This window comes from Breznakiella homolactica (genome assembly GCF_016616095.2).
In the GTDB taxonomy this organism is placed as follows: domain Bacteria; phylum Spirochaetota; class Spirochaetia; order Treponematales; family Breznakiellaceae; genus Breznakiella; species Breznakiella homolactica.
In genome coordinates, this window is the sequence record NZ_CP067089.2 from 1438560 (window position 1) to 1495848 (window position 57289).

Here is a 57289-nt window from a genome sequence, read left to right on the forward strand (position 1 = left end):
GCCGCGGCAGGGCGCTGGTAAAAACCGGCGGCGGACTTAAGGCAAAATTCATCAGAAACTGCCGGGTAGCCTGCCGCAGCACCATTACCATTGAATCGGAAATCGTCAATTCCAGTGTTTTTACCATGCAGAACCTCAATCTGGGCGATAAAGGCAGGATCCTGAGCGGCGAGATATACGCGGTTCACGGTATAAAAGCCGCCATGATCGGCAAACAATCCGGAAAAACCACGAAAATCCACTGCGGGATCGATTTTACCGCCCAGCAGGAGAAGGATAAACTCAATCTCCGGCTCCGAATTCTGACGGCAAAACTCCAGAAACTCCGGGAATTAATGGAAAAAAACAGCGGCGACCCCGCGAAGGTCGCGAAAATGGAAGAGCTCGCCGAACGCCTCCAGGATGAAATCGGCAAGCTCTCAACCCGTATCGGGGATCTTCTCCTGCGGCTCAATGCCGATGAAAACGCCGCGGTGGAAGTAAGCGGTGAGATAGCCCGGGGAACACTGATAGAAATCTGCGGAATAGCCTATTACGTGGACCAGAGTCTAAAACGGGTCCGATTCAGGCTTGATAAAGCCCAGGGAAAACTCGTTTACGAACCGCTGAAATAGTACCAGGACAGTCGCAGTATACAGAATCATACCGATACTGATGGAATTTGACTGCGGGGCAGTACCATCCCCAGGATGCGGCCCCACCCGCTGCCGGAAGCGTTCTGCCATACCCAGTACCCCTCACCGGTAGGACAACCGCATTATTTAGAGAACAACCATCACAGAAGCATGGCGGAACCGGAAACGCGGGGTGTCAGATGAAAAGAAACACCACACAGTGGTATTTCTTTTCATCTGACAGGACCCCACGAAACGTATCTCCCTGCTTCCGTACTGGGTAATACATATTGCGGCTGTCCCTAAAATAATGCAGCCGAATCTAGGATAATAATAGTATATTTGGTATAATCGGTTGTGTTAGGATTGCTTTGTCGGCATCTTCAACAAAAACTTCAACGATTCACATGCCATGGAATGTGCATGCAACCCGCCTGTAACGGCGGCAATGGCTTCCGGGTTTTGGTGATGGAGGTTACCAGTGTACAGTGTAGGAATAGCGTATTTGCTCTGGCTTGTTTCGGGCTGCGGGGCTCTGGGTTTCCACCGGTTTTATCTGGGGAAGATACCCACGGGGCTCCTGTGGATGTTCACCGGCGGCATGTTCATGGCAGGCTCAATTTATGACTTTTTCACCCTCCCCGGCCAGGTCCGGGAGGCGAATATCAGGGATGCCCTGTATAAGTCCCAGATCGGTTCGAATTCCCAGCACCGGGGTCAGTCCTGGCGCTACGTCAACGACGGCGGAACCCGGATCGTCAAGGAACACGAAAGTGTGGAACGGACGATCCTCAGGATAGCCAAACGGAACAAGGGAATTATTACCCCCAGCGAAATCGCCCTGGAAGCGGATATTTCAATTGATGAGGCAAAACGGGACCTCGAAGCCCTGGTCAACAAGGGCATTGCCGAAATCCGGGTCCGCCAGTCCGGGACCATTGTGTATACCCTCCCGGAATTCATGGATACCGATTCCCCTCTGGAGGATTTCTAGGTCCGCGCAGAACACCCGGTCAGCCCCGCTTAAGCACTACTTCAGTCCGGCCGAAGCCGCCCAGTTCCGGCCGGGAAAAATAGTAGTCCGCTACCATGGGCTGGCGCCTGAGGAAATCATGAACCCCCTTCTGCAGAATGCCGTCTCCTTTCCCGTGGACCACTGAAAATTCGTAGAGGCCGGAAAGGGCCGCCGCGTCTATCTGCCGCTGCAGCGCCCGGAGGGCCTCTTCCAGGCGCATACCCCGGAGGCTTATTTCGAACTGGGCCTGGGCGGTGTCCGCGAGATCCAGGGAAGCGACGGAAACTTTTTTTTCTTCCTCCCGGGGCTGCACCGGAATGAGGTCCCCTTCGGGAAACCCCATTTTCAGGGACCCGATCTCCACGATCCAGGTTCCCTTTTTATCCTGCCGGAGAACGGTCCCGCGGCGTTTGAATTCACCGGCAAGGACTTCCATCCCAGGGGCAATTGCCGGAATCTGATTCTGCCCGCCGTCACCGGGGGTCTCCAGTTCCTTCCGGTCCTTCCGGAGCTGTTCCTGCTGAGCTTCCAGTTCCGCGGCCTGGGCGGCGGCGGACTCTTCCAGTCCGGCGAGAAATTCCTTAACCTTGAGGGTCTTTTCCCGGGTAAGCTCCCCTTCCTTTATTTCCCGTACAAGGTTTTCGAGGGTTTTCCGGCTTTCCGAAAGAAAACGGTTTACCGTACCCATGCTGTTGTTTTTGAGATCCAGTTCTTTCTGCCTGAGCCGCAGTTCCTTGAGGTCCGCCTGCCTGCGTTCCTCCCGGAGCCGTTTCTCCTCGGCTTTGCCCGCTTCCAGGACATCATCCAGTTCCCGGTGTTTGTATTTAAGCCCGCTTATAAGGGCGGAAATATCGGACCGTTCCTCGTCAAGGTAACTCCGGGCCTTGGCGGTGATGTCCGGCCGCAGGCCGTTCCGGGCGGCAATGTCCAGGGCCCGGCTTTCACCGGGAATCCCCATGGCGATCCGGTAGGTCGGGGAAAGGGTTTTTCCGTCAAATTCCACCGAAGCGTTTTCAACACCCTCCCGGGTATACCCGTAATTTTTGAGAATCCCGTGATGGGTGGTGGTAAGAATCCTGACCTGTTTTTCGATAAGGTAATCCAGGATAGCCATGGCAATGGCGCTCCCCTCCTCAGGATCGGTTCCCGACCCCAGTTCATCCAGGAGCACCAGAGAATCCGCGGTAGCCTGATCCGTTATGGAGGCGATATTCGTCATGTGGGCGGAAAAGGTTGAAAGGGACTGGCTGATGGACTGCTCATCCCCGATATCCGCGTATACGCCGTCGAAAACCGGCAGCTTGGTTCCTTCCTCAGCGGGCAGAGCCAGGCCGAACTGGTTCATCAGGGCAAAAAGCCCCACGGTTTTCAGCGTGACGGTTTTGCCCCCCGTGTTGGGTCCGGTGATGATCACCGTCCTGACGCCTCCGGGCATGGACAGGTCAATGGGCACCGCCTTGATTCCCAGCAGGGGATGGCGGGCCTGTTTGAGCACCAAGGGGCTGTCCATACGGCCGTCTCCGGCGGCGAATACCCCGCGGGTTTCGTGGCTGTACCGGGCCCGGGCTCTGAGGGTTTCCAGGTTAAGAAGTTTTTCATGAAGCACCGCCAGGGAATCCCGTTCCCGGGCGATCACGGCGGTCATTTCCCGGAGGACCTTGAGAATTTCCGCGTCGAGCCTGCGCTGTTCAATAAGGATTTCATTGTTTTTTTCGACCACATCCTCGGGTTCAATAAAAAGGGTCTGGCCGGATGACGAAACTTCGTGGACGATGCCTTTGATGCGCCCTCTGAAATTGGCTTTTACCGCCAGGACCATCCGTCCGTCCCGCTGGGAAGGCAGCCCGGACTGGAGCATGCGGCGGTACTCTTCCCTGCCGGTGTACCGGGAACCGAGGGCGTCGAGGTCGCGGTTGAGATTATGGATGCGCTTCCGGATTTCCCGGAACTCCGGAAGATCCCGGAGGTCGCCGTCCCTGGTAAGGACCCGGAACACTTCCCGGGAAACCGGGCGGCAGTCGGGCAGTTCTGCGGCAAGTTCCGCAAGGACCGGAGACAGTTCGGGCCTGGAAAGCGGAGCGGTTCTTCCACCGCTTTCCCCTTCGCCGCCGGAATCGGTTTTCTTTCCCGTAAGCCACAGCCTGACTTCCTCCGCCCGGTCAACGAAAAGGCCCAGGGCGTAGGCTTCGTCCAGTTCCAGGACGGCTCCGTCGACGGCCAGTTTCGGCAGCAGAAAGCCGATGCTGGGGATACTCGTCCGGGGTTCCCCGGTAACGGAACCAATCAGCGCGGTCAGTTCCGAAACCACCGCCTTGAGGGAAGCGACCCCATCGGGATCCGTCCGGGGAACATCCCCGGTAATAAGGCCCGAAGCCTCCTCGCTCAGGGCCCGCTCGGCAACCCTGGCCCGGATAATTTCGAATTCCAGGAGGGCGAAAGTTTTATCGTTCATGGGTTTTTACCGTACTCCGAAGCCGACTCTTTGAGGAAAAGTTCCTCCCGGATCCGGAGGAAACTTTCGTACCGGTCTTCATGGATAACCCCCGCGGCAACGGCTTCCATAATCTTGCACCCCGGTTCCGTGACATGGGTGCACGAAAGACCGTAACTGCATCTCCCCGCCAGGGGCGCGAATTCACGCATATAAAAAACGAGATCCCCCGGGCCGATCCCGTCCGGAACCAGACGCCGGACACCGGGGGTATCGGTGATACGCGCGGGTCCCGCGGGAGTTTCGATTTCGACGAGCCGGGCCATGGTGGTGGTATGACTCCCGCGGTCGTATTTTTCAGTCAACGCGCCGGTCTTGAGCCCCATTCCGGGAGCCAGGGCGTTGATGATACTCGATTTGCCGACCCCGGACTGGCCCACGAGCACGGAAAAACGGTTCGCCGCCAGGTCCCGGAATTCATCGAGCCCTTCCCCGGTATGGGCCGAAACCCTGAGTACCCGGTATCCTATCCTGATAAAATCCTCCAGGCGCTCTTCCACATCGGGATCATTATCGGATAGGTCGTACTTGTTGCACACCACCACTGGAGGAATATTGGCAATATCACCCTGGAGCAGCGCCCGGTCGAGAAAACGCGGACGGAACGGCGGCGAAGCCGGGGTGGTGACACAGAAAACAACGTCCACGTTGGCCGCCAGAAGCTGGGAGGACTGTCCTTTCTGGTTGAACCGGGTAAAGGCATTCCGCCGTTCCAGGAGACTCAGAATGAGTCCGGTCCCGGGGTGTTCCGGATCGGGCTCAAACTCCACCCGGTCGCCCGGGGCCAGGGGATTGTAATATCCCTCAACACCCTTCAGGACCTTTCCCTTTATACGGCATTCGGTTTCCCCTCCGCCGTCGTCCCGGAGGGTGAATATATTCCGGGAGCCCCGGATGACCAGGCCTGTCATTGAACGGGTTTCTCCGGGTAGCACGCTTCCATGCCGCAGAGTTCCAGACCGAAGGAAGATGCCCAGCCGGACCAGGCCGGTTCCAGCGGCTGCGGTCCGGTGACGAGAAGAATATTCCGCGGGACATGATCCTGCGGCGCGGCGCGGTTACTCTCCGCCAGGAGCGTTTCAGCCCGGCGGGATACACCTTCCACGGAATCGTATACCGTCATGCCCGGTTCCGCCGACGCCCTGAATTCATCCGCTAAAAAGAGAAAATGGGTGCAGCCCAGCACAATGCCGTCAACTTCGGCCCGGGCGAATTCTTCGATATAAGGACGGACTGCCTGTTTCCGCTGTTCCGGATCAGCGCCGGCATAGGAGTGCTCCACAAATTCCACCAGATCCGGAGCGGCAATCCCGGTTACGCGGCAGCCGGGGCCGTATTGCCGGGCGAGTTCCGCGATATAGGGATCCTCAATGGTTCTGTTCGTACCCAGCACCCCGACGGACCGGGTCCGGCTCTGGAGAACCGCCGGTTTAACCGCGGGCACGGTCCCCACAAAGGGAATGTCCGGAAAACGCTTCCGCAGGGGTTCCAGGGCGGATACGGCGGCGGTGTTGCAGGCAAGCACTATGAGTTTTGGGGCAAAACAATCCACCAGACGGCCCGTCAGTTCCGTCAGGAGTTCAATAAGAACGTTCCGATCCTTGGGACCATAGGGAAAATTTGCCCGGTCCGCGGTGTATACCAGGGACTCAGCGGGGTTTCTGGAACGGAAATGGCGGCAGTACGGAAGCCCGCCGATGCCGGAATCAATAAACAGTATAGGATCGGTATTCATCATTTAAAAAGATCTTCAAAGGCCGTCTTTGCCGAAGACGCGGCATCCCGGGCGGCCTTTTCCCCGGTACCGGCGGACCGCAGCGCGGGACTGAGGGAAAACCAGTCGCAGAAATTCGCCCGATCTTTGTCCTGGGGTATTTCACCATGGGATTCGGAACAGCCGCCGCCGGAAATATAAAACCGGCAGTTCCGGCAGCACCGCAGATCCTTTCCGCAGTCCGCACACCGTAAGGAGCGTCCTATTGGTTCGGGATCTGTAACGGGAGAGCCGCAGTACCAGCACATACCTGTATCATAACCCAGCCCCCGGACTCCTGGCAAGGGATAGGGAAGTACAGGGGCTTTCAGGCTGGAAGCACCCGGTGGATACCGGTGCCGCGGGGCCTGCCACGGGAAAGCGGGACAGGCTCCTCGTCGGCCTGCGGCCTCGAAAGTCGCTCTGTCCCGCTTTCCCGTGACACCCGGCGTTACCATTACGCCCGGGGGCTTCCGGCATAACCGGCTCTGTGCTTCCTGTTTTGGGGGCTCGGTATTGGAGGACGGGTCTGCTTAGGGCAAAGCGCCTGAACCGGGGTATGGTTCACCGTTATCCAGCCCCGGTAATGGCAGCCGCCTCAGCAAACGGCCACCTCACCACCCAGAAACATCCTCCATCACCGGGTAATCCCGCCAAAGCAGGGTGCCGGCATTATGGCCGGTAAGGCGACCGCACCGAAGAACCAGAAGCGGGGGTGGCGGAAAACCGAAGGTTTGGAACCAGGGGGAGCAGCCCTCTTGAAAGGGCAGCATAGAGCCGGTTGAGCCGGAAAGCACCCGCCGTAATGGGTAGCGCCGGGTGTCGGAGTACCTGTATACACGGGTGCTTTCCGGCTTGTCAGACTCTGTGCTCCCCCTCATACCCTGTGCCCCCTTGCGCAAGCGAATCCGGAGACATATTATTAGGGTATGTTTACCAATGTGCCCTGTGCCGCGGGATGCGGAAGGCCGGCGATATCCGGTTCCAATACCTGCGCGGTCCATACCGCGAACCGGGAAGCTGAAGCCGAAAGGATCATCACCGAGATTCAGCAGTTTGGTACGATCAAGGATCTCAGTGCTCCGGGGCTTTTTTTTGAGGGAGTTGATTTCTCAAACCGCCGTTTTTTTGGATGCAATTTTAACAATGCCAATTTTTCCCGGTGCCTTTTTACCCGTTCGTTTATGAGGATGTGTTTTTTTGATTTTTCATCGTTCCTGGAATGTGATTTCTCCTCCTGTGACCTGCAGTTTGTCTCCTTTGGGGGAACAAAAATCCAGGACTGCACCTTTGAAGGTTCGGAGCTGGTACACCTCAATTACTGCGGCGCAACCATTGAACACGCAACGTTCAATAATTCAAATCTGTATAACAGCCGGTTTATTGACGCGAATATAACCCATTCCGATTTTATAGACTGCAATGTAAAAAAGACCTTTTTTATTAAAGCCCGGCAGGAAGGGGTTTCCTTTAAATCCTCAAACACCGCCGAAGCGGTGTTTGAGCTGGAGGAATAGATGAAGCTGTTTTTTCATTACTGTCTGGCGGGATTCAGCAACTGCTACCTTCTGGGAACGGATTTTTCCGGGGATGGAACCGGCAGCGGTGATCTCCGGGAAGCTCTGATTGTTGATCCCGGATGCATGGATGATCAGATAGTGAGTTTTATAGAAGACAATGACTACGCCCTGAGGGGGGTTCTGATAACCCATGACCATCTTAACCACGTCCACGGGCTGCGGACTTTAAAGAAGATATACAATGCCGATATTTACGCGGTTAACCATATAATTTCCGAATACCGGACCGTCCGGGTAAAGGACGGTGGAAAACTGACCATAGGGCCTTTCAAAGTTGAGGTGATTACGGTCCCCGGCCATTCCTCGGATTCCGCGGTTTTCAAAATCAGCCACATGCTGTTTACCGGAGACGCCCTGAGCGCCGGCCTGGTGGGGACCACCGCCAGTTCCTACGGAGCGTCCGTACAGATGACCGCCCTGCGGAGCAAAATCCTTTCGCTTCCCGGTGATTTTACGGTTCTGCCCGGCCACGGTCCGCCCACAACCCTGGAAACGGAACGCCGCTACAATGTGGGCATCAATGCGTACGAACAGAGTAAAAGCAAAAAATCCCAGATTGTCTACAGCGACATCTGGTAAACCCGCCAGACCCTTCCCGCGGTCAGGCCGTACCGGCTCCGGACGAAACCCGAAAACGCTTCCGCTTCCCGGGTAAACAGGTCACCCAGCAGGGGCCAGGTTCCGCTTTCCTCATCCTTTTCGGGAAGCGCCCCGGAACGCCGGGGATCGTTTTCGAGCCTGGAGGCAATGGTTTTTCCGAAGTACTGGCCCGCCCGGGAAACGGGCTGCTGGAGGCAGTACGCCATGAGTTCATTCATCATAAGATAGGTATCCGCCGTATCGTACCGGTTGTAGTCGAAATACGCTGAAATAAACCGCCGGGCCGCGGGATCGAGCCGTTCCCACCGGTCCAGGGAAAAATCCCGGAAATCTTCCTTAATGAAAAAGATGCCGTGAAAGGATTCGTGGACCATAAAAAGGGACCTCAGGTAGCCCTCGGACTGCCGCGAGATTGATACCACCGCCCCGGTTCCCGGGGTGATGCCGTTGTCCCGTCCTTTTAAAAGTATCCCCCGCTCCAGGAGAATCTGCTCCAGTTCCCGTTCCTCCCGGTTAAGGGGAAAGCCGGTTCTCCGGGCTTCCTCAAAGAACCGGGCCAGGTCTTCTGCCCGGTAATCGTGGGCGTTCCAGCCATGGAGGTGCGCGATTTCGCTGTCGGGGGCGAGCCTGCCCCGGAAGCCCGCCTTTTCAACGAAAAACGCCAGGCGTTTAAAAAGCAGGTCCTGGACAGCGTAGTCGGCGGTATCGAATATGATGACCTCCGGAAACCGGTCCCACTGGAACAGCTCATACCGCGGGTCCCGCCAGGCGGACTCCGGATAATACAGGATTATTCCGGGATCGGCGATGACCGGCTCCCCGGGGAACACCCTTTGCCCGCCGGGCCGCACTTCCAGGGAATCGATCCCCCCTGCCCCGGAATACTTCACCGGGAAAGGATTTTCCGGCAGGGCTCCCGGCGGTATGGTCAGGAATTCGGCGGCGCCGCCGATGATGGGCGAATAATCGTACCGGCCCGTACCGGCGGTGAGCGCGGCCCTGGCGCTGATTCCCGACAGGGAAATTTCCACGGGAATTCCGGTGCGGTAATCCGCCGGAGGATTAACCGTAACGGCGGTTTCGGTCCCCGCTGTTTCGGCGGAAACAAACGGGGTCGCGTGGAGGTTGTCCCCGTCCCGGAAAAAGCCGAACCACCGGTCCTGCAGTTCCAGGGATTTCAGCTCAAAGATAAGTTCCGGCTTTTCTTCGGCTCCGGATTCCCCGGTGCCATCCTTTTTCTCAAGGCCGAGGGTAATGCCGGCCAAATCCCGGACCGTTAGGGGTACCGCGTACCGCATCAGGCGGAATGTGCCATCCATACCGAGAAAGGCACCGGAAAGCGGAAGCGCCCAGGCGGTATCCCCGTCTATCCGGAGTACAACGAAATAATCCGATTCCCACCGGGAGACGGCGGCGCCATCGGCAGCCGGGGTTCCGTCGGGTACGGTCAGTGAATATACAATTTCCAGGGACTGGTCCTCCGGGACCGCCGCAGCCGGTTCCAGGGTATAGGTCAGAACAGCGGGTTCGGAAAACCGGATGACTCCTTCCAGGGCATCCTTTGAATGGGCGTAGAGTACACTTCCGCTGCCGGCCAGAGGGATCGCCGCGGCTTTTTTATAGGAACACGAAAAGAAAGATAAAAAAACCAGCGCTGCGATAAAACACATCCGCAGCGGAAACGACTGTCCTCCGGGAAAAACTTCGGAGGGGAGACCTTTTTTTTTCATTGCGACTCCAGGATTTTTAAAGGCCCACGATACTCCGGGCAATAAGCTGGGCAAGGTTGTATTTCCGCTCTATAGTCATCTCGGCGTCATTCCTGAGAAAACTTTCCAGCCGGGCGGCGAAGGCTTCCGGCAGCACGGGAAGATCCAGTACCTGTTTATAGTATGCGCGGTGGGACGGTTCAAAACAACGGTTTATGCAGAAAAGCGTAAGGCACGCGTTTTTTATGAATCCCGATGATGAAATCAGGTAATGGAAGTCATCCTCCTGGATGAACGCCGCCCCCAGATCGCTCAGGAAGTGTTCCATTCTGGACTGACTCGCGCCCCGCATCTGCTGCCAGAATTCCGGACTCAGTTTTGCCAGGCGCTCCCGGATTCCGGCCATCCAATTGTTCCTGCAGAAAAGGACTTCCCCTTTGGCAAGGCGGTAATACCCGTAGGTTCCCGAGTCTTTTATAAACCAGATACGGCCAAGATCCGTATCGGCGATGGATACAAATTCATTTATTGTCTGGGTTGATTTATATTCCAGACGGACCGGTACATCACCTATAAGGAAACGGTCTTTGCTGCCAAAATGGGATGTTTCAAAAGCAAGAATATCAGTCCCGAACTGGCTGTACCGCTCTTCGGAACCGGGAATCGTATCGGTATAATACACATCCATAATGAGCGCAAAATACGGATCCAGCGTATCCGGCAGAGCTGCTTCGTTGAGGGCGACACATTCTACCCCGGGCCACCCCGAAAAAATCTCCGAAAAACGGTCTACAAGCAGCTTAGTCTTATATTTCATCATGCTTCCTTTGTATACTAGTAAGGGTGTATAGTTACGGTCCGGAGAAAGTATAGCATGAAAGGCATTTCTTGAAAACATGAATAAACAGGGCACCCGGATTATAACAGCCGGCAAAGAAACATGAATGAGTCTTGCGCATCACCGGTCAGATTGATTGTTCTCATCCCCCACCGGGATACCCGGATTCTGCTCCGCGGATACAAGGAAGGTTTTTTCCGGCGGGGATTCCACGGGGTTTACTCATTTCCCCTGGTATCGCCCCTGGCGGCAGTGCGGGAGCCACTGCCCTTCAGTGTTCTGAAAGAGACGGCGCAGGCCCTCCGTGTCCGGATCAATGGCGGAGATCCCCAGGGGAAAATACACAGCGGTCCCTGGGCATCCCTGGATATTCCCGGCCTCCCGGTTCTGTCCGGTCCGTCACTGGACCTGCCCCTCCGGGAATTCAGCTGTCCTGAGATGGTTTCCCCATGTTCGCCCTCTATCCTGGGATTTTTATTTTACCGGGAAAAACCCGGAACCTACCCCGGTATACCGGATTTTTCATTCCGGGCAGCCGCCCTGGCCAATATGGCAGTCATACCCCTGGGTTCCGGTTCCGGAGACTTTTCCTTTGCCTGGGAAATCGGCAGGCTCCAGTGGCTCCCCCCGGGAGGCCGGCGGTGACCGGATGTTTGAGGGAATCAGGGGAGTCGGTGTTCCTCGATATTAAGGTTGTTCCGGGTTCTTCGAAATCCTGCGTAGCGGGAATCCAGGAAAACCGCCTCAGGATAAAAATAGCTGCCGCCCCTGAGGACGGAAAAGCCAATGGTGAACTCCGGAATTTCCTGGCGAAAATGCTGGGAATCCCGAAAAAGGATATAACCATCCGGTCCGGGGAAAAATCCCGGCTGAAGACCCTGGAACTGCCCGGAGAACACGGAGAAAAGCTGCGGACCTTTCTCGCCGGCCTCTCCGGGACAACCGCGGTATAAAAACCTGGTGCCCCTATCAAAGGCGGAACACGCGTTGCCCGCGAAGATCGGCATCGAACCGGCTAAACCGGAAAGTGTCTATACCTAACGGTAGGTATCATAAAAAATGCATTCCTATTGGGAATGGCGGCTAACGAGGGAAAACAGATGCAGCCGCTCCCAGGAACCAGAAGCGGGGGTGGCGTAAGACTTGCTTCCCCTGGCGGCACGCCTTGATGGCGCGGCAAGGCTGGAGCCAGGGGGAGCAGCCCTCCCGCGCAGGGCAGTACAGAGCCGGTTGAGCCGGAAATGACCCGGCGTTACCGTTACGGCCGGGTCATTTCCGGCTTGTCAGACCAAGCGCTCCCCCTCATCCATACTTCTGTACTGAGAGTTGCTTATACGACAGGCATCCTGCCTTTATCCCCGGCGATTCCGGTGGTATAATTCATTGAAGAGGTAGGGATGAATGGCGACTATTAAGGATATAGCCCAGCTCGCGGGGGTTTCCCAGGGTACGGTATCCCACGTACTCAACGGCAAGGGAAACGTCAGCAGCGAAAAAATCAAACTTGTACAGGACGCGGCGGCGAAACTCGGATACATCATCAACGAACGGGCGAAAATTCTGCGCCAGGGAAAGGGCAGGATCCTGGCGGTGGTGCTTCCGAATATCCGGTTCAGGCAGTACGAGGATTTTCTTATTTCGTTTAAAGCCTTCGCGGAAAATCAGGGCTACACTGTGACTCCCTATATTTCCAACGACGATCCCGATACGGAGCGTTCTATTTTTAACCAGATCCGTTCCAGTATGGCCGCCGGGGCGGCGGTCTTTTCGTGCCTTCACCTGACTGCCGGGGATATCCGGGAACTGGGATTTTCCGAATGGGAACTGCTCTTCGCCGAACGGGACCAGCCTTTTCCCTGCAACTATATCGGCTTTGATTTTAAAGCCGCGGGCAAAGCCCTGGCCGCGGCGGCGGTTGAAAAAAAGCTGACTTCCCTGGCGCTGCTTACCGGCAGCCTGGAGTTTTCTAATGAAAAAGATTTCTTCGACGCCTTTACGGCGGAGTTAAAAAGAAACAGTTCCTGCACCCTGCACCATATTGAAACGAATCTCTTCCGCCGGTACCAGAGCGCTATGCAGCTGATGGATATAAAAAAAATCCAGGAGATTTTTTCCACCAACCATGGATTTGCCCGGACCGTCCGGGATGTGTACCAGACCTTTTTCCCCGCGATGCAGACCACCATTACCACGGTTCTGCCGCTGTTTACCATGCCGGAAAATATCTACCATAAATATGAGCTTAATTACCGGCTCATGGGCAAAACCGCGGCCCAGCATCTTATTGAGAATACGGAAGGGAAAACCACCCGCCGGCGGACCGTTCTGGAAAATACCGGTTTCAGGCAATGGTACAAGGGCCCGTCTTTTTCCCGGACCGCCGCGGAAAAGCTCCACATCCTTACTTTGGAAAGTCCCACCGCGGATGCCATGAAAACCCTTTCCCGGCTTTTTACGCAGGCGACGGGTATCGCGGTTCATATTTCAATTTTTTCCTACGATGAACTCCACGAGGTAATCAGCTCCATGGGAAAATCCAGTATTTACGATGTGATCCGTCTGGACAGCACCATGCTTCCCTGGTTTGCCCCGCGGATTCTCCGGCCTCTCAGGGATATTGAACCGGACCTGGACATGGATGAGGGAAAATATATCGAAGGCCTGAGCCGGCAGTATTTTTTTGTGGAAGATATCCTGTATACGCTCCCGGTCACGCCCAGCACCCAGATGCTCTTTTATCGCAGGGACCTCTTCGAAAGCACGGTACTCAAACGGCTGTACCAGGAAAAATACAAAACGCCCCTGGTTCCGCCGCGGAATTTTGCGGAATACAACCGGATAGCCCGGTTCTTTACGGCAGGGGAAAATCCCCAATCCCCGGTGGAGTTCGGCAGCACCCTGACCCTGGGAAGCACCGGGGTGGCGGCCACGGAATTCCTGACCCGGTATTTCAGCTATACCGACGCCTTGTTCGACGACACCGGCGCTCCCCTGGTGACGGGCAGCGCCGGCATCCGGGCGATGAAGGATCTGCTCGAAATTCAGGCATACGCCCGGATCCCCTGCTCTTCCTGGTGGACCGACGCGGCCCGGGAATTCTCCGACGGCGGTGTGGCCATGACCATTCTGTACAGCAACTTCGCCTCGGGTATTTTCGGGCGGTCATCCCGGGTGATCAACAAAGTGGGATACGCGGTGGTTCCCGGGGGCAACCCCGTGCTCGGCGGCGGCGCTCTGGGGGTTTCAAAATTCAGCAAATACCCAAAGGAAGCCCTGGCGTACATAACTTGGATCTGCGATGAACCCATGTCCTCCGCCAGGACGCTCCTGGGCAGTGTGCCCCCCTGCCGGGAATCCTTCGACAACTACGAAATAATCGACGCCTATCCATGGCTGGAGCTTTCCAAGGAATGCTTTTCCCTGTCGAATTACCGGCGGACACCGTCACGCAACAACGCGCCCTTTGACGACCGCCGCTTCCTCAGCATCCTGGGACGGGAAATAAAAAACGCCCTGGCCGGGGTGATCACCGCCGAAGAGGCCATGCAGAATGTGGCGGATGAATACAAATCCGTGGCCCGGAGCCTGCTCCACGGCTGACCGCAAAAACGGGACGCGGAATTGAAACGGCCAAAGGTTCTGCTCCGCCCGGCTAAAGGCAGTTTCCGCCGGCGCCGGGCCGGTACAGTTCCGCCAGGCCGAAGCCTTTTTCCCGGAGCAGATCCCGGTAGTCCGAATCCAGATGCATACAGAAAATCCGGTTCCGGGTTTTTTCCGGGAAGATGCTTTCAAGATAGTCCAGACTCCCATGGGTCGGATGGTCCCCGTTCTTCAGGGCCGTATCCTGGTAAATCCGGGAAATTGAACCTTCCAGAAATTGTGAGACCACCGTGTCGGGTACGAATCTGGCGTCCCCGGAATAGTAGATCCGTTCTTCCGGGCTGCTGATGATATATCCGAAACAGACCATATTATCCACGTGCTCCACCGTCACCGACTCGAAGGAAACAGCCTCCCCGCCGCCTGACAGCTGGGGAACGTGGCGGTAGCAGAACCGTTCAATGCCCATAAGATCCAGAAGCTGCACCGCTGTTTCCAGAGGATGGAGAACCCGAATGTTTTTTCCCAGAACGTAATAGCTGTATGAGATAAGCGAAGCGAGGCTGCCCACATGGTCACAGTGCAGATGGGTCAAAGCCACGGTGACCTGGGAAGCCCCTACAAAGTCGGGACTGTCCCAGAGCCGCCCGAAGGCGGTCTCCCCGCAGTCGAGGATGTAAAAATGATCCTTCCGGGTAAAAACCGCATTGGTATTTCCCATCGCCGGATTAAAAGCCGAACCAAGCCCAAGAAATTGTATATCCATCGCAGTATCCTTCAATGCCTTACTTGATGCCTGAGCTCACAAAGCTGTTGATAAATTTCTTCTGGAATATAAAAAAGAGTATCACCAGGGGGGCGCAGATAATGAATGTGGCGGCGCACACATTGGCCCACTGCATGACCGCTTCCTTGGACTTGGCGAACAGGGCAAGCCCCACCGTCAGGGTCCTGTTCTCCGGTGAATTCGTGACGATCAGAGGCCAGAGGAAGTTGTTCCAGTGGTAGCTGACGGATACCAGGCCGAAGGAAATGTACGCGGTCTTGGCGCTGGGAACGTAGACATTGGTAATCACCTGGAAGGTATTGCAGCCGTCGATAACCGCCGCTTCCGCCAGGGCCCGGGGAATGGTCTTGAAATTCTGCCGGAGCAGGAATATGCCCATGGCGCTTCCGAAGAACGGCAGCATGATGCCGAGCTTCGTATCCGTCAGTCCCAGATCGCTGAGGGTCATGTAATTCGGGCTTATGAGAACATCATTGGGAATGATGATCTGGGCGAAGATTATAAGGAACACCAGTTTTTCACCCTTGAATTTGAGCACCGCCAGGGCATAGGCGGCCATGGTGACGGTTACAAACTGGACACCGTAGGTACAGACCACAATGGTTATGGTGTTGAGGTAATACTGGGCAAAGGGTACGGCGTTCCAGACGTACTTGATATTGTCCAGCGTCGGTTTGGCCTTGGGAAAAATAGACATGATAAATGAAGCTTCGGTAAAAGCGGTTCCCACCATCCACACCAGCGGAATAAGCCAGATAAGGGCGAGGATAATTCCCGCTGTAAGGACCGGAATTTGGTTTTTGCGCATTTGAATTTTCCCCTAGTTGTAATGGATCCTGCTGTCGGTCTTGAGAAACTGCAGCATGGAAACGAAAAGCATGATCACCAGCATAATCACCGTCAGCGCCGACGCTTTGGCCTGGTCAAAGAAAATAAAACCCTGCTGGTAAATGTAGTACAGCAGCAAGGTACTGGCGTTGTTCGGCGCGCCCTCGGTCATGATTACGATATGGTCCACCAGTTTTATGCTGTTGGTTATGGCAATGGTTGAAACAAACAGCAGGGTCGGCCCCAGGAGCGGCAGGGTTATCTTGCGGAAAACCGTCCACGGCCGGGCGCCGTCAATGGTGGCGGCTTCGTACATTTCAACATTGATATTCTGGAGTCCCGACAGGAAAAAAATCATGAGGTATCCCGCTTCCTTCCATACATACATTACGGACATAGAGGGGAGCACCGTATTCCGGTTGGAGAGTACATCCAGGGGTTTTAGGCCGATTTTTACCAGAAACTGGTCCAGCATTCCGGTATTGGCCATATAGATGAACAGCCAGATGCTGGCGATGGCGATCATGGGCATAACCACGGGATAAAAGAAAGCCGTCCGCAGGAATCCGACGCCTTTGATTTTCCTGTTTACCAGCATGGCCAGGCCGAGGCCGATTACCATACTGGGAATAACCGTCAGCACCGAAAAATACAGGGTGTTCCCCATTATTTTCCAGAACAGCGGAGATTTTGCGAAGTCGATGTAATTTTTAAACCCGATGAATTCCGGCTCCCGCATTCCCAGGGCGTATTCGGTAAGCCCCAGGTAAAAGCTCCTGAAAATCGGAAATATTGTAAATAAAAGCAGAAACACAAGAGCCGGTGCCAGCAGCGCCCAGGCAAGGACATTGGATTTCAGTCCCGGACTGAGGGGCGACCGGAGGGCTTTTCGCGCCATGACAATTCTCCTAAATTCAAACCGCGGGGCTTTCCGGCCCCGCGGCGGTGTGATTACTGGTATCTCCGGAGTGCTTCATCCGCCTGGGTCTGGGCGGTTCTGAGCGCCTGGGCGGCGGTGGCTTCGCCGGTAACCGCGGACTGGATGTTGTCGTTGAGAATGCGCCACATCCTGGCCGCGTCGTAGGTGGTCAGTTCCGGTTTGGCCAGGGGGATCTGGTCAAAGGCCACTTTGGCCTGGGGAACACTGGCGTAGTAGTCCTTCATGATCTGGGTATTCATGGCGGATTTGCGGGTGGCCACGTAGCCGGTATCCACGTTCCACTGGGCGGTCCGTTCCGGGGTGGTGGCGAACTTGATGAATTCCCAGGCGGCCTTCTGGCGTTCCGGGGAGATACCCGCGGAAATGTAGAAGTTGCCGCCGCCGGTGGGAGCGGCCTGGCGCTTGTTCCCCGGGAGGAAGCACACACCGAATTCAAAATCCGCGTTGTTGTTGATATTGGTAAGATTCCCCGTGGTGTGGTAGATCATGGCAACCTGGCCCGCCAAAAACTGGCCGGGGAGATCGGTCCACTGGACAATACCCTTCTGCATAACATTGTACCGGTTCTGCAGATCCAGCCAGAACTGGAGGGCTTCCACGTTTTCCGGCGTATCGAAGTACACTTTCTTGCCGTCTTCGCTCATGAGGTTGCGGCCGTCCGCGGAATTCTGCAGGGCGAACCCGGTGAAACCCCACTGTGCGGATCCGGAATTGAGGGCAAGCCCTACGCCGTAGCGCTGCACATTCCCGGAGGCGTCCCGCTTGGTCAGTTTCTGGGAATATTCAACGAGCTGCGCCCAGGTTACCGGGGGCTTTTCCGGATCGAGGCCGGCTTCCCGGAAGGCGTCCTTGTTGTAGAACATAACCATGGTGCTCCGCTGGAAGGGGATGCTGTAAATTTTTCCGTCCACCCAGGAATCTTCCATGAAGCCTTCAAGGAAATCATTGATATACGCCTGACCCGCAGCGCCGTCAGCGGCGATAAGATCATCCAGGGGAATGGCCGCGCCCGAGGCGGCCATGGAGAAGCGCTGGGTCGCCAGATTGATAAAGAAATCCGGCGGGTTTTTGCCCTGGATTGCGGTCTGGATTTTTACCACCGTATCGTCGTAGTTGCCGGTATACACGGGCTTGATCACGATATTGGGATTTTCCTTGGTAAAATCATCGCATATCTGGTCGATAAGTTTGGTCAAAGGTCCCCCGACCTGCACGGGGTAAAAAAATGTCAGTTCCATCTTACCGGATGATGAACTGTCACCGGAACCGCCGGCGCTCAGGAATGAAATCGCCGCCAGGCACAGTACCAGTGCTATGGCTAAGATTTTCCGTTTCATGCAGCCTCCTCATTGAACATTCATACAAGATTGTGCCATTGTAAGCCTGAATATTGAAACGTGTCAATTATTTTTTTGAAAGATTGCTTCCCCGTAAAAAAACAGCGCCGCCGGAGTTTTATAAACCTCAGCGGTAATTCAGATAATATTCTTTTTCAGATCTTCATAGATACCGAAATTCTCGCGGTCGAAACATACGAAAATAACGCGTCTGATTCCCGGAACTTCCGGCAGGGTTTTTACCACCGCGTCAAAGGCAATTTCCGCGGCTGCCTGTCTGGGATAACGGTAAACCCCGGTGCTGATATTGGGGAAGGCGATACTTTCGAGTCCCTCACTTTGAGCCAGGAGCAGACTTTTCCGGTAGCAGGAAGCCAGCAGTCCCGGTTCACCCCGGCTCCCGCCGTTCCAGACCGGACCTACGGTATGGATAACCCTTCTGCAGGAAAGATTATACGCCCCGGTAATAACCGCTTCTCCCGCCGGGCAGCCGCCCTGACGGGCCGCGATCTCCCGGCATTCAGCGAGAAGCCCCGGCCCAGCGGCCCGGTGAATCGCTCCGTCAACGCCGCCGCCCCCGAGGAGGCTTGAGTTGGCGGCGTTCACAATGGCATCCGCCGCCAGCGCCGTAATATCCCCGAGGATAACTTCGATAGTTTGTTCTGCCATGGTATCTCCTTGAAAAACCAGAAGTGGGGGTGACGTAAGACTTGCCGCAGAGGCGGCAAGTCTTTTAGGAGTTTTGCTCCGCAAAACTCCACACGTAATGCGGCAAGGCTGAAGTCAGGGGGAGCCGCCCTCTTCTCAGGGCAGCACAGCGCCGGTTAAGCCGGAAAGCACCCGGCATAATGGGTAGCGCCGGGTCTCTCGTATAAAACGACTTTCGAGGCCGCAGGCCGACGAGGAGCCAACACCATTTTCCTCCGACGGGCCCCGCAGTACCTGTAAACACAGGTGCTTTCCGGATTGTCAGACTCTGTGCTCCCCCTCTATCTTACTGGAAAAATAGTCCTGTTATCAGTATACTGCCCTATCAGGTACAGACAAGTTTTTTCGGAGGACATACATGGCGGCATTAATTGAAATGAAGGAACCCCTGGTTGAGATTGACGGCGACGAGATGACCCGGGTGCTCTGGGCTCTGGTAAAGGAAAAACTTATCCTTCCCTTCGTGGATCTGAAAACAGAATACTACGACCTGGGGATCATGAACCGGGACGCCACCGGCGACGCGGTTACCGCGGAGTCGGCGGAGGCCATCCTCCGGTACGGTGTGGGGGTAAAATGCGCCACCATCACCAGCAACGCCGCCCGGAAAGAAGAATACGGCCTCAAAGCCCTCCACCCGAGTCCCAACGCAACCATCCGGGCAATACTGGACGGAACGGTATTCCGCAAGCCCATCGCGGTATCGTCAATAAAACCCAGTGTTTCAAGCTGGAAGAAACCCATCACCATCGGCCGCCACGCCTACGGGGATGTCTATAAAAACGCGGAAATGGCCGTGCCCGGACCGGGGACGGTGGAGCTGGTGTACACCGGCCGGGATGGGACGGAATCCCGTGTAACCGTGGCGGAGATGCCCGGGCCGGGGGTCGTCCAGGGCATGCACAACCTGGATGAGTCCATCCGGAGTTTCGCCCGGGCGTGTTTTCTCTATGCCATCGATGAAAAGCTCCCGGTCTGGTTCGCCACCAAGGATACCATTTCAAAGACCTACGACGGCCGCTTTAAGGAAATTTTCAGCCGGGTGTACGAAGAGGAATTCAAGGAAAAATGCCGGGAAGCGGGAATTTCGTATTTTTATACCCTCATTGACGACGCGGTCGCCCGGGTGGTTAAGAGCGACGGCGGCTTCCTCTGGGCGTGCAAGAACTACGACGGCGATGTGATGAGCGATATGGTCGCCAGCGCCGCGGGAAGCCTGGCCATGATGACCAGCGTCCTGGTATCTCCCTCGGGGGCAACGGAATACGAAGCCGCCCACGGGACGGTTCAGCAGCACTACTACCGATGGCAGAAGGGAGAACGGACCAGCACCAATCCGGTGGCCCTGATTTTCGCGTGGACCGGTGCCCTGGCGAAACGGGGAGAGATTGACAATACCCCGGATCTCGCGGATTTTGCGCGGCGCCTGGAAAAAGCGACCTTAAGGACCATTGAAGAAGGGGACATGACCGGTGACCTGCTCCGCCTGGCGGATCCCGCCCCGGCAAAAGCCCTCGATTCATGGGAGTTTATTGACGCCATTGCCGGAAGGCTGTAGCGGTCAGGATCCGGCCGTCCGGATAAGCCCGGGAACCGTCAGTCCGGACAGGAAAGATCCGCGCCCTTCCAGCGGGCCTTTACCCCGAAGACGCCGAGAATGGTAAGGAAGGTAAAGTACATGGGCGTAAAAATAAGCTGGAAAATATAGGCAAGTCCCGCCCTGGGAAGGGAGACCCGGAAAAGGGCAAGAACGGCTATGGTGTTCATGGTCATGGAAATATAGACCCCCGCGGGAAGCAGCCAAACCCAGGGAACAAACAGCGCCGGAACGATACAGAGAATACCCAATGATATGGCCGCCATGAGGTACCCGAAGTTGAGCCGGGTTGAAAAATCGGGACTGAAAAGGCCTCCGTTGTTCCAGCGCAGGGTTTGGCTGACAAAATTCCTCCAGGTCCGTTCTCCCTGGGTCATGACATGGACATCGGAGCCGCAGGCGGCCCTCACTTTGTACCGGGACCGGGCCCGGATCTGCGCGATGAGGGACGCGTCTTCCGTGGGGGACGGCGGTACCGCGTCGTATCCGCCCACGGCTTCCAGGGCTTCGCGCCTGAGGATGAGATTGTTCCCGAATCCGCCCCCGGCAGCGCCGAGGCCGGTGGATGCCGCCAGATACATATACCGTACCGCGTGATCGAAACACTGGTACAATTGGAAAAACCCGCGGCCCTGAGCCTTTTTAAAAACCGGCCCGATGGTGATGCCTGTCCCGTGATTCCGCATCCGGGCGGCCATGGCCGATACCCAGCCGGGAGGCACCGTACAATCCGCGTCGGTAAAGAGAAAAAGCTCTCCGTCCGCCGCTTCGATTCCCCGGGCAAGGGCATACTGTTTGCGGTTTATCCCCGGGTTTTCTTCAAGCCGGATCAGGGTCACCGGAATTGCGGGGACTTTTTTTTCAAAATCCCGGAGAAGATCCCCTCCCCCGTCCGATGAACGGTCGTCAATAAATATGAATTCCAGTTCCGGGTATTCCTGGGCCGCCAGGCTTTCCAGAAGGGGCCGCATCCGTTCTTTTTCATTGCGGAAGGGGATAACCACCGAGACCCTGGGAAACCGCGGTTCACCCGGCTGGGATTTTGATAGGGCATTCCTGTCCCGGCGCCATTCAAGGATGAGACCGATCATAAGCCCCGCGTGGACGGTCACAAAAAAAGCAGCTAATAACAGGCAGACAATAAACAGAGCCAAACGATCCTCCGGAAAGTGCTGGCAGAAGGAACCGGCGTACACCGGCGCACAGGGACAGCATAGATCTTAATATAAATATGACCTAAGTGCTACAGAGCGGGATTACATTTTTGCCCGGGAATACTGCACCCACTCTGCGGTTTTTTTATATGGCGGCCCCCGGGACTGTAAATTGCCGCTCTTGATTCATTCACCGCATTCTGGTATAGTTCCTGAGTACCGGGGAATTAGCTCAGTTGGCTAGAGCGGTTGGTTCGCAATCAACAGGCCAGGGGTTCGAATCCCCTATTCTCCATAAAAACGGCCGGATAACTCTGATACAATCAGATTCCGGCCGTTTTTGTTAATCCCGCTTAACCGGTATCCCGCGCCGGAACCACTGTAAATGACTGGTAACACATTGTTATATTGCTGTATTGAAAAGGAATGGGCTTCCAGCCTAGTATAAAGAAGCAGGCTGCAAATGCCTGTAACAAGAGAGGAGGAATTTTTTATGAGAAAAGCGATTGCTTTTGTATTGCTTGGTATGGTCTGCTGCGGCAGCGTCATCTTCGCCGATGATGCCAAGACCATGCCTGCCCGGGTGGGACGGTTCTACGTGGCGCCGACCTTTGCGTTTGCCAACGGCGAATACAACGATGACTGGGAATACGAAAAATACGATGATGGTGACGGTGCGCTGAAGGTATTCAACCTCGGATTTGCGGTTGAGTACGGAGTTCTCGACTGGATCACGGCGGCGGTGCAGTGGGTTCCGGGATGGACCATCTGGTCCGAAGTGGACACTACCATCGGAGCTTCCGATGACGTGGATGCCAACGGCCTGTACGACCTCTTTGTGGGCGCCAAAATCCAGATTGTGGGGGAGAAGGCGCCGGTTAAATCCACCATGTTCCGCGCGGCTATTGCTCCGGGGGTAAAGATCCCCCTCCCGGGCAATGATTTCGAGGATGAATTCAAAAGCGCAATTACCAATGACTCCCTGACCGGAGCCAACGCGGACAAGCATGCCTTCGGGGTCGGAAGCCGGGCGTACTTCGACGTACTTATCAATAAAATGTTCTACATCAACCTCTACGGTGAGTTTCTTTATTTCCCTATCAAAAAATCATTTAAAGACCACAGCATTGTATATCAGGGACTGGTGGCTCAGAATCCGGCGTTAAAGCCCCTGCTGGATGATGTGGATGTCAGCTACGGCTGGGATCTGACCCTTGAACTGGAACCCAACTTTGAAACAACCCTTACCGACGGGCTCACCTTCAGCGCTGGGCTGCCCATAACCTTCGTGATGACCCCGGGTCTGTCATTCGACCATAAACTTCCCGCCGCGGTAGCGTCCTATCTCGGCAGCGAGGATCCTACGTACCTCCTGAAGCTTTCCCCCAACGTGTCCTTCTTCCTGACCAACACGCTGCTTCCGCTGGAATTCAAAATGACCTACGCCATTCCTTTGATCGGCCAGAACTCCAGGGCGCTCCACTCCCTGACGCTGCAGGCGCGGATCTACTTCAGGATCTGAGTTTTATAACCAGTTAACAAAAAAACAAAACCCCGGACTTGCACCGGGGTTTTGTTTTTGGCAAGGCGGCTTACCAGCAGCGCCGGAAATCCTATCCGCCGAGATAGGCGCTCTTAACCTTCGGATTGCTCAGAAGCTCGGAAGCCTTTCCTTCCAGGACAATCTGTCCGACCTCAATCACGAAAGCCCGGTCAGCCACACCCAGCGCCGCTTTGGCATTCTGTTCAACCAGGATAATGGTCTGGCCGTCCCGGGAAATTTTCTGGATGACCTTAAAAACTTCCTCGGTGAATTTCGGGGACAGTCCCATGGAAGGTTCATCCAGGAGGAGCATTCTGGGGCGGGCCATCATCGCCCGGGCGATGGCGAGCATCTGCTGCTCACCGCCGGACAGGGAACCGCCGAACTGGGTGATACGCTCCTTGAGCCGGGGAAACAGGGACAGAGCGTATTCGTAATCTTTTTCAATCTCGGCTTTGTCGTTCCTGAGGAACGCCCCCATCATGATATTTTCCTTTACCGAAAGCTGCGGGAAAATCCCCCGGCCTTCCGGAACATGGATCATGCCGCGGCCCACCAGTTTAAAGGGAGCCACACCGTTTACCGGCATATTCTGGTATTCCACGGTTCCGTTTTTCGGGACCAGGAGACCGCTGATGGTTTTGAGCAGGGTTGTCTTGCCCGCGCCGTTGGCGCCGATAAGGGCCAGGAATTCACCCTCGGCCACGGAAAAACTGATATCCTTGAGGATATGCGCCGCGCCGTAATAGGTATCCACATTGGTGAGCTTCAGGAGCGTCCCCGCGCTGCCGGGAACCGTCCGTTCGCCCGCGCCGGAAGCCCCCAGGTCCGCGGAACCGCCGAGGTAAGCCGCGATAACGGTTTCGTCCGACTGAACCGCTTCGGGCAGGCCCTCGGCGATTTTTCTGCCGCAGTCCAGGACGGTTATCTCGTCCGCAAGATCCGAGACCATTTTCATATCGTGGTCGATGAGGATTACGGTTATGCCCCGGTCACGGATTTTCCGGATCAGATTCGCCAGTTCCTGTTTTTCCGTGGGATTCATACCCGCCGCGGGTTCATCCAGCAGCAGCAGAATAGGATCCGTCGCGAGGGCCCGGGTAATTTCAACGAGGCGCTGCTGGCCGTAGGAAAGCTCGCTGGCCTGGAGGTCATTGTACTGGTGAATGCCCACAAATTCCAGCTCCTCTTCGGCCTTTTTCCGGAACCGGTCCTCATCCTTTTTTATACCCGGCAGCCCCAGAAGCACACCGGTGAGTTTCGATTTTTCCCGGCATTGGGCAGCGACCACCACATTGTCGAGAACCGTCATTCCTTTAAACAGTTCAATATGCTGGAAGGTCCGGGCAATGCCCTTCCGGGCGAGCCGGTGGGTGGGCAGCCTGTCCAGAGTTTCCCCGCCGAGCCGCATGGACCCGCTGGTGGCCGGGATATAGCCGGTAAGCACGTTGAACATGGTGGTTTTTCCGGATCCGTTGGGACCGATGAGGCCGCGGATTTCACCGGCGCGCACCGTCAGATCCACTCCGTCCAGGGCGACCACCCCGCCGAATTTTTTTACGATTCCCTTCGCCTCAAGCAGCACAGTATTGTCAGCCATTCTTTTTTCTCCTCAAGCCGAAGGTTCTGGCAAAGAAATTACCCGCGTCCATACCGAGTCCGATGATTCCCTTTTTGAGGAAAATGGTTGCCATAACGATCAGCAGGGAATACACCACCATCTGGAACTGGCCCAGGGGCCGGAGTATTTCCGGAAGCACCGCCACGGCAACGCCGCCGAGCAGAGATCCGTGGATGGAACCGACGCCGCCCACAACGATCATGGTCAGCACGAGAACGCTGAGACTCATGTTGTAAATGTCGGGACTCACGGTGGTCATATAATGGGCGTAGAGGGAACCGCCGGCGCCGCCGAAGGCAGCGGAAAGCACAAAGGCCAGGATCTTGTAGTACGCCAGGTTGATGCCCAGACTCTGGGCGGAGGTATCACTTTCCCGCACAGCCTTGAGACTCCGGCCCACCCGGGATTTCTCGATCCGTTCTCCCAGAATTGTAGCCACAATCACCAGGGCGTACACCAGGATGAGCCACCCTTGCAGGCTGTAGATTTCCTTCCCGAAGAAACTCGGCGCGGCAATTCCCACAATTCCCATGGGCCCCTTGGTGAGGCTGATCCACTGGGTCAGGATGGTCTGGATTATGCCGGCGAAACTGGTGGTGACCAAAACGAGGTAGACCCCGCCCCGCACCTTGAGCGCGGGATATCCGATGATGAGTCCCGCCACCGCGGACAGCACAATCGCCGCGGGAAAGGCGAGCCAGAAACTGACACCCAGGCGGGAGGACAGAATCGCCGAGGTATATGAACCAATGGCGTAAAAACCGGCCATACCAAGGTTTATCTGGCCGCAGAGGCCGGTGACAATATTGAGCCCAATGGCGAGAAAACTGTAAATCCCGCCGATGATGATTATATGCGAAACATAGGGGTCCCCCACGAGAAACAGCAGGGCAAGACCTATGACAACAATCGCGACCAAGGTAAGGGTTTTATTTTTTCTGACCAGCAGCAGCGGATTCTTCATGCCTTCCTCCCGGGACCGGCGTCAAACAGTCCCCCTGGTTTAAATATCATGATGAGAATGAGGATGATAAAGGAAGTGGCATCCTTGAACTGGGACGAAAGCAGGCCGCCGGCGAGGTTTTCAACAATACCCAGAAGCAGGCCCCCCACAACGGCTCCGGGAATGTTGCCGAATCCGCCGAGAACCGCCGCGGTAAAGGCTTTTGAGTTAATGATAGCCCCCATCTGGGGGGTCACGAAAAATTTCGGCGCCAGAAGGATTCCCGCGAGGCCGGCCAGTCCGCTGGCGATGATAATGGTGAGAGCGTCGGTTTTAATGTGGCTGATCCCCATCAGTCCCGCCACAGCGCGGTTCTGGGAGGAAGCCCGCATGGCGGTTCCGGTTTTCGTTTTCGTGAGGAAAAGCCAGAGGAGCCCCGCGGCGATCAGGCTGATGCACAGGACAAAAACATCCTGGGGCACGATATACACACCGAAAATCTGCACCGGCGTCATGGGAAATATGGCGGGATAGGGCCGGCCGGTGGATCCCCAGATAAGGATCGCGATATTCTGAAGCAGCATCTGAACGCCGACACAGCCGCCGATAACATAGAGAAAGCCGATTTTCGTGGTGGGCCGCATCACCAGGATATAAATCAGAAAGCCGAAAAATGCCGATACGGCGGTCCCGATCAGCGCGGCGGGGATAAAGGGGAGCTGGGCTCCCCATTCTCCGGTAACGAACATAAGGGATACCGAAGCCGCTATCATGAAGATTTCACCCTGGGCAAAGTTAACCACCCGGACACCGCTCCAGATCATGGAATGAGCCAGAGCCACGAGGCCGTATACACTTCCGATGGCCAACCCGCCCACTATCAGCTGTACAAAGACAGACAACGAATTCATGGTATCCCCCTGCTCTTATTTCATTGAAGGATCAAAGAATGCAGTGGCGCCGTTCTTTATGGTCCCGAACTGCATGGAGTGCAGGCCTTCGCCGTTTGCGTCAAAATCAAAGGTTCCTTCCACGCCCTTGAAGGTCAGCTCCCGGAGCGCCTTCTGGATGGCGGCGTGATCGGTGCTGCCGGCTTTTTCGATAGCCGCGGCTGCAAGATAGATTGAATCGTATCCGGTGGCGGCGAAATCATCGGGGGTTTTGCCGTAGTTTTTTTCGAAGGAAGTTACAAAGTCTGAAACCTGGGGATCGGGATTGGCGGAAATAAAGCCCGCGGCAAAAATCAGATTTTCCGCTGCGCCGCCGGCCGCGCCCACCGTGGTGGTGGATTCGATTCCCGCGCCGCCGGCGAACCGGGCTTCAATACCCATCTGCCGGGCCTGTTTCATGGCGAGCCCCATATCAACCATGGGACCGATAAGTACCAGAACATCGGGATTGGCGTTCCTGATTTTCAGGAGCTGGGAACTGAAATCCTTGTCCCCGGGGGTAAAGGTTTCATTGGCCACGATGATATTGGTTCTGCCGGCCAATGCTTTTTCGATAGACGCGGCGCCGCCGATGCCGTAGTCCGCCGAATCATGGAGGATCGCCAGCCGCTTAAAGCCCACATCATCAATGAGGTAGGAACCCAGGGAACCGAATTTAACTTCATCGTTGGCCCTGGTCCGGAAAATCCACTGGTTGCCCTGTTCGCAGATGCCCACATTGGTACCGTGGGGAAGCATGGGAACCTGGGCTTTCTCGATAACCGGCAGCATGGCGAAACAGGGGGAACTCTGGGAATCCCCGATTACCACCGCCACGTTGTCCCGGTGGAGCAGCTTGTTCAGGGCGGCCACAGCCTGCGCCGGGATACCCTGGGAATCTTCAAGGATCAGTTCAATCTGCCGGCCAAGGACACCGCCTTTGGCGTTGATTTCGGCAACTGCCAGTTTGGCGCCGTTGCCCTGCATTTCGCCCAATCCGGCGTTGTCCCCGGTCCTGGCCGAAACGGCCCCGATTTTTATGGCGCCCCCTTCGGAGCTTCCCCCGGCGAACACGGGAGTACCGGCGGTAAGGATCAGCAGCGCGGCCAGCGCCGTATACAGGATTTTCTTTGAGAATGACATGTGTCGTACCTCCTAACAGTATTAGAGAGATTGTACGGACCATTTTTTTATTTTGTCAAGAAAAATTTTGAAATACGGTTTTATTTTTGTTCTTTTTGGTAGCCCAGGGCCAGGGAAAGCTCCTCGGCGGAGGAAATCACCAGGTCCTTGAGCGCCGCCATGCGGCTGTCCACCAGCCGGACCGTCGGACCGGAAACACTTATGGAAGCAATTACTTTCCCGTAATAATCCCGGACCGGCGCGGCGATGCACCGGACGCCGTATTCGTGTTCTTCGTTGTCGTAGGAACACCCGTCCTTGCGGATATTCTGGAGCTCCGCGGCAAGCTGCAGCCGGCTGGTTATGGTTTTTTCGGTGAATTTATGAAACGTACACGTCCCCAGGTAGCGCTCCAGAGCCTCGGAATCGAGCCACGCCAGGAGCACCTTGCCGACTCCGGTGCAGTATTCCGGCGCCGTACTGCCCACCCTGGACTGCATACTGACCCGTAAATTGTGGCTGGATTCGATTTTAGACAGGTATGTGAGGCGGTTATCCTCGAGAATAGCCAGGTGGACCGTTTCTTCCGAAAGCATGGCCAGGCGTTTCAGTATGGGCTGGGAAAATCGGATCATGTCGATCCTGCCGTAGGTGCACATTCCCAGCTGAAACAGCCTGAGGGTCAGGGAATACTGGTCGTTGTCCGCGTCCCTGCGGACGTATCCCTTTTCAATCAGGGTACACATGAACCGGTATACCGTACTTTTGTGGCTTCCCACAAACGCGGCAAGATCGGTGAGGGACATTTCTCCGTTGTCCGCCAGGGCTTCCAGGATTCCCAGTGTTTTTGCTACTGCCTGAACTTCCCCGGGCTCTTTATTTTCTGTCATTGTACTCCCTCACGGTTTGATTTTTTCTAAAATACCATGATTTCTCATTATTTTCAATAATTTCTTTAAACAAAGCAAATATGGCATTTTTTTAAAACTCTGTTTCATTTTCATTTGACAATATCAAATATGTGTGATTCCATAGTAATACGAGATAAATAAACGGAGGATTGCGGAATATGAAAAAAATCATCGGAAAACGCCCGGAACTGGATCAGGGTATACTGGATAAATTCGCGGGCCTTACCAATGTCATGAGTGTTTCCTGCGTGGTGGGAGACAGCATGGAGCGGGACGGCATCATGCACAGCTGCATGAAAATGCGGAGCGTAAATAAATCTTTCATAGGGCCGGCCTTTACGGTCAAACTCTCTTCCGGCTTCCTGGCGGACTGCCTGGAAATTTTTGAGCATGTAAAACCCGGGGATGTGGTGGTCATCGATGCCTTCGGTGATACGGAAACATCCATCTGGGGCGGACTCATGTCGGGACTCGCCAAGGCCGCCGGCGTTAAGGGTGTGGTTATTTACGGTTCCGCCCGGGATACCGACGAATCCCGGCTCCTGGACTTCCCCATCGTGTCCAAGTCCGTTTCTCCCCGGGAAGCCCACAGCGCCATTACCAAAATATTCGAACCCATTGAACTGATGACACCGGTGTCCTGCGCCGGGGTAATCGTAAATCCCGGGGATATCGTGGTGGCCGATGAAATCGGCGTCAGCGTCGTTCCCTACGGCCAGGCCGAAGCGGTGTACGAAAAAGCCGCGAAGCAGGCTGCCCAGGAAGAGGCTACCCGGAAGGAAATCCTCAAGGGCGCCACCGTGGCGGAGCTTCTCGCGAAATTCGGGAGGATATAGCCATGGCCGGACCGGATACTGAAAAGGTATTTCCCCGGAAAATCAGAGATGCCATTGAGGCCGCCGGGATCGTGGCGGTCCTCGTGATTGACGACGCGTCCCAGGCGGTTTCCGCGGCGAAAGCCCTGATTGACGGCGGAGTTACCGCCATGGAACTGGCCCTGCGTACCCCCGCTTCTCTGGAGGCGCTGAAATCCATTACCTGGGAAGTGCCTGGTATGCTGGCCGGTGTGGGTACCGTCATTGAGGAAGGCCAGGTCAGGGAAGCAAAGGACAGCGGCGCGGCATTCATCGTAACCCCCGGAACAAACCGCCGTATCATCGAAAAGGCGGTTTCCGAAGGGATGCCCATAGCGCCGGGCATCGCGGTTCCCTCGGATATAGAAACCGCCCTGGAATGCGGATGCCGGACCATGAAATTGTTTCCCGCGGAAAACCTCGGAGGCATACCCTATCTCCAGGCCATCAACGCGCCCTACGCCCACCTCGGCGTCAGGTATATTCCCCTGGGAGGCGTCAGCGAAAAAAACCTCGCCGCCTACGCGGAAAACCCGCTGATACTGGGTATCGGCGGCTCATGGATCGCACCGCGTACATTAATACAGGAAAAGAACTGGAGCCGTATCACGGCAAACGCAAAAGAAGCGATCCGAATATGCAGGGAGGCGCGAACGTAATGGGAAAACTCGTAACCTTCGGAGAAGTCATGGCCCGTATGGAGCCGCAATTCCCCTACCGTTTTGCCCAGGCGGTGCCGGGTACCCTGAACTGTACCTTCGCGGGGGCGGAGGCGAATGTTGCCGCGTCCTACGCCCTCCTCGGGGGAGACGCGTCCTACGCGACGGCCCTTCCCTCGGGTCCGCTGCCGGACGCCTTTATCACCCAGATGCGGGGACTTACGGTAGACATATCCCGGATTCACATAACCCCCAAGGGCCGCATGGGTATTTTCTTTCTCGAAACCGGAAGCTGCCAGCGGCCAAGCAAAGTCTGGTACGACCGGGACTATTCCTCTATTGCGGTAACGGCCCCGGAGGAATACGACTGGGAGACAATCCTCAAAGACGCCGAACGGCTCCATATTTCAGGGATCACCCCGGCCATTTCGGAAATGGCTGCCCAAAGTTCCCTGGCAATTGTGAAAGCCGCGGCGGCCAAGGGCATTAAGGTATCGGTGGATCTCAACTTCCGGAAAAAACTCTGGAAATGGCGGCCCGGAAAATCAGCCAACGAGCTCGCCCGGGAGGTTGTGGGAGAAATGCTGGGATACACCGATCTGGTCATCGGCAATGAGGAAGACGCCCATGATGTACTGGGCATACAGGCCGGTGAATCCGATGTCAATGCAGGAAAGCTCGACATCGGCCGGTATCCCGATGTGGCCGGCCAGATCGCCGCCCGATACCCCTCGGTGACCAAAGTGGCCTTTACCCTGCGGGAAAGTATTTCCGCAAACCACAACAACTGGGGAGCCATGCTTTGGGTAAAAGACAGCGGCAAAGCCCACTTTGCCCCGCTTAAGGACGGACAGTACGAACCCTACCGGATTACCGACATAACCGACCGTGTGGGAGGGGGCGACTCCTTTGCCGCGTCCCTGCTCTTTGCCCTGCAGGACCCGGAATTCTCCGGAAACACCCAGGACTGCCTCGCCTTTGCGGTGGCGGCTTCCTGCCTCTGCCATACCATCAAGGGCGACTTCAACTATGTAAACCGGGAGGAAGTCGTCTCCCTTATGAAGGGAGATTCCACCGGAAGGGTTAAACGGTAAAAGTGTCCGGCCGCGCCGGAACCGGCGGTCTGATACCGCTCAAACAAATAAGGACAACAGAATGAGTACAGTCGATCATCTAATCGGAAAAAAGGTTAACCCCGACGCCCTGGAAGCGTGGTGCAAAAAAGCCATGGTTAAAAGCGGCCTCACGGAATCCGATGCCGCCATGGCGGCGGATGTATTTACCGCCGCCGACACCAGGGGCATTTTCAGCCACGGAACCCGGCAGATCCGGGGACTGATGCGCAACGTCAGGGACGGCCGCATCGACCCGAAGGCAGCCCCGTCGGTGGCGGTGGATATTGTGTCCGCCGCGGTCATTGACGGCCACGACGCGTTCCCCACGACCAATGCCATCGAAGCCATGAAACTTGCCATCGAAAAGGCGAAAAAAACGGGAATCGCCTATGTGGGGGTAAAAAACTCCAGCCACATCGGAGCCCTGAGCTACTATCCCCTTATGGCGGCGAAGGAAGGGCTCATCGGCATTGCCATGACCAATACCGACCCCTGGATGACCGTCCCCGGCGGAAAAGGGCCGATCATGGGGACGAATCCCATTGCCTACGCCATCCCCAACGGAACGGAGGAACCCATATTCCTGGACATTGCCACCAGTTCCGTGGCGGTTACCAAGATCCTATCCATGAAGGCCGTGGGGAAAAAACTCCCCGATAAATGGCTGGTGGACGAAAACGGCATTCCCACGGACGATCCCGTGAATTACCCGGAAAAAGGCGCCCTCCTCCCCATGGCCATGCACAAGGGATACGGCCTGGCCCTGCTGGTGGAAACCCTCTCCGCGGTGATGACCGGATCGGCCTTCCTGAGCGGCATCAACTGCTGGCTCAACGACATTCCCGAAAAAGCCAACGAAGGCCACGCGTTTATCGCCCTCAACATCGACGCCCTGATGCCGGAAAGCGAATTCACCAAAAGGCTCAAGGAAATGACCGATGAAATCCAGAATTCACCCAAAGCCGACAACGCGGATAAAATCATGCTCCCCGGGGATATCGAGCATGAGAAACGAAGAAAAGCCTTCGCCCAGGGACTGGAACTGCCGGATTTCGTTTTGGTGAATCTCTACGGCCTTGCGGAGGACATCTCCGATACCGAAGCCTTCAACAGCCTTTTTTCATAGGAGCCGCGTATGATTATCCGAGAAGTTTTAATGGAAATAGATACCGCCAAGGAACGGGAATTCGTTGCGTTCTGGCACAGTGAATACCGGAAAGCCATGGCCGGCCAGAAGGGATTCGTCGGCGCCGAGCTGCTGAAGCAGCAGGAAAAATCAAACAGCTACCAGATGCTGCTTAGATTCCGGTCCTCCGAGGATGCCGCCCAGTGGCGTGAATCGGATGACCATACCCGGCTCGGGCCGCTGCTCAAGGAATACGCGGCGGTTATGGAGCTGCGGGTATTCGATCTTGCCGAATGGTAAGAACCATTTCTTTATAAAATCAGGAGCCGGTGACCGGCTCCTTTTTTTGTATTTTCCCTTCCGCTGAAAGACATCTTAGTATACGATATAGGTAACAACACAAGGAGTGAATCCAATGAAAATAGCCATACTTGGAGCGGGAAACATCGCGCGGAAAATGGCCCTCACCGCCGCGAAAATGGACACCGTCGAAGCCTGCGCCGTGGGCGCCCGGGATGCCGGAAGAGCTAAAACTTTTGCCGAGGAATTCGGTATCAAAAAATCCTACGGCTCCTATGAGGAACTGGTCAGTGACAGTGAAGTAGATCTCGTATACGTGGCGACACCTCAATCCCATCATTACAACCATATGAAACTGTGTCTGGAACACGGGAAGCCCGTGCTCTGCGAAAAAGCCTTTACCGCCAATGCCCGGCAGGCCCGGGATATCCTCGATCTGGGAAAACAGAAAAAGCTCCTCGTGGCGGAGGCCATCTGGACCCGGTATATGCCTATGCGGAAAACCCTGGACGAAACCATAGCCAGCGGCATCATCGGAAAGGTAAACGCCCTCACGGCCAACCTGGGATATCCGGTTTTCCGGAAGGAACGTCTCAGGGAGCCCAGCCTCGCGGGAGGCGCCCTCCTCGATATCGGAGTATATCCCGTTAATTTCGCCCTCATGGCCTTCGGCGGTGAAATACAGAAAATCGATTCCAGCGTGGTAATGACCCCCGAAGGGGTCGACGCCATGGAAAACATAAGCCTGATGTACCGTGACGGACGGATGGCATCACTGCACAGCACCATGGTATCCGTAAGCGACCGCCGGGGGCTTATCTTCGGGGAAAAGGGTTATATTGAAGTTACCAACATCAACAACCCCGCGCGGATCGCGGTGTATCTCTACGACGGCACGGACTATACCCTGGCGGAAAGCCACGATATGCCGCCCCAGATAACCGGTTTTGAATATCAGGTAGAATCCTGCCGGAAAGCCCTTGAATCGGGCTGGCTGGAGTGCCCCGAAATGCCCCATTCGGAAATCATTACGGTCATGGAACTCTTTGACGGACTGCGGAAAAGCTGGGGCATGAAATACCCCATGGATTAACCCGCTTATAGTTTCGAATTCGGCATCCGGGCAGCCATGATCCGGCTGAATACATTCCGGACATGCTGCCGGGCTTCCTGTTCGGCCCGCTGGGAATCCTTAGCAATGATTGCTTCAAGAACTGCCAGGCGCTCGGGCACCGAAGCGTCGGGAAACAGGGGAATGGTACGGGTAATGAGTCCCATGGAATCGATTCTGACTGAAATAGATGCCGACAGTTTTTCCAGCATGGAATTGCCGCAGAGAGTCCTGAGTTTTGAAACGTAGCGGCTGCCGAATTTATGAAGTTTTTCCGCCCGCTCGGCATCGTCGGAAATATCCTTAATCTGGAGCAGTTCCTCCCGGAGGTCCTCGAAAGGAGCTGTATCAATATGGGGTTTGCAGAGGATGTTTGCAATCATACCCTCCACAGCTTCCCGCGTTTCGTAAATATTGCAGAGTTCCCCAAAATCCACGGTGGCCACAAATGTTCCAAGGTGCGGTTTGATGGTCACCACCTGCTCATCTTCAAGACGGTGGAGGGCTTCACGGATCGGGGTCCTGCTCATGTTCAGCACCACTGAAAGTTCATTCTCCGGAAGGGCTTCTCCGGGAAGGTATTTTCGGTTTTTGATAAGCTGCTTTATTTTCTCATAGGCCTGTTCACTCAGTTTCTGCTCTTTCATATATTTCCATAATGAACCATAACGGTAAAATTCACAAGGGTATTGAGGACAAATAATATACAAATTGTACACAACTCGTACCGCCTTTATAAAAACAATAAAAAATTTGACAAAGCAAAAAAACAGATGTAAGATCACTTGTATACAATCTGTATAATACAAGAGCACAATCAAGGATTGCATCGGAGATGAACCAATGAAAATTACCGGCTTAGAAATACACGCTTACTCTGCCCCGCACACCACGCCGATTGCCAATGGCAAATATACGTATGCATCCACTGACATTGTTATTGCCTCGGTTCTGACCGACGAAGGGATTACCGGATACGGCTGGGCCCACGGAGGCAATCTGGTTATCGATACCCTGGAAAGTCTGCAGGAACGGATTCTTGGAGAAGACCCTTTCAATGTGGAACGGATCTGGGAAAAAATGTATCTTCCAAAAGTATACGGAAGGAAAGGATTTGCCACCCGGGCGATCAGTGCCGTGGATATTGCTCTCTGGGACATAATAGGAAAAACCGCAGGCCGGTCCGTACACCAGATGCTGGGGGGATACCGGGATTCGGTGCCCGCCTATATTGCCGGGGGCTACTACGAAGCGGATAAATCCTTTGCAGGGCTCCAGCAGGAAATGAAGGATAACCTAGCCAAGGGAGCCCGGGCAATAAAAATGAAAATCGGCGGAGCGTCCGCGGCAACGGACCTTGAACGAATTGATGCAGTCCGGGATGTGATCGGGCCGGATATTGAGCTCCTGGTGGACGCCAACAATACCTATGACAGGATAACCGCACTCAGGATGGGCAGAGAGCTGGACCGCCGGAATATTTACTGGTTTGAAGAACCGCTGTCTCCGGACGACCTGGAGGGCTGTGCGGAGCTGTGCCGAAAGATCGATACACCCATTGCGGTAGGGGAAAATGAATATACTCGGTGGGGATTCAAGCAGCTCATAGATGCCGGGGCAGCCCAGATAATAAATGCCGATGCCCAGGTGCTCGGGGGTATTACTGAATGGAAAAAGGTTGCTGATTTAGCCATGGCGGCACACATCCTTGTGGCGCCCCACGGTGACCAGGAAATCCATGCCCATCTTGTGGGGGCAATCCCCAATGGCCTCATCGTTGAATACTACGATAACAATACCAATGCATTAAAAGAAGCTATGTTTCCCAAGGCTATGCATCTTAACGGTGAAGGAGCAATCGTCCTTCCCAGTGAACCGGGATTGGGAGCGGATCCCAACTTTGAAGCCCTGGAACGCTTTAAAACATATCCGCACAGCTGAAACGGGTCATGCCCATATCAGATACCAGAGTTATTCGATAACGTTACGTATCAAGTAACTCCCGCTGAAAAAGCATGTTTTATGGACCTTAGGCCATAAAACTGTAAGATTTGTTGGATAACCAACCTGGACCGGTACGCCGGCCAGTTATCAAACAAGTCTAATATACCATCATTTGGAGGAGTAGCTATGAAAAAGTCCGTATTATTGAGCCTTATTATGGCAGTGGGACTTATCGTACCGATGGTTTTTGCCGGAGGCACCAGTGATGCTTCAAAGGCGTCATCACAGCCGAAAAGCGGAACCCTAAAAATCTGGTCCATGCTGACCCAGACCGAACGGGCAGCGGAATTCGAAAATCTTGCCCTTATGTACGAAGCGGCCAATCCCGGTGTCAAAGTTGAGATTACTGTCATGCCCTGGACAGGCGCTATGGATAAAGTGGTCTCCTCCATCATGGCCGGCAATCCCCCGGACATTACGGTGTGCGGAAACGGCTGGCCCCAAACACTGGCGGGCACCGGCGGAATTATGGAACTGAGCAAGCTCATTGATGCCATAGGAGGTAAACAGTCATTCCTCGGCACATCCCTGAATCTTGGAACCTATGAAGACGGCTATTATGCTATTCCTCTTTATGTTACGCCCTATGTGACCTACTACCGCGAAAGCTGGCTCAAGGAAGCGGGAATAACAAAACTCCCCGCCACCTGGGAAGAATACTATGATATGTGCAAAGCTGTTACAAACCCCGCCAAAAACCGATACGGATTCGGTATTCCACTGGGAGATCTCCATGGGTGGAAAACTATCTGGACACTGCTGCAGTCAAACGGTGTGGACCTGATTAATGTGGATGCCAAGGGCAACTGGTATGTAGATGTCAATGCCGCTGACAGGGCTGCCATTATTGAGGTGTACAATTACCTGTTCCGGCTTATCAGGGACTGTTCCCCTGCGGGGACCGTCAGTTATACCCAGACAAACGTCCGGGAACTGGTTGCCCAGGGAACCATCATGAGCCGCATTGATACACCGGAAATATATTACAATGTCAGGGCCATGGATCCGGAACATCTTGATGATGTATCATTCTTCTCTTTCCCCGGCCGCAAGACCGTTGGTTCCGGCCTTGGCTGGGTAGGTCTCAATGTGCTTACCAAGGGTAATACCGATCTGGCCTCGGATTTTATACGGTTCATCTTCGAAGGAAACCGGATGGTTGATTTCTATACCAGCTATCCCTATGCCATGTTCCCCGCAAAATCCGATATGTTCGAAAACCGGGACTACCAGGCAAAACTCCCGGATGAAATCAAAATCCTTGTCCCCGATATGGCTCTGGAAATTCTTGACCATGCCACGGGACTGCTCCAGGCAAATGGTCCCTTCCCCGGCGCCGGAGAAGCGGAATCCCGGAGTGTCCTGGGGAACCCCCTTTCGAATATGCTGATCCGCGGCATCAGTGCCGAACAGGCGGCGGACCAGCTTATTGCAGAACTGAAAAGCCTGATCGAATAACAGAGAACAGCAGCCCGGACTTCTTTGAACATGCAGGTCCGGGTTCCGCCTGTTTTAGAGCACAGAAAAATCAGGACCGTAGTACCCGAATACTCTGGTATCGGACAAAAGGCAGACCGACATGAAGAAAGCGAAACAATCGGAACAGCATATCATGAACCGGAAGATGAGCAGACAGGGTTTCCTGCTGTATCTTCCTGCGATTATTATCATCCTGGGTATTGTGGTATATCCCATGATATACGCACTGCAGATGAGTTTCACTAATTACCGGCCTACCCTGCCGAAGGTGAATCTGGTAGGATTTACCAATTACAAAACAATCCTATCGGATTTGAAATTCTGGCAGTCCATTATGCGGTCCCTGATTTTCACCTTCGGTTCACTAATCCCCCAAATCGTACTGGGTCTTATGATGGCATCCCTGCTTAACCACCCCATGCTGAAATTGAAAGTACTCTTCCGGGGCCTTGCCATTACCCCCTGGCTGATTCCCACGGTGGCGGTGGCCATGATCTTCCGCTGGATGTTTCATGATCTCTACGGAATCGTAAATCACATCATGGTTAGAAGTGGCTTGCTTTTATCAACCAAGGCATGGATCGCCCAGGAAGGACCGGCCATGTTTCTGCTGATTCTGGCCAATGTGTGGCGGGGAACACCCCTTATGATTACCATGTTTCTTGCGGGCCTTCAGGGGATCCCCGGCGAGTTATACGAAGCAGCGGAAGTGGACGGCGCCAATGCCTGGACCCGGTTCCGGCATGTTACCCTGCCCCTGCTCGTCCCGGTTATCATGGTATCGGGAATTCTGCGGTTCATCTGGACCTTCAACTTTTACGATCTCCCCTGGGTCATGACAGGCGGCGGTCCCGCCGAAGCTACCCAGACTGCGCCGATCTACGCGTACCGCCGGGCCTTCAGCGGCTACCGGATGGGAGAAGGTTCGGCCATCACCATCATTCTGTTTTTTATTCTGGTTCTCTTTGCGTTTCTGTACTTCAGAGTCCGGAAATACCAGGACAGGCTGTACAAATAAGGAAGCAATGATATGACTAAATCACAGCGGTATACTATAAAAAGCATCGGTGTTCATACACTGGCAATTCTCGCCCTGATTCCGGTACTGTTTCCCATTTACTGGCTCATTGTCTCGGCGCTCCAGGATCCCCAGTCGATTATCAGCATCCCGCCCCGGCTTTTTCCAAAGGGATTTTCCCTGTACTTTGTCCGGAAGGTCTTCGGGGAATTCGGGATCGGGCGCTTTCTTTTCAACAGCGTATTCCTGTCGGTAACATCAACCTTCCTGACGCTGGTGGTGGCATGCCTGGCGGCGTTCAGCTATATTGCCTACAAGTTCAGATTCCGGGAAACCTTTTCCAAGCTGGTACTCTTTGTGTATATGTTTCCCCAGATCCTCATCATCATCCCTATATATCTCCTCATGACCCGGATGCATCTTATCAATACCTTTACCGGGCTCATGCTCTGCTATATCGCCTTTGAACTTCCCATCTGTATTTGGACCATGCAGTCCTACTTCGAAACCATTCCCCGGGACTTGGTGGATGCCGCGGAGATTGACGGCCTTTCCCGCATACGGACCCTCTGGCACGTATTCCTTCCGGTGGCGCTGCCAGGGCTGGCGGCTTCGGGAATCATGACGTTCATCGGAATCTGGAACAACTTCCTCCTGGCAAATACTCTTTTAATTGATGAAACGAAAAAGACCCTCCCGGTGGTTATTGCGGACTTTGCATCCCGGGACAACATGATGCAGGGTGATGTTCTGGCGGCGTCCCTGGTGGTGTGTATCCCTTCATTCTTCTTTGCACTTTTTGCCCAGAAGTATTTGGTCGGGGGCCTCACCAGCGGGGCGGTTAAGGCTTAAGAGAAAAGGTTACTGGCTATGAAAATTACGGATATAAAAACCCGCTTCATCGATATCTATATGTTTGTGGAAGTCCATACCGATGAGGGAATAATCGGACTTGGGGAAGCCGGTTCCTGGGCTTTCCTTGAAGCCGCCGCCGCTGCGGTGGAAACCTTCAAACGGTATCTTATTGGACAGGACCCGCTGCTCCGGGAACACCATTGGCAGTATCTCTACCGCTGTTACCATTTCCGCGGGGCCGCGATTATGGCGGCCCTGTCGGCCATCGATATTGCCCTATGGGATATTGCAGGAAAATATTACGGCGTTCCCTGTTACCAGCTCATGGGCGGGAAATGCCGCGACAAGGCCAGGGTGTATTACCATGTGTACGGCGGCAGCAGGCAGGAATTAATTGACGGATGCATCCGGGCAAAAGAAGCGGGCTTTACCGCGGTGGGCCATCTGACACCTTTTGCGGATGAGCCCCGGGACAAAAGCTGGTTCAAGACCTTTGCTTCCCGGATCGATGACGGCATTGAAAGCGTCCGGCAATACCGGGAAGCGGTGGGAAATGATGTGGATTTGTGCATCGAAATTCACCGCCAGCTTACAGTGCCGGAAGCGGTTGCCCTGGGGCGGGGTATCGAAGCATACCGTCCGTATTTTTTTGAAGACCCGGTAAAACCCGATAACTTTGACGAGATGGCGGAAGTGGCCGCCAGCATTCCCATAGCCATTGCGACAGGAGAGCGGATTCACACGCTCCAGGAATTCGTGATGCTCCTTTCCCGGCATGCCTGCCGGTTTATCCGGCCCGATGTCTGTATGTGCGGCGGCCTGACCCACGCAAAAAAAATCGCCGCCCTGGCGGAAGCTTTCGGAGTGCAGGTTATTCCCCATAATCCATTGAGCCCCGTAAGCACCGCCGCGTGTATACAGCTGGCCGCGGCGATTCCCAATTTCGCTATCCAGGAATATCCCATTGGCGAGGACCGGCCGCCCAAGAGCGGCATTGTGAAAAGCGCCCTTACGCTTGAAGACGGTTTCCTGGTTATTCCCGATACTCCGGGTATCGGGGTGGAACTGCAGCCGGATGCGGAAAAGGAATTTCCTTATATACCCCGGGAATACAAAACGCGGCTCCAGTCGGACGGTTCGGTATTCGACCAATAATAGATATTGGAGTTGTTCGGAAACTTCAGTTTCAGAACAACTTCCGCTGAAAAACAGCAAAATACACAGTATTTTGCAGAATGTGTTCGATAACCAACCGGGTTATCGGACACATCTATTGCTTTTACAAAAAGGAAACAGCAGCCATGAAACAGCTCCCATCATCCTATGCGGAACTTACGGAAATGATCCATGCCCAGGACGGCACACGGTATCCCGCCAAAACCCTGGTAACCATGGAACTGCAGCCCGGATACGAACGGGCAAAAACAAAGATGATTTTTCCCATGCTGGCTATCAACGAAGCCCATCTTATCATGCTCATGGAACAGAATATTGTAAGCAGAGAAACCGGTGCGCTGATAATGAAAGAATTGGAATCCATCAATTATGCCGGATACACGGACCATACCTACACCGGACAGTTCGAGGATCTTTTTTTTGAAATAGAACATGAACTCATAGAACGGACCGGCGGCCTGGGAGGAAACCTCCACCTGGCCCGGAGCCGAAATGATATGTGTCTTTGCCTGGCCCATATAGTAATCCGGGAAGAACTGCTTGATCTTATACGCATTGCCTTGGAAGTCCAGAACACCCTGCGGCTCTTTGCCGAAGAACACCGGGACACCCTCTATGTGGTGCATACTCATACCCAGCATGCCCAGCCCAGTGTTCTTGGCCATTACTTCCTGGGCGCGGCGGATCTTCTTGACCGGGATATCAGCCGTATGCAGCGGGCTTATGAACAGGTAAACCGCAGTCCCATGGGAGCCGCGGCTATTACTACCAGTGGTTTTCCTATTGACCGCCAGCGGGTAAGCGACCTGCTGGGATTTGCCGGCTTTATTGAAAATTCCTATGATGCCATCGGCAATGCAGACTTCTTTACCGAGACAGCCTCGGCGGTTTCCCTGGCGGCCCTGAACCTTGGCCGGGTGGTTACGGATCTGATCCTCTGGGCAACCGAGGAACTGCATGTGATCCGGGTGGCGGACGGTTATATTTCGACCAGTTCCATTATGCCCCAGAAACGGAATCCCATTGCCCTGGAGCATCTGCGGGCATCGCTTTCGGCGGTAAAGGGTCTTGCGGATTCGGTTAATCTGGTGTTCTTCAAATCACCCTATGGGGATATTTCCGATTATGAGGATGCGGAAGACCATATATCCCGGACCCTGGAACTGCTCAAGACCAATTACCGGCTTTTCAATGCGGTAATGGGAACCCTGGAGGTTGACCGGGAACTGCTCCGCCGGCGGGCCCATGAGAGTTTTTCCGTGGTCACCGAAATGGCCGATGAAATGTACCGGTCCTATGGAATCCCCTTTCGGCAGGCACACCATGTGGTGGCCTCCCTGGTCAAGGAAGCGGGCGCCCGGGGATACAACCTAAAATCCATAAGCCGGGATTTCTTTGCGGAGGTCTACGAAAACATTACCGGCCAGGCCTTTGCCGGAGATTTTTCCGCCATCCAAAAAAGCATGGACCCGGACCATTTTGTCAGATCCCGGGATGTTGCCGGGGGAACCTCCCCGCAGGCCATACAGTATATGATTGCATCGGCGGAGAAAAAAATTGCCCGCCGCCGCGACTGGATTGCTGCCGAGGAAAACCGTATTGACCAGGCGGACAAAAAAAGGGAAACTTTGGTGTCTTCAATTATCAAATAATTAAGAGCACAGCGGAAAAGGGAGAACCACCCATGAATATAGGAATTCTTGGAGCAGGCCATATTGCGAAGAAGATGGCAATCACGGCCAATAAAATGGACGGCGCTGCGGCCTGCGCCGTCGCATCCAGGGACGCGTCCAAGGCTGCTTCCTTTGCCAAGGAATACTGTATCGAAAAAGCCTACGGTTCATACGATGATATGGTCCGGGATTCCAATATAGATCTGGTCTATGTGGCAACACCCCATTCCCATCATTATGAACATATGAAGCTGTGCCTGAATAACGGGAAACACGTCCTCTGTGAAAAGGCCTTTACCCTGAACGCGGCCCAGGCGGAGGAAATCTGCGCCCTGGCCCGGCAGAAGGGGCTGCTTGCGGCTGAGGCCATCTGGACCCGGTACCTCCCCATACGGACCATCCTCAATGAGGTCCTGGCAAGCGGAATTATCGGGACACCTTCATCACTTACGGCAAATCTCTGTCATGTGGTGAACACCAAGGAACGGCTTGTAAACCCGGCCCTGGGCGGAGGGGCGCTGCTCGACCTGGGGGTGTATACTATCAATTTCGCCCTCATGGTTTTCGGAAATGATATAAAAAACATTACGTCCTCCGCGGTCCTGTTTGATACCGGTGTGGATGCCCAGGAATCCATGTGTTTTATCTACAATGACGGAAAAATGGCAGTGCTCCATAACAGCGCCCTGGCCAAGGGAGACCGGCGGGGTATGATCTACGGCGACAGGGGATTTATTGAAGCGGTAAATATTAACAATTGTGAAAAACTTCTGGTGTACGATCTGGAACACAACATTGTAAAAACCTATGATGCACCGGCCCAGATTACCGGGTTTGAATATGAAATTCTGGCGTGTCAGAGAGCGATTGCGGCCGGAGCAGTTGAGTGTCCGGAAATGCCCCATGCCGAGATAATACGGGTTATGGGGATTATGGACAGCCTCCGCAAGCAATGGGGTGTGGTCTATCCCGGAGAGTAATTTGGACCGCCATACAAGTGCCGGAGGAGAAACAGGCCATGACTATTGATGACTGCATTACCGTCCTGGAAACCCAGGAATCCATGCTTCAGTTTGAATCTTTTAACCGTACCCGCGCATGGGAACTCGGAACGGTATTCGCTCTGGCGGCGGCAGAAAAAAAACTCAGTGTCACCATCTGCATCCGGCTTTTCAGCGGGCTCACCCTGTTCCAGTACGCCTGTGAAGGCACAAACCTGAACAATGAATCCTGGATAAACCGCAAATACAACACCGTCCGGGACCTGGAAACCAGCACCCTGCTCCACGCGCTGCTGCTGAAGAAAAAAGGAAAAACCCTGGAAGACAAGGGCCTCGACCCGGCGCAGTACGTTGCCTGCGGCGGCGGATTCCCCATCCGCCTTAAGGACAGCGGAACCATTGGCGCGGTCCTCGTGTCCGGACTTCCCCACGCTGAGGATCACGGACTGCTGGTTGAATGCATCGCCGCATATCTAAAAACGGACAATGTTCCCGCGCTGCCTCCGGGAGAGTGTCCGCTGTAAGGATCCATAAAAAAACCGCCCTTTCGGGCGGTTTTTTTGTCAGCGGGTTCCGCTTCTGGCTTCACCCTTTATTGAAGGGATCTTAAGCACCATATCCGGAAGGATCAGATCAGGATCCGCAGGATCCGGGAAGGCGTCTTTATTCGCTTCATACAGACGGGGCCATTCATAGGGGTTGCCGTATACGAAATCGTATTCAGCGATTCTCCAAAGGCAATCCCGCCGGTCCGGTATAAGTTTAACCTTATAATAAGCCGCAAGTCCGGTCTGGGAGGACGGGGTCTGGCTTCCGCCGGTATACTGGAGTCCGACGTCCTTCAGCAGCTGTATAACCATCTGTGAGTCGGGAATACTGTTTTCGTAATCCTTGGCGTTGTATTTTGAAGTGGCCGACGCAAAATACCCGGCGGCTTCGTCGTACAGCTCCTTGTCGCGGCTTTCAAGCCGGATGCTGTTGGCGTAATCCATCCGCGCTTTGGCCGCGACATAGGAAGACCGGGCGCGGTAGGCCAGGAGCTGTTCCTGGATATACTGCCTGGAGAGGGCGGCGTATTCCTGGGATTTAACCGCGTGCTCCCGGGCAAGCTCATACTGGCCGTCATCGATGGCCTTCTGGGAAAGTGCGGCGTATTCAAGGGACTGCTTGTAATATTCGTTGTTTTCCAGGGACTGAGCCGGCAGATTAGCCGCTAAAAGGATACATGCGATAAAAAGTAATGCACTTTTCTTAATCATTACTGCCCTCCTTCTGCGGATTCGGCCTGGGCCTGTTCCAGGGCGGCGGCATCATCCTCAGCGCCCTTGATTTCGAGTTTCGCCCGGTTCAGCTGATCCATGGCAGCGTCCCTCTGGGTCTTTGCTTTGTTATAGGAACTTATGAACAGCCGTTCCGCTTCGCGGTATTTTTCCGCGGCGGCGTCTCCGGTCGCAATGGCTTCGCCCTGGTTAAAAGCATCCATGGCAGCGTCAAATTCATCCTTTACCGCAACATTTGCCTTAATAGAACGGGCGTCTTCCATTGCCTTGACGGCCCTGTCCTTTGAGGCGGCCGCGTCAGCGGCACCGCTTTCGGGAGAAGGAGAAGAAGCGCAGGAAAAAAACAACAGTAAAACCGGTACAATACATAACAGTTTCTTCATGATCCCACCTTATAATAATTTTGCATATAAAACACACAATAAACCGCAAAGGGATTATGTGTCAGTTACACAGCATCACTCTAAATAATACAACAGCTGGGGGCAACGTCAACCGGTCACTGTTTTCCATTCGGCACAGTCATTCTTAATTATACCAAATTTCATAAAAAAAGCCAAAACAAATTTAACAATCCGGAAAAAAAATACGATACCGGAAGCATGGGTTTAATCCAGTTCACGGTGGAGAACAGCAACGGGGATATTCCGGGAACGCAGATTTGCCGCGAGGGCCTCGGTGATGGCCACGGAACGGTGCTGCCCCCCGGTACAGCCGATACGGACGGCAATGGAGGACCGGCCCTGGTCGGAAAAAGCCTTTGCCATAATGGTACAAAGCTCCGTCAGAGCCCGGAGGGTTTCCCGGGAGCTCTCAAAGCCGAAGACGTAATCGGCGCAGGCTTTGTCTTTTCCCGTAAGCGGGCGGAGGGAGCTGATATAATAGGGATTGGGAATAAAACGGACATCCATAATGAGATCCCCCGACGCCGGGCCGTATCGGAACCCGAAGGACATGATTTCAACGGTGGTGCTTTCCCCCGGGGAACGGCCTTCGGCTAAGTTTATTACTCGATTGCGTTCTTCCTCCGGGGTAACGTAGTTGCTGTTGATGATAAGGTCCGCTTCTCCCCGGACCGGTTCGAGGTCCCGCCTGAGCCGGTCAAGAAGGGCCGTCATGTCCGTTTCACCGATTCTCCCGTCCTTGGCGTTCCGGTCCAGCAGGAGCGTATCCCCGGCTTCAACAAAAACAAGCTTAAACGGGATTTGGCTGCCCCGCAGCTCCGCGGTAAGCCTGCGCAGATCTTCGGCGTCGGCGCCGGTTTCGGTTCTGACGGTGATGGCTATTTTCTCGGCGGTTCCGCCGCCGTGGGCCCGGATAAACTCCGGAACCGAAAGCGGGGGCATATCATCCCTGCTTATGTATTTCATGGATTCCAGCTGCTGCAGCAGTATGCTGCGGCCCGCGTAGGGATATCCCGCTATCAGTATTACCATGGTATAATCCTCCGCTATATCTCCCGGGATACGGGTATGGTGATTGAAAAGAGCGTACCCTTCCCGGGGGTGCTCCTGACGGTGATTTCTCCACGGAAGAGCGAAACAATATCCTTTACCAGTGCCAGACCCAGGCCGCTCCCGCCCGAAGCCGACCCCCGGGCTTTTTCCACCCGGTAAAACCGGTTAAAAATGTGTTCCAGCTCTTCCGGCTCAATGCCGATTCCCGTATCTTCAATATCTATAGAAAAAACCGTACCGGTATTGACGGCCCGGATACGGATGGTGCCTTCCGAGGGAGTATATTTAATCGCGTTCTCCACAACATTCTTTACCGCCAGATAAAACCAGTTTTCATTTCCCGGGAGCAGCATCGGTTCCGGGTTTATTTCCGCAATAAAAGACTGGCCTTTTTGTTCAGCCAGGACACCGAGAGTCTGGGCGATACCGCGCAGAACCAGGGTTACATCCACCGTTCCGTCGGGATCGCCGGGGAGTTCATGGCCTATTTCGGACAGGGAAAGGAGTTCCGAAATAAGCCGCTTGAGCCGCTCGGTTTCAATATCCATTATTTCAAAAGCCCGGGTGCTTTCCTCGGGCTGCATGGTATTTCCCATCCTGAACATTTCAATAAATCCGGAAATCAGCGTAAGGGGTGTCCTGAACTCATGGGAGACACTGGCGACAAAATCCTTTTTGAGGTTCTCCAGTTTCAGCAGTTCCGTAACATCCTTGATGATTGCCAGGGAACCGAAATCAGTTCCGGTCCGGTATTTATCTATAATGGGGCCGACCCGGACTTCGAGTTTGCGTCCATCCGGAGTTTCCAGACAGAGCTGCTCGGCTGCCTTTGACGCGGTGACCTTCCGGCAGGAATCGAGAATGGCAGACAGGGGTTCCGCCGCATTGAGGTGATTGGAAGATTTGCTGAAAAATATCTCCGGCCCAAGGTTAAGAAGTTCCTTTGCCCTGCCGTTGAAGAGTACTACCTGATTGTCCTTATCCACCAGAAAAAAACCATCTTCGATCGAAGAAAAGATAGAATTGATATAGTTGTTCCAGTTATTCACCCGGGCGGTCAAATCATTGAGCTGGCGCCGGAGTTCGGCTTCAAGGTTCGCGGTTTCCCTTTTCCATACCGGCAGGGGTCTCCGTTTTTTATTTACCAGCAGCGCCGCCAGCCCCGCGAGAACCGCGGCAGCCACCAGGGCAAGGATCAGCACCGCGGCAAGCAGGACCCGCATAAGCCCCGAATCAACGGAAACAGTTTCCTGACCCGACAGGGCGTTTATTATCTCAATGAGGTCCGTCATGGATTATCGAGCCGGAAACCGAAGCCGCGGACGGTTTGAATGCAGGCAGCGCCCCCGTCCTTCAGGCAGATTTTCCGGCGGAGGTTGCGGATATGCACATCCAGGGAACGGCCCGGGTCAGCGGCGCCGGATATTCCCCCGGCCTTGATGAGGGTATCCCGGAGAACAACCTTTCCCGGGTGTTTTATCAGTTCTGCCAGAAGGGCAAATTCCGTGGGGGATAAATTCACCGGATCACTCCCCAGCCGGACGCCGTGGCCCTCAATATCAAGGGTAAGGCTGCCCGCGGCGAGAACCTTATCCCTGGAAACGGGAATCCCCCCGTTGGACCGGCGGAGCACCGCCTCGATCCGGGCAAAGAGTTCCCGTATCCCGAAGGGTTTGGTCAGGTAGTCATCGGCCCCGACGCCGAGGCCGATAACCTTGTCGCTCTCCTCGCTTTTGGCGGTGAGCATGATAATCGGAATATTCGCCGTTCCGGGATCCGATTTAATAATCCGGCATACTTCAAGGCCGCTCATTCCCGGAAGCATAAGGTCCAGGAGGATCAGGTCAGGATTGTCCCTTCCGGCGGCCTCGACGGCACCGGGGCCGTCGGCGGCAATGGTAAAATCGTATCCGTACTGCCTGCAGTTCATTGCCAGGAGTTCCGCAATGTGAGGTTCATCATCGGCAATAAGAATACGCTTTTTTACACCCATGGCACAGAACAATACACCTTTCTTTTAAGTTTCTGACAGCAGAAATTAGTTAATTCCTGCTATCAGAAACAGTTGCAATCGGAAATAGTAAAATATCTTAAAAGTATTTTACTATTATACCACCGACAGTTTTCCGAGGGCAAGATTCGCGCCGCTTTCTTTATCGAAAACAATACAATTTTCCCCGATAAAGTCCATGTTAACTTCGGTGTCGGTTTTGTAGTCAATGGCGCCGAAAACCACCGATGTCAGCATCATATCGCCCATACGGACCCTGACAATGGTCTCCATTCCCGAAGGCAGGGTTGAGTAAATATGGGCTTTTGTTTTGCCCTCCTGACCGATGTGCACATACTCCGGCCGGATACCGAGGATTATCTGCTGATCATCCCGGAGGCTGATGCTTCCGGAAACAGGGGAAAAGATAAGATCCATACCCCCGGCGTTTACTTTTATCTCATCGAGATTAACATTCTTTCCGGATCCTTCAATAAAATTCATGGTGGGACTTCCGACAAAATCGGCGACAAAAAGATTCGCCGGATTGTTGTATACCTCCAGAGGCGGCGCGTACTGCTGGAGCAGCCCTTCCTTCATCAGGCAGGTGCGGGTGGACAAGGTCATGGCTTCAAGCTGGTCATGGGTGACATACACAAAGGTTGAATTGGTTTCCACATGGAGGCGCTTAAGCTCGGACCGCATTTCAGTCCTGAGTTTGGCGTCGAGGTTTGAAAGAGGTTCATCCATAAACAGAACCTTCGGTCCCGTCGCCAGGGTCCGGGCAATGGCGACCCGCTGCTGCTGTCCCCCGGAAAGCTCACTGGGATACCGCTTGCCGAACTGTTCGATCTTGAGCATGGCCAGCAGTTCCGCCACCCGGTCCTTGATCCGGGCTTTGTCCCATTTAAGATTTTCCAGACCAAAGGAAATATTCTGTTCCACCGTCATGTGCGGCCAGAGGGCGTAATTCTGAAAGAGGAATCCCACATCCCGTTTATTCGGAGAGACATCAATACCTTTTTCAGAGGAAAAAACGACTTTACCGTCTATGGTAATTTCCCCTTCCGTGGGGGTTTCCAGACCGGCGATCATCCTGAGGGTGGTTGTCTTGCCGCATCCTGAGGGCCCCAGAAGGGTGACGAAACCGCCGTCGGCGATGGTAAGATTGAGATTGTCCACGGCGGTAAATTTTCCGAACCGTTTCGTTACATTCTTCAGTATGATTTCAGGCATATTATCCTCCGATACCCTTGTCTATGGATGCGCCGGTAAGTTTGTTGATTATTGTATTGAACAGGAGCACGATAACGATAATGATCAGGTTGATCGCGTTGGCGTACTGGTTCCATCCTTTTTCATTGTACTGGAACAGCATGGTGGTCAGTATTCTGGTGGACGGAACGATAAGAAGCACGAACAGGGAGAGTTCCCGCATACAGGAAATAAAAGGCAGCAGATACCCCGAGAGGAAGCTCGATTTCTGTATGGGAAAAATAATCCGGGTCATCCGTTTCCACCACGGGATACCCACAATGAGTCCCGCCTCTTCAATCTCATTACTCAGCTGAAGCATGGCGTTCATCCCCGACCGGGAAGCGAAGGGCAGGTACTTGACCGAACCCACCAGCACCAGCAGGGTGAATGAACCGTACAGCGACGGGATGAACAGGTTCGGCTTTGCGAACATGGACAGATAAATCGCGCCGAAGGCCATGGACGGCATGAGGTACGGGAAGAATGCCAGATTGTTTACGAAGGTCGCCAGTTTGCTGCCCCGTTTCTTTACAATGGCGTAACCCGCCAGGGCGCCGACGGTTCCCGAAATGAAGGCCACCACCACCGACAGGCGGAGGCTGTTCCACAAGCCGAGATAGATGTATTTGTTCTTGAGAATCCCCGGCTCACCGCCGCCGATATCCTCCCGGCCTTCACCGATCCAGAACTGGGTGGTAAAGTTTTTGAGCGAATAATCTCCCGGAGCCATGATGAAGGATTCCACCGCAAAGGTGATCAGGGGCAGGATGGCGATGACGCCGACGAAAATCACCAGGAACACCGAAACAGGCGTCCGGAAAGCTTTTAGTTTAACCAGGGAAATATTGGAACTCTTTCCGGTTACGGTGGTAAAGGATTTCCGTTTCCCCACGAACCACTGCTGGAACATGAGGATGGCGGTTCCGATTACGATCATGACCAGAGCCATGATGTAGCCGTAGCCCGGGTTGAGCCCGTTCAGCGTGCGGTAGAGCTGGGTGGTAAGCACCTGGAACCGGACCGGAAGGCCCAGGAAGGCCGGCACCGCGAAGGCGCTCATGCAGCTCGAGAATACCAGGAGGAAGGTGGACATCACCGCGGGCATAACAATGGGCAGGGTTATGCGGGAAAGAATTTTAAAGCGGTTCGCCTTGAGAATCACCGCGGCTTCTTCCAGGTTGGCGTCCATATTCCGGAGAATCCCGCCGATGAGAATATACGCGAAGGGGGCGTAATGGAGCCCCTGGACAATAATAATGGGAAAAATACCATAGGCAAACCAGTTTGCCGTTTCTATTCCGGTCATGGCCGTGAACAGCCCCGGGGCTCCGCCGATAAGACTGTTCCGGAAAAAGTTCCGCCAGGCCATAGCCAGGGTCCAGGAAGGCATAATATACGGAAAAATAAACGTAACGGAAATAAAGGATTTCCACCGCATATCGCTGCGGGTAATGAGCCATGCCACACTGCCGCCCAGAAAAATGGCGACCACACAGCTCCAGAGGGATACCTTAATGGTATTCCAGAAGGGCCGGTAAAAAATATTCTTGCTTGTCTCACCGTCCAGGAATATTTTCTTCCAGTGGAACATGGTGAGATCCCCGATTTTCGATCCCTTGACGCTCATTACTTCAGAGGGATGCACAATAAAAGTATCCCTGATGAGAGACAGTAACGGAAACAAGGTCAGGAAGGTGAGGAGGACCGCAAGAATTACCAGGATCACATTGTAGGGTTTCCTGATAAAGGATCGTAACTGATTACCAATGGTCATGGCCGCTGAATCCCCTATAGTATCGATTGGGTACAGTTCCTCCCCATTACGCTAAACAGGGGAAACTGTAAAAAATGGGCAGACCGCCGGAACCCAATCCCGGGTTCCGGACAGTCAGGCATATTACTTTTTGTAGGCTATGTTGTTGACGAATTCCTCAACCTCTGCCCGGTTTTCGAACAGATACTGGGGATCTTCAAGGACCAGACGGCTCTCCCAGAAGGAAACGGGATGGTCGCCGGCGTTAACGGGAATATTGGGATTGGTGGAATAGGCACCCACATCCTTGCCCCAGGGAGCGTAGCCTTCCGGGGTCAGAAGGAATTCAATAAAGAGTTTTGCCGCGTTGGGGTGCTTGGCGTTCCGGGTCAGATGCAGGAAGGCCGGATACATAAATCCCGAGAAAGGTTCAATCTCGGTCATGGGCATCAGGGCAAGGTTTTTATTGGCGTCGAACCGTGTTTTGGAATACACAAAGAGGCCCATGGTTGTCTGGGGCTGACCTTTGATCCCGATATTTTCGGAAATCGTGGTATCGCTGTTCCCCAGCACAAGGCCGTTCCCGAAGAACTGTTTTATCCATTCGTAACCGGCATTCGGCGTGGTAAGTACCAGTTTTTTTCCATAAAGATCCTGATAGGCTTTATCGATCTTGGCGCTCCATTCCGGGGAGGTAATCATGGTGAGGAAGTTCATGTTGACCCCTTCGGTATTGGGGTCTTTGAACTGCACCAGCCCCCGCCACTTGGGTTCGGTTACTTCCCAGATATTCTTCATGACCGGAGTCTGGGTCCGTTCACTGTTAAAAATAAATACCTTGTTGATGAGCTGGAATGTCAGCGGATTCTGGTATTCCTGGGGAATTATGGATTTCATGGATTCCGGGACGTAATTAACCAGATACCCCGGGGCAATGAGCTGCCCGTAAATCCGGCCTGAGTCCTGGGAGATGACAAAGTCCGCCCCTTCAATACCGCCGCCGACTTCCTTGGTAACCTTTTCAATCAGCTCGCCGTCTTTGAGGTTGGAATATTCAACCTTGATGCCGTAGAGTTTTTCGAATTCCACCGCGGCGTTGGCAATACGGGATGTAATTGAATAAACCACCACCTTCCCTTCTGCCTTGGCAGCGGCTACCAGTTCATCATGGGTCAGAACTTTCTCGATTTCCGGATTAGTCTGGGAAGTATCGCTTTTACCGCCCCCAAAGACTACCGCCGTCATTGCCATGGCTAAGGCAACCAGAACTACCGTCCTTTTCATACAAGCTCCTTTACATTAAGGAAACGTTAAGATTACGTTAATTATTAGGCAATACTTCCAATTAGTCAAGAAAAAAAGGATACGTCCAATCTCTTTTATTACTGCAGTACCGGTCTCTGACCTCATATCCGGCAGATTCCACTCTCAGCCGGTACTCTGCTCAATATTGCTAATCTTCCCGTATCGTAGTATTACTCATACTATGAAATTCAAATGCGTTATTTTCGACCTCGACGGAACCCTGGTGGATACCATCGGGGATATTACCGCTTCGGTAAACAGGGCATTATCCGATAATGGCTACAGCCTTCATTCCGAGGATGAGTATTACACCATGGTCGGCTGGGGCTGGCGCAGACTCTGCACCCTGGCGCTTCCCGAGGAGGAGCGGTCCGCCGAACGGGTCGAGGCAATCTTCGGCGCGTCCCTGGCATACTACGCTGAAAATCCCGTGGCGTTCACCAAGCCTTACCGGGGTATTCCGGAACTGCTCGTAACGCTTAAACAGAAAAAAATAAAAACCGCGGTCCTGACCAATAAGCCCGACAGCCTTGCCCAGGCCGTCACCGCCGCGGCCTTCCCCGCGGATACCTTCAGCGCGGTATACGGCGAACGGCCGGAGCAGTTCCCGCGGAAACCCGATCCGGGATCAACATGGGAACTGCTCCTCGAACTGGACGCCAGCCCCCGGGAAACGGTGTTTGTCGGGGATTCGGAAGTGGATGTAGCCACAGCCCTGGCGGCGGACTGCCACAGCATAGGCGTCAGCTGGGGATACCGGGACAAAGCCGTTCTGGAGAAAGCCGGGGCCCAGAGGGTCATTGATACCCCCGGAGATCTGCTGGAAATAATCCAGGAAAAATTCTGAAACCTGCGGCGGTACCCGGCGGCAGAAAATTTTACTTGATACAGCAACTATTTTCTTGACACTCTTTGAAAATCGTTATTATTATTTGATATATCAATTATTGATACATCAAATAATATTCGGAGTTGTCATGAATGTGTTACTGATTAACGGGAGCCCGAGAAAAAACGGAGCCACCGCAAAAATTCTGGCGGAGATTGAACACCGGCTCACGGAACATATCCAAGCGAATTGTGAACTGGTAAACATTTCAGAGTTGGATCTGGAATTCTGCAGGGGCTGCTCCGGATGCTACAGGACCGGCGCTTGTTTCATTCCCGACAATGCGGAGAATTTATCCGGGAAAATCGCCCGGGCGGATATTGTTGTTTTCGGTTCTCCGACCTATGTCAGCGGTATCTCCGGGCAAATGAAAACCTTTGTCGACCGGGGACATTTTGTGATTGAGCAGCTGCTGACGGATACCTATACCCTTTCGGTGGTTACCTATGAAAATGCCGATGGTTCCTCCGCCGCGGGGATTCTGGAAAAGCTATGCATCTTCTCCGGCGCTGTCCACTGCGGAAATATTACAGCCAGGGTTTCTCCCGGACAGAACCCTCTGGCGGTTAGAAGGATTGAGAAAAAAGTAGCCGCCGCAGTAAAACGACTCAGCCGGGCCGCTCTAAGGAGAAAGAAAAGAAACCTGGTTCAGGCTATTATCCATTCAGCGGTATTCAATATAGGAATAAAACCGTTTATACTGAAAAAACCGGATGCCTATACCGGCGTTCTTGAGCATTGGAAAAAGCGAGGAATTGGGGGTGTCTCAGTTTAATCTCTACGAGTCCGCCGGCTTTACCCTGGTTAATACTGCTTTTCAGGTTAAGCAGAACCTGACCGCCCTGTTTTTAAAGCACGGGTTTGACGCTACGGTGGACCAGTTCTCCGTGCTGGCGGCCCTCAGCAGGGAAGACGGTGTTACCCAGAAGCGGCTGAGCGAAATCAGCGGGAAAACCGATTCAAACCTTACCCGGATCCTAAAGGGCATGGAACACAAAGGTCTGCTTTACCGCAGAATAGGGAGCGACGCCCGAAACAGAACTGTACATCTCAGCAAAACCGGTACGGAATTATACGGGGCACTGCTGCCGATTGCCCGGGAATACAATGCCCGGATATTCCGGGGTATTTCAAAGGAAGAAACCGAAACTCTGAGCCGTATCCTCCGGCAGCTCCGGGCCGGCCTTTCCCCGGAGCGATAATCCAGGGTGTCTGTATTATTGCATAACGGGCCCCGCGGTACTGTTCTCCCCGGGCGCTTTCCGGCTTGAAAGACCCATACTTACCCGGTACTATAGAGTCTATGAATAATCCGATGGTAGAAAAAAATATCGGCGAAATGAGCCGGGCTCTGGCCAGAACCAAGGACCCCGAGCTGGTGGAATCTTTTCTCCGGTGCCTCCTGACTCCCGCGGAAATCACGGATATTGCGGCCCGCTGGGCCCTGGTTAAGGCTCTGGACCAGAAAATTCCCCAGAGGGAAATAGCCAAAGACCTGGGACTCTCGCTGTGCAAAATAACCCGGGGATCCCGGGAGCTAAAAAAACCCGATTCCGGTTTCCGCCGGATTCTGGATATTTTTCAGGAATCAGAAAAGGAAAACAACTAAAGGAGTGTATTTGTGAAACGGAAGTATTTGCTGGTCCTGTTTATCTGTATTGGGGCCGCTGTTTTTGCCCAATCAGGATCTCCCGCGGCGGTCTTGTCCGCCGGGGATGTGGACGCGTTTATAAAGAATTTTGAATCCATCCAGGCGGACCTGGAGAAACTGGGTCCGGTTTATGAAAATTTCGCCGAAAGCTTTGACCCCGAAGATAATCCCAACATAATGGCCCAGGTTCAGGCCATGCCGGTCCCGGCGGAAATAAAACAGGTCTTCAGGAAAAACGGCCTCGGCGACAACGGCTGGCCTAAGATGATCGCCATTCTCCTTGGCGCGAGCGCCATATATATGGAAGATGCTTTAAAATCCCAGGAAGCTGAGTTTATGGCGGTTCCCCAGATGGCGGAATACTTTGAACAGCTGAAACTGCAGGTCAAGATGCTGAAAGACAGCATCCATCCCAGCGATATAAGGCTGATTGACCAGAGAAAAGCCGATCTTATCCCGCTTATCGAAAACGCGTAAGGCTATATAGTTTCCGCGCGGAAGGACCGCCTGAACAGGGCTCTTCTTCCGCGCTCAAGCCAGACAAGAAGCACCGCAAGAAGGAGCCTCGGCACAAGGAGCCACACAAAGGGAACCCCTATGGCCATAAAAAGCAGGGAATCCTCCAGCAGAGAATGGCTGATCCCAACGTGGTGGTTGAAGAGATCCCCCTCGGAATCCGAAAGGGCTCCGGCCCTGATCTGTTCTATCAGAATTGCCGATCCGTACGCCAGTCCCACGAGGTTGGCCACAATCCAGAGATACCCCGACTTCCGGGGAAGCCCGAATACCGCCATCAGCGGAGCCATGGCGTTTCCAAGGGCTTTCATAATCCCGAATTCATCGAGAATTTTCTGCAGAACCATTATTCCGAAAACAATGCACACCATCTTCAGAATAAGCAGCCCGGAATCAACAATCCAGATTTTTAGAATAATAAGCAGCTCCGCTCCCGTTAGCCCGATCGCGTCGGGCGGACCTGATTGGGTGCCGCCGCTGGGCATACCCAGCGCGGCGGGGAGTACCAGATTGAGCAGGAAGCCCGCAATCAGGGCGAAACAAATCCGCAGGGCTGCCATTTTAAAGGGATTTGAGCCGGTTTTGCCCATTACGGCGCATTCAACGATAAGATTATGGGCAATAAGGCACATGGAAGCCAGTATCGCTATCTCCCGTCCGGACAGGCTCAGGTTCTGGATTACCGCAATGGCGGAATATATATTGAGGAAAACGGAGCTCAAAAAAACCAGGGAAGCTTCTCCGGGAAGTCCGATGATACGCATCACCGGGTCCAGAAACCGGGCGGTATAATACAGAATTCCCGAATGATCCAGGAGAAGTACCAGCAGCGATACCGGAAGCATGATGGTTAGAAGAAAGCGTATCGATGACAGTGCCGGGGAAACCGCTTTTGAGGCAGCGGAAACGAGGCGGGAAAAAAAACGGTTCCGTTCCATAACCGCAATTAGAGATAGAATCATGCTTCTTGTCAACAGCCGGAGGCAAAATCGCTATGATCAATTTCAATTTTTTTATATAATGGAGAAAATCGTAATCCGAGGTGAATTATGAACAGCGTGAAAGTTATTCCATCGGAACGGTACGGATATGATTTCATTCCCCCGGAATATTTACCGGCGGACAAGGATGAATACTGGCTCCGGAATCAACAGAACCCAAGTATCCGCCGAACCTGGCGGCGGCTGAAATCCCATGAGATAGAGGTCCTGGTAAAAAACGAGAATTACTGCTCAGACTGGGACAATTTCCTGGTGAGCGATCCCTTTGAACCGGGGCTGATACGGAATTCCAGTTTCCACGGGCTCATACGTATCGGAATACTGCGGGACGTGCTGCTTCAGCACCACGATTTCCGTATTCCCGCGGGAATACGGAACAGCACCGTCATTTCCTGCGATATCGGCGATGATCCGGCGATTCAGGACTGCACGTATATTTCCCATTATATCATCGGAGACCGGGTCATCCTGTCCCGCATTGACGAAATGCAGACCACCAACCACGCGAAATTCGGGAACGGGGTTCTTAAGGACGGTGAAAAAGAGGACATCCGTATCTGGATAGACGTGATGAACGAAGCCGGCGGCAGATCCGTACTGCCTTTCGTTGATATGATTCCCGCCGACGCGTATCTCTGGGCCGCCTACCGGGACGACACCGCGCTTACGGCAAAACTCATGGAAATAACCCAGAACCAGTACGGCGGACACCGGGGCAGCTATGGGACCGTGGGCTCCGGGTCGGTGATAAAAAGCTGCGGCATCATCAAGGATACCGCCGTAGGTTCCGGCGCGTACATAAAAGGGGCGAACAAGCTTAAGAACATCACCATCCTTTCCTCCGAAGATGAACCGAGCCAGGTCGGCGAGGGGGTCGAAATGGTGAACGGGATCGTCGGATACGGCAGCCACGTTTTCTACGGCTCCAAGGCGGTCCGTTTCGTTATGGGCAGGAACTGCAATTTAAAATACGGAGCCCGGCTCATCCACTCGGTAATGGGGGACAACTCAACCGTTTCCTGCTGCGAAATCCTGAACAACCTGATTTTTCCCGTTCATGAACAGCACCACAACAATTCCTTTCTTATCGCGAGCCTGATCCAGGGCATGTCCAACATGGCCGCCGGAGCCACCATCGGGTCCAACCACAACAGCCGGGCAAACGACGGGGAAATCCGGGCGGGCCGGGGTTTCTGGCC

Annotated in this window: 56 protein-coding genes and 1 tRNA gene (2 of these 57 only partly in view); 30 read left to right on the forward strand and 27 right to left on the reverse strand. The window is 54.2% G+C overall.

Features of this window, described 5'->3' with window-relative positions; translation table 11 throughout:
* Together JFL75_RS06620 and JFL75_RS06625 are read left to right on the forward strand one after the other, a co-directional pair.
* Positions 1-614, forward strand: partial view of a flagellar assembly protein A gene (locus JFL75_RS06620; RefSeq protein ID WP_215625898.1) — the 3' portion only. Its footprint begins 829 nt before the window's first position; the window shows 614 of its 1443 coding nt (coding positions 830-1443); its start codon lies off the left edge, out of view; the stop codon is at positions 612-614.
* A 481-nt stretch (positions 615-1095) separates the two neighbouring features.
* The gene (locus tag JFL75_RS06625) at positions 1096-1608 is read left to right on the forward strand and encodes an NINE protein (protein WP_215625899.1); all 513 of its coding nucleotides are present in this window, start codon (positions 1096-1098) and stop codon (positions 1606-1608) included.
* A gap of 19 nt (positions 1609-1627) precedes the next feature.
* Here JFL75_RS06625 and JFL75_RS06630 read toward each other — a convergent pair whose 3' ends face one another.
* Genes JFL75_RS06630 through JFL75_RS06645 form a run of 4 tightly spaced genes read right to left on the reverse strand, consistent with a single transcriptional unit; the run spans position 1628 to position 6142 of the window.
* On the reverse strand, positions 1628-4081 hold the full coding sequence (locus JFL75_RS06630) for an endonuclease MutS2 (protein ID WP_215625900.1): 2454 nt from the start codon (positions 4079-4081) through the stop codon (positions 1628-1630).
* A complete protein-coding gene (gene rsgA, locus JFL75_RS06635) occupies positions 4078-5031 on the reverse strand; it encodes a ribosome small subunit-dependent GTPase A (RefSeq protein ID WP_215625901.1) in 954 nt (317 codons plus the stop codon). Before rsgA ends, JFL75_RS06630 begins: the two co-directional genes overlap by 4 nt.
* A complete protein-coding gene (murI, locus tag JFL75_RS06640; RefSeq protein ID WP_223292784.1) occupies positions 5028-5858 on the reverse strand; it encodes a glutamate racemase in 831 nt (276 codons plus the stop codon). Before murI ends, rsgA begins: the two co-directional genes overlap by 4 nt.
* Positions 5855-6142: a hypothetical protein gene (locus tag JFL75_RS06645; protein WP_215625902.1), complete on the reverse strand. Its 288-nt coding sequence runs from the start codon at positions 6140-6142 to the stop codon at positions 5855-5857. The genes murI and JFL75_RS06645 overlap by 4 nt, the downstream gene beginning before the upstream one ends.
* Before the next feature lie 660 nt (positions 6143-6802).
* Between JFL75_RS06645 and JFL75_RS06650 the strand changes: the two genes are divergently transcribed.
* Both JFL75_RS06650 and JFL75_RS06655 read left to right on the forward strand, forming a co-directional pair.
* Positions 6803-7390 (forward strand): pentapeptide repeat-containing protein, encoded by a 588-nt coding sequence (locus tag JFL75_RS06650; protein WP_215625903.1) that lies wholly within the window; start codon positions 6803-6805, stop codon positions 7388-7390.
* The gene (locus JFL75_RS06655) at positions 7391-8032 is read left to right on the forward strand and encodes an MBL fold metallo-hydrolase (protein WP_215625904.1); all 642 of its coding nucleotides are present in this window, start codon (positions 7391-7393) and stop codon (positions 8030-8032) included.
* Here JFL75_RS06655 and JFL75_RS06660 read toward each other — a convergent pair.
* Both JFL75_RS06660 and JFL75_RS06665 read right to left on the reverse strand, forming a co-directional pair.
* Positions 8014-9783: a hypothetical protein gene (locus JFL75_RS06660; protein ID WP_223292785.1), complete on the reverse strand. Its 1770-nt coding sequence runs from the start codon at positions 9781-9783 to the stop codon at positions 8014-8016. The two genes, JFL75_RS06655 and JFL75_RS06660, sit on opposite strands and share 19 nt — an antisense overlap.
* Before the next feature lie 16 nt (positions 9784-9799).
* The gene (locus JFL75_RS06665) at positions 9800-10582 is read right to left on the reverse strand and encodes a DUF4037 domain-containing protein (protein ID WP_223292786.1); all 783 of its coding nucleotides are present in this window, start codon (positions 10580-10582) and stop codon (positions 9800-9802) included.
* A 120-nt stretch (positions 10583-10702) separates the two neighbouring features.
* Here JFL75_RS06665 and JFL75_RS06670 point away from each other — a divergent pair, with 120 nt between their 5' ends.
* The 3 genes from JFL75_RS06670 to JFL75_RS06680 all read left to right on the forward strand — a co-directional run bounded on the left by JFL75_RS06670 (position 10703) and on the right by JFL75_RS06680 (position 14200).
* Positions 10703-11245 (forward strand): hypothetical protein, encoded by a 543-nt coding sequence (locus JFL75_RS06670; RefSeq protein ID WP_215625905.1) that lies wholly within the window; start codon positions 10703-10705, stop codon positions 11243-11245.
* A complete protein-coding gene (locus JFL75_RS06675; protein ID WP_215625906.1) occupies positions 11242-11553 on the forward strand; it encodes a DUF167 domain-containing protein in 312 nt (103 codons plus the stop codon). Before JFL75_RS06670 ends, JFL75_RS06675 begins: the two co-directional genes overlap by 4 nt.
* Positions 11554-12001: 448 nt before the next feature.
* Positions 12002-14200, forward strand: a complete 2199-nt coding sequence (locus JFL75_RS06680) for an extracellular solute-binding protein (protein ID WP_215625907.1) — start codon at positions 12002-12004, stop codon at positions 14198-14200.
* Between the two features lie 52 nt (positions 14201-14252).
* On the opposite strand, the gene JFL75_RS06685 is transcribed toward JFL75_RS06680, so the two are convergent.
* From JFL75_RS06685 to JFL75_RS06705, 5 genes are all read right to left on the reverse strand, one after another.
* Entirely contained in the window at positions 14253-14966 is a 714-nt protein-coding gene (locus JFL75_RS06685; protein ID WP_215625908.1) for an MBL fold metallo-hydrolase, read from the reverse strand.
* Positions 14967-14985: 19 nt separating this feature from the next.
* Positions 14986-15795 carry a carbohydrate ABC transporter permease gene (locus tag JFL75_RS06690; RefSeq protein ID WP_215625909.1) on the reverse strand — a complete coding sequence of 270 codons (810 nt, stop codon included), beginning with the start codon at positions 15793-15795 and terminating at the stop codon, positions 14986-14988.
* A gap of 12 nt (positions 15796-15807) precedes the next feature.
* The gene (locus tag JFL75_RS06695) at positions 15808-16713 is read right to left on the reverse strand and encodes a carbohydrate ABC transporter permease (RefSeq protein ID WP_215625910.1); all 906 of its coding nucleotides are present in this window, start codon (positions 16711-16713) and stop codon (positions 15808-15810) included.
* Between the two features lie 53 nt (positions 16714-16766).
* Positions 16767-18092: an ABC transporter substrate-binding protein gene (locus JFL75_RS06700; protein WP_215625911.1), complete on the reverse strand. Its 1326-nt coding sequence runs from the start codon at positions 18090-18092 to the stop codon at positions 16767-16769.
* Between the two features lie 138 nt (positions 18093-18230).
* Positions 18231-18761 carry an O-acetyl-ADP-ribose deacetylase gene (locus JFL75_RS06705; RefSeq protein ID WP_215625912.1) on the reverse strand — a complete coding sequence of 177 codons (531 nt, stop codon included), beginning with the start codon at positions 18759-18761 and terminating at the stop codon, positions 18231-18233.
* Positions 18762-19158: 397 nt separating this feature from the next.
* Between JFL75_RS06705 and JFL75_RS06710 the strand changes: the two genes are divergently transcribed.
* Entirely contained in the window at positions 19159-20358 is a 1200-nt protein-coding gene (locus tag JFL75_RS06710) for an NADP-dependent isocitrate dehydrogenase (protein ID WP_215625913.1), read from the forward strand.
* 38 nt (positions 20359-20396) lie between these two features.
* Here the strand turns inward: JFL75_RS06710 and JFL75_RS06715 are convergent, their stop codons facing one another.
* Positions 20397-21551: a glycosyltransferase gene (locus JFL75_RS06715; RefSeq protein WP_223292787.1), complete on the reverse strand. Its 1155-nt coding sequence runs from the start codon at positions 21549-21551 to the stop codon at positions 20397-20399.
* A gap of 221 nt (positions 21552-21772) precedes the next feature.
* On the opposite strand from JFL75_RS06715, the gene JFL75_RS06720 reads away from it, so the two are divergent.
* Together JFL75_RS06720 and JFL75_RS06725 are read left to right on the forward strand one after the other, a co-directional pair.
* Positions 21773-21846, forward strand: a tRNA-Ala gene (locus JFL75_RS06720).
* Between the two features lie 198 nt (positions 21847-22044).
* The gene (locus tag JFL75_RS06725) at positions 22045-23073 is read left to right on the forward strand and encodes a hypothetical protein (RefSeq protein WP_215625914.1); all 1029 of its coding nucleotides are present in this window, start codon (positions 22045-22047) and stop codon (positions 23071-23073) included.
* 91 nt (positions 23074-23164) lie between these two features.
* Here the strand turns inward: JFL75_RS06725 and JFL75_RS20960 are convergent, their stop codons facing one another.
* From JFL75_RS20960 to JFL75_RS06755, 5 genes are all read right to left on the reverse strand, one after another.
* Entirely contained in the window at positions 23165-24694 is a 1530-nt protein-coding gene (locus tag JFL75_RS20960; protein WP_215625915.1) for an ATP-binding cassette domain-containing protein, read from the reverse strand.
* Positions 24687-25679, reverse strand: a complete 993-nt coding sequence (locus JFL75_RS06740) for a branched-chain amino acid ABC transporter permease (RefSeq protein ID WP_215625916.1) — start codon at positions 25677-25679, stop codon at positions 24687-24689. The genes JFL75_RS20960 and JFL75_RS06740 overlap by 8 nt, the downstream gene beginning before the upstream one ends.
* Positions 25676-26569 (reverse strand): branched-chain amino acid ABC transporter permease, encoded by an 894-nt coding sequence (locus JFL75_RS06745; RefSeq protein WP_215625917.1) that lies wholly within the window; start codon positions 26567-26569, stop codon positions 25676-25678. Before JFL75_RS06745 ends, JFL75_RS06740 begins: the two co-directional genes overlap by 4 nt.
* A 15-nt stretch (positions 26570-26584) precedes the next feature.
* Positions 26585-27730: an ABC transporter substrate-binding protein gene (locus tag JFL75_RS06750; protein WP_215625918.1), complete on the reverse strand. Its 1146-nt coding sequence runs from the start codon at positions 27728-27730 to the stop codon at positions 26585-26587.
* An 80-nt stretch (positions 27731-27810) separates the two neighbouring features.
* A complete protein-coding gene (locus JFL75_RS06755) occupies positions 27811-28599 on the reverse strand; it encodes an IclR family transcriptional regulator (RefSeq protein WP_215625919.1) in 789 nt (262 codons plus the stop codon).
* 179 nt (positions 28600-28778) lie between these two features.
* Between JFL75_RS06755 and JFL75_RS06760 the strand changes: the two genes are divergently transcribed.
* From JFL75_RS06760 to JFL75_RS06785, 6 genes are all read left to right on the forward strand, one after another.
* Complete coding sequence (locus tag JFL75_RS06760; protein ID WP_215625920.1) at positions 28779-29456, forward strand: RraA family protein; 678 nt, start codon at positions 28779-28781, stop codon at positions 29454-29456.
* A 2-nt stretch (positions 29457-29458) separates the two neighbouring features.
* Positions 29459-30133, forward strand: coding sequence for a bifunctional 4-hydroxy-2-oxoglutarate aldolase/2-dehydro-3-deoxy-phosphogluconate aldolase (locus JFL75_RS06765; RefSeq protein WP_215625921.1), 675 nt, complete (start codon positions 29459-29461; stop codon positions 30131-30133).
* On the forward strand, positions 30133-31227 hold the full coding sequence (locus JFL75_RS06770) for a sugar kinase (protein ID WP_215625922.1): 1095 nt from the start codon (positions 30133-30135) through the stop codon (positions 31225-31227). The genes JFL75_RS06765 and JFL75_RS06770 overlap by 1 nt, the downstream gene beginning before the upstream one ends.
* A gap of 61 nt (positions 31228-31288) precedes the next feature.
* Complete coding sequence (locus tag JFL75_RS06775) at positions 31289-32374, forward strand: Ldh family oxidoreductase (protein ID WP_215625923.1); 1086 nt, start codon at positions 31289-31291, stop codon at positions 32372-32374.
* Positions 32375-32383: 9 nt separating this feature from the next.
* Positions 32384-32674: an antibiotic biosynthesis monooxygenase gene (locus tag JFL75_RS06780; RefSeq protein WP_215625924.1), complete on the forward strand. Its 291-nt coding sequence runs from the start codon at positions 32384-32386 to the stop codon at positions 32672-32674.
* Between the two features lie 115 nt (positions 32675-32789).
* Complete coding sequence (locus JFL75_RS06785; protein ID WP_215625925.1) at positions 32790-33767, forward strand: Gfo/Idh/MocA family protein; 978 nt, start codon at positions 32790-32792, stop codon at positions 33765-33767.
* A 5-nt stretch (positions 33768-33772) separates the two neighbouring features.
* Here the strand turns inward: JFL75_RS06785 and JFL75_RS06790 are convergent, their stop codons facing one another.
* On the reverse strand, positions 33773-34432 hold the full coding sequence (locus JFL75_RS06790; RefSeq protein ID WP_215625926.1) for a GntR family transcriptional regulator: 660 nt from the start codon (positions 34430-34432) through the stop codon (positions 33773-33775).
* Between the two features lie 196 nt (positions 34433-34628).
* Here JFL75_RS06790 and JFL75_RS06795 point away from each other — a divergent pair, with 196 nt between their 5' ends.
* From JFL75_RS06795 to JFL75_RS06830, 8 genes are all read left to right on the forward strand, one after another.
* The gene (locus JFL75_RS06795; RefSeq protein WP_215625927.1) at positions 34629-35726 is read left to right on the forward strand and encodes a mandelate racemase/muconate lactonizing enzyme family protein; all 1098 of its coding nucleotides are present in this window, start codon (positions 34629-34631) and stop codon (positions 35724-35726) included.
* Between the two features lie 189 nt (positions 35727-35915).
* Complete coding sequence (locus tag JFL75_RS06800) at positions 35916-37247, forward strand: ABC transporter substrate-binding protein (RefSeq protein WP_215625928.1); 1332 nt, start codon at positions 35916-35918, stop codon at positions 37245-37247.
* Positions 37248-37368: 121 nt separating this feature from the next.
* Complete coding sequence (locus JFL75_RS06805; protein ID WP_215625929.1) at positions 37369-38286, forward strand: carbohydrate ABC transporter permease; 918 nt, start codon at positions 37369-37371, stop codon at positions 38284-38286.
* Positions 38287-38298: 12 nt separating this feature from the next.
* On the forward strand, positions 38299-39138 hold the full coding sequence (locus tag JFL75_RS06810) for a carbohydrate ABC transporter permease (RefSeq protein ID WP_215625930.1): 840 nt from the start codon (positions 38299-38301) through the stop codon (positions 39136-39138).
* An 18-nt stretch (positions 39139-39156) separates the two neighbouring features.
* A complete protein-coding gene (locus tag JFL75_RS06815; RefSeq protein WP_215625931.1) occupies positions 39157-40296 on the forward strand; it encodes a mandelate racemase/muconate lactonizing enzyme family protein in 1140 nt (379 codons plus the stop codon).
* 146 nt (positions 40297-40442) lie between these two features.
* Positions 40443-41969, forward strand: coding sequence for an argininosuccinate lyase (gene argH / locus JFL75_RS06820; RefSeq protein WP_215625932.1), 1527 nt, complete (start codon positions 40443-40445; stop codon positions 41967-41969).
* A 32-nt stretch (positions 41970-42001) separates the two neighbouring features.
* Positions 42002-42970 carry a Gfo/Idh/MocA family protein gene (locus JFL75_RS06825; protein WP_215625933.1) on the forward strand — a complete coding sequence of 323 codons (969 nt, stop codon included), beginning with the start codon at positions 42002-42004 and terminating at the stop codon, positions 42968-42970.
* A gap of 38 nt (positions 42971-43008) precedes the next feature.
* Entirely contained in the window at positions 43009-43515 is a 507-nt protein-coding gene (locus JFL75_RS06830; protein WP_215625934.1) for a heme-degrading domain-containing protein, read from the forward strand.
* Positions 43516-43554: 39 nt separating this feature from the next.
* On the opposite strand, the gene JFL75_RS06835 is transcribed toward JFL75_RS06830, so the two are convergent.
* From JFL75_RS06835 to JFL75_RS06870, 8 genes are all read right to left on the reverse strand, one after another.
* The gene (locus JFL75_RS06835) at positions 43555-44250 is read right to left on the reverse strand and encodes a LysM peptidoglycan-binding domain-containing protein (RefSeq protein WP_215625935.1); all 696 of its coding nucleotides are present in this window, start codon (positions 44248-44250) and stop codon (positions 43555-43557) included.
* Entirely contained in the window at positions 44250-44654 is a 405-nt protein-coding gene (locus tag JFL75_RS06840; RefSeq protein ID WP_215625936.1) for a hypothetical protein, read from the reverse strand. Before JFL75_RS06840 ends, JFL75_RS06835 begins: the two co-directional genes overlap by 1 nt.
* Positions 44655-44879: 225 nt before the next feature.
* Positions 44880-45707 (reverse strand): RNase adapter RapZ, encoded by an 828-nt coding sequence (locus tag JFL75_RS06845; RefSeq protein ID WP_215625937.1) that lies wholly within the window; start codon positions 45705-45707, stop codon positions 44880-44882.
* A 14-nt stretch (positions 45708-45721) separates the two neighbouring features.
* A complete protein-coding gene (locus JFL75_RS06850) occupies positions 45722-47020 on the reverse strand; it encodes a sensor histidine kinase (protein ID WP_215625938.1) in 1299 nt (432 codons plus the stop codon).
* Positions 47017-47721 (reverse strand): response regulator, encoded by a 705-nt coding sequence (locus tag JFL75_RS06855; protein ID WP_215625939.1) that lies wholly within the window; start codon positions 47719-47721, stop codon positions 47017-47019. Before JFL75_RS06855 ends, JFL75_RS06850 begins: the two co-directional genes overlap by 4 nt.
* Positions 47722-47835: 114 nt before the next feature.
* Positions 47836-48954, reverse strand: coding sequence for an ABC transporter ATP-binding protein (locus JFL75_RS06860; RefSeq protein ID WP_215625940.1), 1119 nt, complete (start codon positions 48952-48954; stop codon positions 47836-47838).
* 1 nt (position 48955) lies between these two features.
* Positions 48956-50749, reverse strand: a complete 1794-nt coding sequence (locus tag JFL75_RS06865; RefSeq protein ID WP_215625941.1) for an ABC transporter permease — start codon at positions 50747-50749, stop codon at positions 48956-48958.
* A 123-nt stretch (positions 50750-50872) separates the two neighbouring features.
* Complete coding sequence (locus tag JFL75_RS06870) at positions 50873-52012, reverse strand: ABC transporter substrate-binding protein (RefSeq protein ID WP_215625942.1); 1140 nt, start codon at positions 52010-52012, stop codon at positions 50873-50875.
* A gap of 202 nt (positions 52013-52214) precedes the next feature.
* Here JFL75_RS06870 and JFL75_RS06875 point away from each other — a divergent pair, with 202 nt between their 5' ends.
* The 5 genes from JFL75_RS06875 to JFL75_RS06895 all read left to right on the forward strand — a co-directional run bounded on the left by JFL75_RS06875 (position 52215) and on the right by JFL75_RS06895 (position 55050).
* The gene (locus tag JFL75_RS06875; RefSeq protein WP_215625943.1) at positions 52215-52880 is read left to right on the forward strand and encodes an HAD family hydrolase; all 666 of its coding nucleotides are present in this window, start codon (positions 52215-52217) and stop codon (positions 52878-52880) included.
* Between the two features lie 130 nt (positions 52881-53010).
* The gene (locus JFL75_RS06880) at positions 53011-53697 is read left to right on the forward strand and encodes a flavodoxin family protein (RefSeq protein ID WP_215625944.1); all 687 of its coding nucleotides are present in this window, start codon (positions 53011-53013) and stop codon (positions 53695-53697) included.
* On the forward strand, positions 53684-54124 hold the full coding sequence (locus JFL75_RS06885; protein WP_215625945.1) for a MarR family winged helix-turn-helix transcriptional regulator: 441 nt from the start codon (positions 53684-53686) through the stop codon (positions 54122-54124). The genes JFL75_RS06880 and JFL75_RS06885 overlap by 14 nt, the downstream gene beginning before the upstream one ends.
* A gap of 113 nt (positions 54125-54237) precedes the next feature.
* On the forward strand, positions 54238-54531 hold the full coding sequence (locus tag JFL75_RS06890) for a Trp family transcriptional regulator (RefSeq protein WP_223292788.1): 294 nt from the start codon (positions 54238-54240) through the stop codon (positions 54529-54531).
* A gap of 12 nt (positions 54532-54543) precedes the next feature.
* On the forward strand, positions 54544-55050 hold the full coding sequence (locus JFL75_RS06895; protein WP_215625947.1) for a hypothetical protein: 507 nt from the start codon (positions 54544-54546) through the stop codon (positions 55048-55050).
* 2 nt (positions 55051-55052) lie between these two features.
* Here the strand turns inward: JFL75_RS06895 and JFL75_RS06900 are convergent, their stop codons facing one another.
* The gene (locus JFL75_RS06900; RefSeq protein WP_223292789.1) at positions 55053-56051 is read right to left on the reverse strand and encodes a nucleoside recognition domain-containing protein; all 999 of its coding nucleotides are present in this window, start codon (positions 56049-56051) and stop codon (positions 55053-55055) included.
* Positions 56052-56138: 87 nt separating this feature from the next.
* On the opposite strand from JFL75_RS06900, the gene JFL75_RS06905 reads away from it, so the two are divergent.
* A protein-coding gene (locus JFL75_RS06905) for a DUF4954 family protein (RefSeq protein ID WP_215625948.1) crosses the window boundary here: on the forward strand, positions 56139-57289 show its 5' portion. 1129 nt of this gene lie beyond the right edge of the window; only the first 1151 of its 2280 coding nucleotides appear in the window; its start codon is at positions 56139-56141; its stop codon lies off the right edge, out of view.

Bases quoted from the DNA above. Each gene is read 5' to 3' on its own strand.
- JFL75_RS06870 (WP_215625942.1), bottom strand. From the start codon at position 52,012: ATGAAAAGGACGGTAGTTCTGGTTGCCTTAGCCATGGCAATGACGGCG.
- JFL75_RS06775 (WP_215625923.1), top strand. From the start codon at position 31,289: ATGAGTACAGTCGATCATCTAATCGGAAAAAAGGTTAACCCCGACGCC.
- JFL75_RS06860 (WP_215625940.1), bottom strand. From the start codon at position 48,954: ATGCCTGAAATCATACTGAAGAATGTAACGAAACGGTTCGGAAAATTT.
- JFL75_RS06865 (WP_215625941.1), bottom strand. From the start codon at position 50,749: ATGACCATTGGTAATCAGTTACGATCCTTTATCAGGAAACCCTACAAT.
- JFL75_RS06660 (WP_223292785.1), bottom strand. From the start codon at position 9,783: ATGAAAAAAAAAGGTCTCCCCTCCGAAGTTTTTCCCGGAGGACAGTCG.
- argH (WP_215625932.1), top strand. From the start codon at position 40,443: ATGAAACAGCTCCCATCATCCTATGCGGAACTTACGGAAATGATCCAT.
- JFL75_RS06825 (WP_215625933.1), top strand. From the start codon at position 42,002: ATGAATATAGGAATTCTTGGAGCAGGCCATATTGCGAAGAAGATGGCA.
- JFL75_RS06850 (WP_215625938.1), bottom strand. From the start codon at position 47,020: ATGACGGACCTCATTGAGATAATAAACGCCCTGTCGGGTCAGGAAACT.
- JFL75_RS06845 (WP_215625937.1), bottom strand. From the start codon at position 45,707: ATGGTAATACTGATAGCGGGATATCCCTACGCGGGCCGCAGCATACTG.
- JFL75_RS06745 (WP_215625917.1), bottom strand. From the start codon at position 26,569: ATGAATTCGTTGTCTGTCTTTGTACAGCTGATAGTGGGCGGGTTGGCC.
- JFL75_RS06705 (WP_215625912.1), bottom strand. From the start codon at position 18,761: ATGGCAGAACAAACTATCGAAGTTATCCTCGGGGATATTACGGCGCTG.
- JFL75_RS06760 (WP_215625920.1), top strand. From the start codon at position 28,779: ATGAAAAAAATCATCGGAAAACGCCCGGAACTGGATCAGGGTATACTG.
- JFL75_RS06770 (WP_215625922.1), top strand. From the start codon at position 30,133: ATGGGAAAACTCGTAACCTTCGGAGAAGTCATGGCCCGTATGGAGCCG.
- JFL75_RS06700 (WP_215625911.1), bottom strand. From the start codon at position 18,092: ATGAAACGGAAAATCTTAGCCATAGCACTGGTACTGTGCCTGGCGGCG.
- JFL75_RS06800 (WP_215625928.1), top strand. From the start codon at position 35,916: ATGAAAAAGTCCGTATTATTGAGCCTTATTATGGCAGTGGGACTTATC.
- JFL75_RS06680 (WP_215625907.1), top strand. From the start codon at position 12,002: ATGGCGACTATTAAGGATATAGCCCAGCTCGCGGGGGTTTCCCAGGGT.
- JFL75_RS06790 (WP_215625926.1), bottom strand. From the start codon at position 34,432: ATGAAAGAGCAGAAACTGAGTGAACAGGCCTATGAGAAAATAAAGCAG.
- JFL75_RS06690 (WP_215625909.1), bottom strand. From the start codon at position 15,795: ATGCGCAAAAACCAAATTCCGGTCCTTACAGCGGGAATTATCCTCGCC.
- JFL75_RS06830 (WP_215625934.1), top strand. From the start codon at position 43,009: ATGACTATTGATGACTGCATTACCGTCCTGGAAACCCAGGAATCCATG.
- JFL75_RS06750 (WP_215625918.1), bottom strand. From the start codon at position 27,730: ATGTCATTCTCAAAGAAAATCCTGTATACGGCGCTGGCCGCGCTGCTG.
- JFL75_RS06855 (WP_215625939.1), bottom strand. From the start codon at position 47,721: ATGGGTGTAAAAAAGCGTATTCTTATTGCCGATGATGAACCTCACATT.
- JFL75_RS06880 (WP_215625944.1), top strand. From the start codon at position 53,011: ATGAATGTGTTACTGATTAACGGGAGCCCGAGAAAAAACGGAGCCACC.
- rsgA (WP_215625901.1), bottom strand. From the start codon at position 5,031: ATGACAGGCCTGGTCATCCGGGGCTCCCGGAATATATTCACCCTCCGG.
- JFL75_RS06670 (WP_215625905.1), top strand. From the start codon at position 10,703: ATGAATGAGTCTTGCGCATCACCGGTCAGATTGATTGTTCTCATCCCC.
- JFL75_RS06785 (WP_215625925.1), top strand. From the start codon at position 32,790: ATGAAAATAGCCATACTTGGAGCGGGAAACATCGCGCGGAAAATGGCC.
- JFL75_RS06655 (WP_215625904.1), top strand. From the start codon at position 7,391: ATGAAGCTGTTTTTTCATTACTGTCTGGCGGGATTCAGCAACTGCTAC.
- murI (WP_223292784.1), bottom strand. From the start codon at position 5,858: ATGATGAATACCGATCCTATACTGTTTATTGATTCCGGCATCGGCGGG.
- JFL75_RS06810 (WP_215625930.1), top strand. From the start codon at position 38,299: ATGACTAAATCACAGCGGTATACTATAAAAAGCATCGGTGTTCATACA.
- JFL75_RS06805 (WP_215625929.1), top strand. From the start codon at position 37,369: ATGAAGAAAGCGAAACAATCGGAACAGCATATCATGAACCGGAAGATG.
- JFL75_RS06900 (WP_223292789.1), bottom strand. From the start codon at position 56,051: ATGATTCTATCTCTAATTGCGGTTATGGAACGGAACCGTTTTTTTTCC.
- JFL75_RS06795 (WP_215625927.1), top strand. From the start codon at position 34,629: ATGAAAATTACCGGCTTAGAAATACACGCTTACTCTGCCCCGCACACC.
- JFL75_RS06695 (WP_215625910.1), bottom strand. From the start codon at position 16,713: ATGGCGCGAAAAGCCCTCCGGTCGCCCCTCAGTCCGGGACTGAAATCC.
- JFL75_RS06840 (WP_215625936.1), bottom strand. From the start codon at position 44,654: ATGAAGAAACTGTTATGTATTGTACCGGTTTTACTGTTGTTTTTTTCC.
- JFL75_RS06780 (WP_215625924.1), top strand. From the start codon at position 32,384: ATGATTATCCGAGAAGTTTTAATGGAAATAGATACCGCCAAGGAACGG.
- JFL75_RS20960 (WP_215625915.1), bottom strand. From the start codon at position 24,694: ATGGCTGACAATACTGTGCTGCTTGAGGCGAAGGGAATCGTAAAAAAA.
- JFL75_RS06890 (WP_223292788.1), top strand. From the start codon at position 54,238: ATGGTAGAAAAAAATATCGGCGAAATGAGCCGGGCTCTGGCCAGAACC.
- JFL75_RS06645 (WP_215625902.1), bottom strand. From the start codon at position 6,142: ATGTGCTGGTACTGCGGCTCTCCCGTTACAGATCCCGAACCAATAGGA.
- JFL75_RS06765 (WP_215625921.1), top strand. From the start codon at position 29,459: ATGGCCGGACCGGATACTGAAAAGGTATTTCCCCGGAAAATCAGAGAT.
- JFL75_RS06815 (WP_215625931.1), top strand. From the start codon at position 39,157: ATGAAAATTACGGATATAAAAACCCGCTTCATCGATATCTATATGTTT.
- JFL75_RS06665 (WP_223292786.1), bottom strand. From the start codon at position 10,582: ATGATGAAATATAAGACTAAGCTGCTTGTAGACCGTTTTTCGGAGATT.
- JFL75_RS06650 (WP_215625903.1), top strand. From the start codon at position 6,803: ATGTTTACCAATGTGCCCTGTGCCGCGGGATGCGGAAGGCCGGCGATA.
- JFL75_RS06725 (WP_215625914.1), top strand. From the start codon at position 22,045: ATGAGAAAAGCGATTGCTTTTGTATTGCTTGGTATGGTCTGCTGCGGC.
- JFL75_RS06685 (WP_215625908.1), bottom strand. From the start codon at position 14,966: ATGGATATACAATTTCTTGGGCTTGGTTCGGCTTTTAATCCGGCGATG.
- JFL75_RS06875 (WP_215625943.1), top strand. From the start codon at position 52,215: ATGAAATTCAAATGCGTTATTTTCGACCTCGACGGAACCCTGGTGGAT.
- JFL75_RS06630 (WP_215625900.1), bottom strand. From the start codon at position 4,081: ATGAACGATAAAACTTTCGCCCTCCTGGAATTCGAAATTATCCGGGCC.
- JFL75_RS06755 (WP_215625919.1), bottom strand. From the start codon at position 28,599: ATGACAGAAAATAAAGAGCCCGGGGAAGTTCAGGCAGTAGCAAAAACA.
- JFL75_RS06710 (WP_215625913.1), top strand. From the start codon at position 19,159: ATGGCGGCATTAATTGAAATGAAGGAACCCCTGGTTGAGATTGACGGC.
- JFL75_RS06740 (WP_215625916.1), bottom strand. From the start codon at position 25,679: ATGAAGAATCCGCTGCTGCTGGTCAGAAAAAATAAAACCCTTACCTTG.
- JFL75_RS06835 (WP_215625935.1), bottom strand. From the start codon at position 44,250: ATGATTAAGAAAAGTGCATTACTTTTTATCGCATGTATCCTTTTAGCG.